This is a genomic window from Alteromonas sp. PRIM-21, assembly GCF_027563165.1.
GTDB classification, from domain to species: Bacteria; Pseudomonadota; Gammaproteobacteria; order Enterobacterales; family Alteromonadaceae; genus Alteromonas; species Alteromonas macleodii_A.
On record NZ_JADOEK010000013.1, the window covers coordinates 57,672 to 115,342 of the forward strand.

The 57,671-nt window shown below is 45.0% G+C and carries 35 protein-coding genes (2 of these 35 cut by a window edge); 16 read left to right on the forward strand and 19 right to left on the reverse strand.

Translation table 11 applies throughout. The features are described 5' to 3' along the window. A protein-coding gene (hslU, locus tag IW644_RS16730) for an HslU--HslV peptidase ATPase subunit (protein WP_118491788.1) crosses the window boundary here: on the forward strand, positions 1–257 show its 3' portion. The gene continues 1,072 nt to the left of window position 1, outside the view; only the last 257 of its 1,329 coding nucleotides appear in the window; its start codon lies beyond the left edge, outside the window; the stop codon is at positions 255–257. A gap of 121 nt (positions 258–378) precedes the next feature. Here the strand turns inward: hslU and IW644_RS16735 are convergent, their stop codons facing one another. The 6 genes from IW644_RS16735 to IW644_RS16760 all read right to left on the reverse strand — a co-directional run bounded on the left by IW644_RS16735 (position 379) and on the right by IW644_RS16760 (position 6,537). Next, positions 379–822 (reverse strand): helix-turn-helix domain-containing protein, encoded by a 444-nt coding sequence (locus tag IW644_RS16735; protein WP_269918548.1) that lies wholly within the window; start codon positions 820–822, stop codon positions 379–381. A 494-nt stretch (positions 823–1,316) separates the two neighbouring features. Continuing rightward, entirely contained in the window at positions 1,317–2,315 is a 999-nt protein-coding gene (locus IW644_RS16740; RefSeq protein ID WP_269918549.1) for an ATP-grasp domain-containing protein, read from the reverse strand. Between the two features lie 112 nt (positions 2,316–2,427). Continuing rightward, positions 2,428–2,649 (reverse strand): hypothetical protein, encoded by a 222-nt coding sequence (locus tag IW644_RS16745; protein ID WP_269918550.1) that lies wholly within the window; start codon positions 2,647–2,649, stop codon positions 2,428–2,430. Between the two features lie 47 nt (positions 2,650–2,696). Further along, a complete protein-coding gene (locus IW644_RS16750; RefSeq protein WP_179984757.1) occupies positions 2,697–3,008 on the reverse strand; it encodes a helix-turn-helix domain-containing protein in 312 nt (103 codons plus the stop codon). Further along, entirely contained in the window at positions 3,005–5,281 is a 2,277-nt protein-coding gene (locus IW644_RS16755) for a peptidase domain-containing ABC transporter (protein WP_269918551.1), read from the reverse strand. The genes IW644_RS16750 and IW644_RS16755 overlap by 4 nt, the downstream gene beginning before the upstream one ends. 2 nt (positions 5,282–5,283) lie before the next feature. Further along, the gene (locus tag IW644_RS16760; protein WP_269918552.1) at positions 5,284–6,537 is read right to left on the reverse strand and encodes an HlyD family secretion protein; all 1,254 of its coding nucleotides are present in this window, start codon (positions 6,535–6,537) and stop codon (positions 5,284–5,286) included. A 431-nt stretch (positions 6,538–6,968) separates the two neighbouring features. Between IW644_RS16760 and IW644_RS16765 the strand changes: the two genes are divergently transcribed. Next, positions 6,969–8,513, forward strand: a complete 1,545-nt coding sequence (locus tag IW644_RS16765) for a hydroxymethylglutaryl-CoA reductase (protein WP_269918553.1) — start codon at positions 6,969–6,971, stop codon at positions 8,511–8,513. 77 nt (positions 8,514–8,590) lie between these two features. Here the strand turns inward: IW644_RS16765 and IW644_RS16770 are convergent, their stop codons facing one another. Next, the gene (locus IW644_RS16770) at positions 8,591–11,926 is read right to left on the reverse strand and encodes an amidohydrolase family protein (protein WP_269918554.1); all 3,336 of its coding nucleotides are present in this window, start codon (positions 11,924–11,926) and stop codon (positions 8,591–8,593) included. Positions 11,927–12,185: 259 nt separating this feature from the next. Here IW644_RS16770 and IW644_RS16775 point away from each other — a divergent pair, with 259 nt between their 5' ends. After that, entirely contained in the window at positions 12,186–14,402 is a 2,217-nt protein-coding gene (locus tag IW644_RS16775) for a molybdopterin oxidoreductase family protein (protein WP_269918555.1), read from the forward strand. Between the two features lie 172 nt (positions 14,403–14,574). Here the strand turns inward: IW644_RS16775 and gorA are convergent, their stop codons facing one another. The 5 genes from gorA to IW644_RS16800 form a co-directional block, all read right to left on the reverse strand. Next, entirely contained in the window at positions 14,575–15,924 is a 1,350-nt protein-coding gene (gene gorA, locus IW644_RS16780; protein WP_269918556.1) for a glutathione-disulfide reductase, read from the reverse strand. 242 nt (positions 15,925–16,166) lie between these two features. Then, complete coding sequence (locus IW644_RS16785) at positions 16,167–17,471, reverse strand: response regulator (protein WP_179984748.1); 1,305 nt, start codon at positions 17,469–17,471, stop codon at positions 16,167–16,169. Positions 17,472–17,537: 66 nt separating this feature from the next. Then, positions 17,538–19,217, reverse strand: coding sequence for a sensor histidine kinase (locus IW644_RS16790; protein ID WP_269918580.1), 1,680 nt, complete (start codon positions 19,215–19,217; stop codon positions 17,538–17,540). 11 nt (positions 19,218–19,228) lie between these two features. Beyond that, positions 19,229–20,053, reverse strand: coding sequence for a phosphate/phosphite/phosphonate ABC transporter substrate-binding protein (locus tag IW644_RS16795; protein ID WP_269918557.1), 825 nt, complete (start codon positions 20,051–20,053; stop codon positions 19,229–19,231). Positions 20,054–20,075: 22 nt separating this feature from the next. Further along, the gene (locus tag IW644_RS16800; protein ID WP_179984746.1) at positions 20,076–20,636 is read right to left on the reverse strand and encodes a response regulator; all 561 of its coding nucleotides are present in this window, start codon (positions 20,634–20,636) and stop codon (positions 20,076–20,078) included. A gap of 304 nt (positions 20,637–20,940) precedes the next feature. Here IW644_RS16800 and prlC point away from each other — a divergent pair, with 304 nt between their 5' ends. From prlC to IW644_RS16840, 8 genes are all read left to right on the forward strand, one after another. Next, positions 20,941–22,977: an oligopeptidase A gene (gene prlC, locus IW644_RS16805; protein ID WP_269918558.1), complete on the forward strand. Its 2,037-nt coding sequence runs from the start codon at positions 20,941–20,943 to the stop codon at positions 22,975–22,977. Between the two features lie 6 nt (positions 22,978–22,983). Next, positions 22,984–23,673 carry a DNA-3-methyladenine glycosylase I gene (locus IW644_RS16810; RefSeq protein ID WP_269918559.1) on the forward strand — a complete coding sequence of 230 codons (690 nt, stop codon included), beginning with the start codon at positions 22,984–22,986 and terminating at the stop codon, positions 23,671–23,673. A 187-nt stretch (positions 23,674–23,860) separates the two neighbouring features. Further along, entirely contained in the window at positions 23,861–24,658 is a 798-nt protein-coding gene (gene ubiE, locus IW644_RS16815; RefSeq protein WP_269918560.1) for a bifunctional demethylmenaquinone methyltransferase/2-methoxy-6-polyprenyl-1,4-benzoquinol methylase UbiE, read from the forward strand. After that, complete coding sequence (locus tag IW644_RS16820; RefSeq protein ID WP_269918561.1) at positions 24,658–25,293, forward strand: ubiquinone biosynthesis accessory factor UbiJ; 636 nt, start codon at positions 24,658–24,660, stop codon at positions 25,291–25,293. The genes ubiE and IW644_RS16820 overlap by 1 nt, the downstream gene beginning before the upstream one ends. Before the next feature lie 23 nt (positions 25,294–25,316). Next, positions 25,317–26,945 carry a ubiquinone biosynthesis regulatory protein kinase UbiB gene (ubiB, locus tag IW644_RS16825; protein ID WP_269918562.1) on the forward strand — a complete coding sequence of 543 codons (1,629 nt, stop codon included), beginning with the start codon at positions 25,317–25,319 and terminating at the stop codon, positions 26,943–26,945. Positions 26,946–27,238: 293 nt separating this feature from the next. After that, the gene (gene cspE / locus IW644_RS16830) at positions 27,239–27,448 is read left to right on the forward strand and encodes a transcription antiterminator/RNA stability regulator CspE (protein WP_012519905.1); all 210 of its coding nucleotides are present in this window, start codon (positions 27,239–27,241) and stop codon (positions 27,446–27,448) included. Between the two features lie 215 nt (positions 27,449–27,663). Then, complete coding sequence (locus IW644_RS16835; RefSeq protein WP_269918563.1) at positions 27,664–28,305, forward strand: hypothetical protein; 642 nt, start codon at positions 27,664–27,666, stop codon at positions 28,303–28,305. Between the two features lie 65 nt (positions 28,306–28,370). Further along, on the forward strand, positions 28,371–28,853 hold the full coding sequence (locus IW644_RS16840; RefSeq protein ID WP_179984739.1) for an Lrp/AsnC family transcriptional regulator: 483 nt from the start codon (positions 28,371–28,373) through the stop codon (positions 28,851–28,853). A gap of 42 nt (positions 28,854–28,895) precedes the next feature. On the opposite strand, the gene IW644_RS16845 is transcribed toward IW644_RS16840, so the two are convergent. The 4 genes from IW644_RS16845 to IW644_RS16860 form a co-directional block, all read right to left on the reverse strand. Next, a complete protein-coding gene (locus IW644_RS16845) occupies positions 28,896–29,060 on the reverse strand; it encodes a hypothetical protein (RefSeq protein ID WP_014950935.1) in 165 nt (54 codons plus the stop codon). Positions 29,061–29,450: 390 nt separating this feature from the next. After that, a complete protein-coding gene (locus IW644_RS16850) occupies positions 29,451–30,458 on the reverse strand; it encodes a cytochrome d ubiquinol oxidase subunit II (RefSeq protein WP_269918564.1) in 1,008 nt (335 codons plus the stop codon). Positions 30,459–30,469: 11 nt separating this feature from the next. Continuing rightward, complete coding sequence (locus tag IW644_RS16855) at positions 30,470–31,843, reverse strand: cytochrome ubiquinol oxidase subunit I (protein WP_269918565.1); 1,374 nt, start codon at positions 31,841–31,843, stop codon at positions 30,470–30,472. A gap of 11 nt (positions 31,844–31,854) precedes the next feature. Continuing rightward, complete coding sequence (locus IW644_RS16860) at positions 31,855–32,412, reverse strand: GbsR/MarR family transcriptional regulator (RefSeq protein ID WP_179984736.1); 558 nt, start codon at positions 32,410–32,412, stop codon at positions 31,855–31,857. 461 nt (positions 32,413–32,873) lie between these two features. Between IW644_RS16860 and IW644_RS16865 the strand changes: the two genes are divergently transcribed. The 3 genes from IW644_RS16865 (at position 32,874) to IW644_RS16875 (ending at position 53,814) form a co-directional block, all read left to right on the forward strand. Then, positions 32,874–50,138: a tandem-95 repeat protein gene (locus tag IW644_RS16865; protein WP_269918566.1), complete on the forward strand. Its 17,265-nt coding sequence runs from the start codon at positions 32,874–32,876 to the stop codon at positions 50,136–50,138. Continuing rightward, entirely contained in the window at positions 50,135–50,905 is a 771-nt protein-coding gene (locus tag IW644_RS16870) for an outer membrane beta-barrel protein (RefSeq protein WP_269918567.1), read from the forward strand. The genes IW644_RS16865 and IW644_RS16870 overlap by 4 nt, the downstream gene beginning before the upstream one ends. A gap of 185 nt (positions 50,906–51,090) precedes the next feature. Further along, complete coding sequence (locus IW644_RS16875) at positions 51,091–53,814, forward strand: ATP-binding protein (protein WP_269918568.1); 2,724 nt, start codon at positions 51,091–51,093, stop codon at positions 53,812–53,814. Positions 53,815–53,973: 159 nt separating this feature from the next. Here IW644_RS16875 and IW644_RS16880 read toward each other — a convergent pair whose 3' ends face one another. Then, on the reverse strand, positions 53,974–54,999 hold the full coding sequence (locus IW644_RS16880) for a substrate-binding periplasmic protein (protein WP_269918569.1): 1,026 nt from the start codon (positions 54,997–54,999) through the stop codon (positions 53,974–53,976). Between the two features lie 254 nt (positions 55,000–55,253). Beyond that, on the reverse strand, positions 55,254–56,666 hold the full coding sequence (locus IW644_RS16885; RefSeq protein ID WP_269918570.1) for a M28 family metallopeptidase: 1,413 nt from the start codon (positions 56,664–56,666) through the stop codon (positions 55,254–55,256). A 181-nt stretch (positions 56,667–56,847) separates the two neighbouring features. Here IW644_RS16885 and IW644_RS16890 point away from each other — a divergent pair, with 181 nt between their 5' ends. Further along, positions 56,848–57,069, forward strand: a complete 222-nt coding sequence (locus IW644_RS16890) for an AbrB/MazE/SpoVT family DNA-binding domain-containing protein (protein ID WP_118491847.1) — start codon at positions 56,848–56,850, stop codon at positions 57,067–57,069. Next, positions 57,066–57,509, forward strand: coding sequence for a PIN domain-containing protein (locus IW644_RS16895; RefSeq protein ID WP_269918571.1), 444 nt, complete (start codon positions 57,066–57,068; stop codon positions 57,507–57,509). The genes IW644_RS16890 and IW644_RS16895 overlap by 4 nt, the downstream gene beginning before the upstream one ends. A gap of 59 nt (positions 57,510–57,568) precedes the next feature. Here the strand turns inward: IW644_RS16895 and fre are convergent, their stop codons facing one another. Then, positions 57,569–57,671, reverse strand: the end of a protein-coding gene (gene fre, locus IW644_RS16900) for an NAD(P)H-flavin reductase (RefSeq protein WP_118491849.1). Its footprint extends 593 nt past the window's final position; only the last 103 of its 696 coding nucleotides appear in the window; its start codon lies off the right edge, out of view; it ends in the stop codon at positions 57,569–57,571.

Sequence of the window (57,671 nt, forward strand, 5' to 3'; positions counted from 1 at the left end):
TGAAAACGGAAGGGGTTGATATCAGCTTCGATGATTCGGGCATTCAGCGTATTGCAGAAGCAGCATGGCAGGTGAATGAGCGCACCGAAAACATTGGCGCACGTCGCTTGCACACGGTGCTTGAACGCTTAATGGAAGATATTTCATTTGATGCTTCTGAAAAAAGCGGTGAGAGCTTCGTGATTGATGCAGATTACGTTAACAGCCACCTAGAAACCTTGGTGGACAACGAAGACCTATCGCGTTTCATCCTTTAATTAATTGCTAAGTAGAGGCCTCTTCCTGTAGTTGGGTTGTGAGTATTTACTTCTACACAAACAGTTAGTAAAAAGCCGACTCTATGAATGACGTCGGCTTTTTTGTTGGAAAAAGTAAGGGTTAGTCTGCCACTTTTTTCCAGTGATCTTCAATTTCTTCAAGACGAATTATACTTGCAGCTTCTTCAGCCTGAGTATCGGCAAGTAGATCAAGAAAGTAACTAACAGGATTATTCTTTTCTTGGCTTTCCATGTACAGCGCCCTTAAAGCAGCATCTGTTGTCCTTGGAATTTTCGTTTGCCCCTTCTCGTAACGTGCAATGGTCTGTTCATCGACACCAAAACGAGTCGCGAGTATTTTCTGAGAAATATTTAATTCAATACGTAAGAATTTAAACTCATCATGGGCAAGAGGTTTGTTGGTGTTTACAATCGCTTGCGCTATCGCGCTATTTAGGCCGTTTATGTCGTCAATACTTGTGTATTCTTCCCCATCGACAATCTCAACAGTAACACCATTTTTCAGAAACACATTTGACAACCCACTTTCAGTGTAATGGTACATATAAACCTCTCAAACTATCCAAACAGTAACAAGAACTGAAGTTGGACTATCATGATGATTCCTTAGCGCTATGGTTAGTTCAATGACCTTTCCCGCTGCTAAACCTTTCAGATTAAATTTCCAGTCTCCGGTTATATCAAGATATGGCCCTTCCCTAAACACTGAATATTTACTCCTAAGTAAAGTCATCAGCTGACCTGTGGTTACCCCTCGCTCATTCATACGCTGCTTTACATGCTTACTCCACCGAATTCTATGAGTATGGTTTTCTGCAAGATCGCTCATTATCTTCCTTGCAGTTTTCTCTGTAAGGGGGAATTCCTTAACGCCTTTGGGGGGACTTTCGGGCCATAATTATTCTTCCATTACCTATCATGTTGATAGGTTGGGGGTGTATTGTCAATAAGCATTTTTAACAGTTATGTAAATAACAGCTGAGAGAACTTACGAAAGTACTTAGAAGCAAATAGGTTTTATTCAAATGTTTATAAAAACTAAATCTTCATAAGCAGTGCCACCATTTTGTCTGTTATATCCAGACCAGTATCGTTCTCTACTTTTAGGAAATAAGGGCTGGGGTTTGCCTCTAGAAAAAAGTACTTTCCCTTCGCACTTCTACGCCAGTCAATTGCGCACCAATGCATGCCTAACGCTTGGCAAATTTTAATAGCCATACGCTGCACCTCGTTTGGGATAATAGTCACAGACACACTGGCATTGTCGTCGTTTCTATAATCTAGTTCGCTTGAGTCGATTTGGACGCTTAGCACATCATTGCCAAGCACATAGCTACGTACATTTTCGCCCGCAATGTATTTTTGAAAGGTCACAGGGCGCTCATTTAAAAGTGTATTTAGGAGCGGGCGCATATTAGGTTGTTTATTTACAAATTGTACCGTGCGACCCCCGCGCACCGGCTTATAAACAACATCACGCATATTGTTGCAAAACTGAGAGGCGACTTCGGGGGCATTGCCAACAAAGGTGTAGGGTATATGTGCACCTAACTTGCCAGCAACGCGCGATTGATAAGGCTTACATTGGTGGCTTCTCACGGCATCGATAGAATTGACCCATTTGATGTCGCTATAGCTAAACCAACAAAGTAAAGTGCTTGCCCGTTCTTGCTCGGTCCAAGTAGCATCAGCTAGCAGTTTAGATGGATTATCGTTAGGCTTTTCGGTCTTCATTTTGTTATTCAAAGCGTGATCGGGACGACTCTTCGCATCTGATGCTGTCAACGAAGTTCCCGGCAAATATTCATGCCAATAGGCTGCTTTGGTGTTTGAAAAAGTCACTCTGGGTTGGTCACATAGTGTCGGTGAATTAAAATGGACCAATCCGTCATCAAAATCAGGGTCATAGCTAATACTCCAGGCGGAACCGAATTGTTGCGTATTAGCGATATAAAAAGGGGTCGCTGTTTGACTAAGCGCCTTCGCTACGTGTTGAATTTGTGGGTCTTGCTCACTTCCTAAAAGTGCAACGTGCATTCGCGCTCCTTGCTAATGGGTTATCGATTAAGAACATTTGTTTGTTAAAAGCGCAACATATGGACAGATTGTAAACACTGGCTATCCATATGCTGACGCTAAGGGGTTAGAGCTATGACAAAATATCTGGTAGTTTGCCGCCGCCTTCACCAATAGCCATGGTTATATAAACCGGCTCTTTGGGGGCAGGGCCAACTACCGGTACGGTATCGCTTAAACGAACGCGTAGACCGCCGGATACTTCAAACAGCTGAGCTTCCGCTAAAGCAACGGGCTTGGTGCTTGCTGGTTGGTTTAGATTTGGGTGGTTGTTATTTGGTTGATGGTGTTTCATAAAGTACGCTCCTTGTAGTGGCGTGTTGAGTTAAAAAGTGGGTGCGCTTAAAGCGAAACCACTTCTCGGTAAAGGGTTCTAAAGCAGCAGGCGATAAGTGCTGAACGGCTACTGATATTGAGTTTTTTATAAATGTTGGCACAGTGAAACTTAACGGTTCGCTCGCTAATAAATAGCTCCGAGGCGATCACTTTGTTAGAGCGGCCTTCCATTATTTTGTGTACTACCTGTAGCTCACGTTTCGACAAACAGTCCATGGGAATAACGGTGTCACGAGCGGTAATACCACTTGCATCTATTTGCATGCGCTCAGCAGCCGTCATTAATACTGCGGGTTCTCTTACTTCATGGTTTTTCATAGGGTTTCTCCGTGTTTACCAGATGTTGCGCTTCCTGTTACTTCAGAGGGAGAGCATGGTTGTAATGTGCCTTGTTCTAGGCGATAAACTTTGTCTGCCATGGCAATAGATTGGGGGCGGTGAGCCACAATAATTCGAGTCATATTCAAGGATTTGAGGTGGTGATTTATCTGCGCCTCATTGGCCATATCTAAATGGCTACTTGCTTCGTCTAAGAACAAAATGTCGGGCTCTTGATATAGCGCTCTCGCTAAAAGCAAGCGCTGCTTTTGCCCACCGCTTAAGCTGCTACCCATATCGCCTACCAGCGAGTGATATTGCATAGGCATGTGCATAATGTCGTGATGGATACAGGCAAGTTGTGCTACATAAACCATTTTCTTGAGGTTGGGGACTTCTTCAAAACAACAGATATTTTGGCCTATAGTGCCACTTAAGCAGGCGTCCTCTTGAAGCACAGAAGCGATGACAGGGTTTACAGTACTAGGGTGTTCTATGCTACCTTGCGAGGCTGGATAAAGGCCCATTAAACACTTTAGCAGCGTGCTTTTACCACAGCCGCTGCCACCTATAATGGCTACGATTTCTCCGGTTTTTACTGAAAGTGTCAGGTTTTTAAATACCCACTCGCTATTTTCCCCATAGCGGTAGCTAAGTGACTTCACCCTAAGTGCGGTAGCACCTGTCATAGCGCTACCGTCGAATGTGCTACTTTCCGGCAAGTCAGCATTGGGCTGGTGGAATAGGGGAGAGTTAAGTGAATCTGAGGTAGAAGCCGGGCGGTTACGCGTATGTGTACTCTGTACGCCGAGCGAACGCTCAGTGTTATATAGCGGCTGAACTTTAGTTTTTTGCTCTACTGGTGTAAGTAAAATATCGCTTAAGCGGTTGAAATGAACGCCTAGCATATTAAGCTCAATAAGCTTGTTAACTATACCGTCGATAGCACCTACAAACCTTGTCTTATATGCCATAAAAGCCAGTAACATGCCTATTGAAAGGGAACCCTGCATGACAAGGTTCGCGCCAATATAAACAACGACCAAGTTTTCAACACCAAATAGCAATTGGTTTGCCAGTGCGCTACCTATATTAAATTTCCCTAAGGTGATGTCTTTATTAAGCGTTGCAACTAGCTTGTTCTGCCAAATGCCGTGACGCTGTATTTCTTGTCCATACACGCGAATAGGTAAAATTGCCCGTACACTTTCCATAAAGTGGCTTTGTTCAGATGCTGCCAAGGCAATGCGCTCTGTGGTATGCCTTTTTATAAATGGCAGGAGTCCCAAACGAATGGCCAGATAGATAAGCATGATTACCACGACAACCAAAGTGAGCTTGAATGAATATAAACTCATCACCGCCAAGGTGACGATTGCCATTATTCCATCTAGCATGGCGGTAACGACCCCTGTTGTTAAAAACTCTCGAATGCTAGCCAAGGAACCAAAGCGCGATACCACATCACCAATATGGCGTTTATCAAAATAGTCTAAGGGAAGAGCTAAAAGGTGTTTAAATACAGAGGCAGACATCTGTAGCTGTAGGCGGGATGAAACGGACAAGATAACGAACTTTCTTATACCGCTTGTAAAGGTTTCTATAACCAGTAATAAGGTAAAGCCAATAGCGAGAGCTTTTAGCAAAGCATCGTTGTTGTAAATTAATACATCGTCTACCACTGTTTGCATGTAGTAGGGTGCAGCAAGGGCAAAAATCTGCAGCACTATCGATAAGGCGAAAAGGGTTAGTAGGTTACGTTTAAAGCCAATGGCGCGGGAGAAAAACTGAGTAAGCCCAAGTTGGGGCGCAGATTTTTTTGGGCTAAATGTATCACTTGGTGAGACCTCAAGCGCGATCCCCGTGACGTATTTTGAGGCTTCTGCAAAATTGAGCTTTCTTTTTCCTAGCGCGGGATCATTAACGAAAATATGCTTCCCTCTTACTTTTGTCAAAACAACAAAGTGATTCATATCCCAGTGCAAAATAGCTGGACAAGATAGCTGCGCAAGATGCTCCATTTCTATCTTTACGGCTCGGGTTTGAAAGCCTAAATCACTGGCAATTCGCATTACGTCTTTTAAAGTTGTACCTCGCAATGACACGGATATGCTTTGACGCAAAGTATTAAGATCTCGCTTATCAGAGTAGTACTGTGCAATCATTGCCATACAAGCAAGTCCGCACTCAGCCGCTTCGCTTTGCAAAATAACCGGTACCCTGCTTGTTGTATGAAATAGTTGTACCGAAAGAGGGTGTGTTGAACTCGTCATGATTACAGCTTCCCTTTAATGCTATAAAGCGGTTCCATTAACCATTCCATAAGCGTGCGTTGACTTAATTGAACATCTGCCGAAAATGTCATGCCTGCTTTCAATGAAATACTGCTGCCGTAAGCCAATACTTCGTTTGTATCTAAGGTGGCAGTAACCAAGTAGGCTGGCTCGCTAATTGAAATAGGTGCATCGGCAAGTTCTCCCGGTAAGACAAGCGACGAAGAAATATTGACTATCTCGCCAAACTGCACACCAAACTTTTGATAAGGGAAAGCGTCATATCGTATATGTAGGGCTTGTCCTTCTCGCAGAAATCCCGCTGAGCGCACGGGGACCGCAATTCGCGCTTGAATGTCAGCATTTTGAGGGATCAGTGTGAGTAGAGGACGAGAGCTATCTACTGTATAACCGGTCCTAACATGTAGGCCTGAAATTACGCCGCTGCGGGGCGCATAAATTATCTCTTCAGCATTACTTTTGTGACTTACAATTTGCTGGGTGAGATCGCTATATGTGTTCTCTATATTTGCCAACTCGTTGGCTTGTTGCTCAGGCAAGGTAGCCAGTTCATGACTTATTGCTGCTATGTTGGCCTGCTCGTTATTCCAATCCTTTTTCGCTAAAGCAAGTTTCTGCTCTGCATTTAAGCGATTAAGCGAATAGGTTTCAAAGTCGGCACGGCTAATATGTCCCTGCTCAAGTAAGGTTTGTGATTTTGCCCATTGTTTAGATGCCAAAAGCCACTGTGATCGGGTTAAAGCAATAATGTCTTTCAACGTTGCTAAAGTATGTTTAGCCTGGGAAAGCTGCTCTTCCAAACGCTGTTGCTGTGCTAGGTGCAAAGTGCGCAGGCGCTTAATACTTTGATGAGTTCGGTTTTGTTTCGACTCTAGTTCGGCAAGTAACTGTGTACTGACTCTATGGCCTAACGCATCCTTGCTGCTGTAACTAATTTTTATTAGCGGTGCGCCTTTTTCAACTAATTGACCTTCACTGGCTATAACGTCGAGCACTTTTCCTCGCCTTGCGTCTGAATAAAGCTTGAAAACACCATGGCTTGGTTCTAACCATCCAGTTACCGAAGCTTTTCGTGCATAACTTTCCATGTTTAGGTAAACAGCAACTGCCACAATCCACACGACAAGTAGCCCAGCTATCGCTGAATAGGCAGGTTTAGGCGTCATTAAAAATCTGCCCTCTACTGCGTTTGATTGCTCATCAATAGCTTCTTTTCTAAACAACCCTGTTCTCATCTTCATCCCTATATAATCCGCTACTTGCGCTTAGGTCCTGTTGAAGCAACCCCTTTGCTAGGTGCTAGTTTGCACATAAAGAGTATCTGGCTGCCGCTTCCATATCGGCGATTAATCCTTGGCATCGCGATCCATGACGCCTCCGTTTTGTTACTACCAGATACCTTGTGGTCAACGTTACTGCGGTGACGGTATTTACTTTAGGTGGAGTGAGAAGCGAATGAAGAGTGCTTAAGGTCTACTTTTCGGTAACAAGCACCCTCGTTGGGCTTGGCGCATTTTTGAAAGCGCTTGGCCTAAATTTGAAAGTTGATATTGAGCAAGAAAAAGGCGAAGAAATATAAAGAAGTCATAGAAGTGTATAAAGAATGTGCTATAAAAAACAAAGAAATATGAAAACAACACGGTAAGAATACGTAGAAGGACGCCACATGTTTGTACCCAGCATACTTTTAAAGCAACTTTACACGCGTGCAAGCCTCACTAAGACAAATAAAGGCTTATCTTTTTCTCTTAAAAACAGGTTAAAAGACGCGACAATCAAGGAAGTAAAGTGGATTTCTCTTGATGGAGAAAAAATTCCTGAAGACAAAATTTCACTGCAGCTTACGCCTGATTCCTGTATTTCCGTGGATGCATTAAACAACTCGGACGGCGAGCCGTTTGGCTTACGTCAAACCATTACCGTGCATTTAGACATTGATGAGGCCCCATGCCCTGAAAAGCGCAAATTGGGTATTTGCTTTTCTGCATCACCCTTTGGAAAGCTTAAATTCGAAGTAGAAGATAATATTACGGCACCCGGTCAACGCAGTGCTTTTATCCCCCGTGACGACATGGACGACTATGGCGAAAGCATTATAAAAACACGCCAAGAATATTTTGAAAGCGCTACGGGCAAGAAAATTGACCACGTAGGTAAGTACTCAATTGACCCGCAAGCGCTTAAAGGTAACATCGAGCATTTTATTGGCGTGGCGCAGGTTCCTATTGGTATTGCTGGGCCGTTGACTATAAAAGGCGAACACGCTCAAGGTGATTTTGTCGTGCCACTTGCAACTACTGAAGGCACCTTGGTGGCGTCTTACAACCGAGGTATGAAGTTACTTAACATGAGTGGTGGCGTGACGGCTACGGTAGTTGATGATGCCATGCAACGAGCCCCAGTTTTTATCTTTGAAAATGCCCGTGGCGCACGGGACTTTGTAAAGTGGATAAAAACAAACTTTGAAAAAATTAAAGAAGAAGCTGAAGTGACCTCAAGCGTGGCTAAGCTAACCTATATAGACCACTTTCTATCGAATAAATTTGCGTTTTTGCGGTTTAACTTTAAAACCGGCGATGCTGCTGGACAAAACATGGTTGGGCGCGCAACTTTTGCAGCTTGCGGGTGGATACTCGACCATTACGAGGGGATAGAGAACTTTTACCTTGAATCTAATTTTGCTACCGACAAAAAAGCCTCTCAAATAAACATTATGCGCACACGAGGCAAACGGGTTACGGCAGAAGCCACTATTAAACGAGAGCATTTATTGGAGGTAATGCGTGTTGACCCTAAACAAATCGATTATCACGGCCGTGTGGCCGGAGTAGGGTCTTTCTTATCTGGTGTGAATAACACCGGCCTTCATTCGCCAAACGGTATTACCGCAATGTTTATAGCAACAGGGCAAGACGTAGCCAACGTATCTGAATCGTCAGCGGCCATGATGTATTCCGAATTAACAGACGATGGTGACTTATATGTGTCTATCACTATTCCATCACTTATCGTCGCTACTTATGGCGGCGGTACCGGTATTGGTACACAGCGAGAGTGCTTAGAATTGCTCGACTGCTATGGGCGAGATCGGGTGTATAAATTTGCAGAAATAGTGGCGTCTGTGGTGTTGGCCGGTGAGATATCGCTAGCCTCTGCCATTAGTTCGTCAGACTGGGTGTCGTCACACGAACAGTATGGGCGTAATCGATAGCAAGCAAGTTTAACTGACGGAAAGTAAAAAGGGGCTTCACAAAATGTGATGCCCCTTTTTGTTTAGCGGTTCATTTATTAATGTTCCCAATGATAATGGTGCGCTTTCGCTTCCACTTCATCTGCCGTCTGTTGCGGCATAAAGGTGGCATTGTCTTTTTCAAAGAAGAACGGTTTGCGTTTTTCTTTGCTGCCTACTTCGTTCATGGTGGCCGACTCGTATACGCGTCCATTTAGTACAGTGTATTCTACGAATTCACTCTTTCTAATGTCGCTAAGTACATCGCCATCAATCACAACTAGGTCAGCTAGTTTACCTTTTTCGATACTACCAAGATCTTTGCCCATACCTAGATGTTTCGCGCCATCAATAGTACCGCCGCGTAGTGCTTCCCATGGCGTGAAGCCGCCTTGCTCCATAATCCACAGCTCCCAGTGCGCAGCTAAGCCTTCACGCTGTCCGTGAGCGCCAATATGTACACTGACCCCATTATCTCGAAGCTCTTTGGCGTAGCTGGCTACGTTTTGGTGGTTGTATTGATTTTCTGGTGCAGTTGGCCTGCGAATAGCGCGTCTATCTAGAATTGTTGATGGGGTATAGCGAAGAAGGCGCGGGTTCTTCCACACTTCTGTTTTATCGTACCAGTACTCTTCACCCATCATGCCGCCGTACGACACAACAAAGGTCGGCGTATAGCCAAACTCTGTGGCCTTCCATAGCTGTGTGACGTCGCTGTAGCCTTTTTCCACAGGAATACTGTGCTCAAGACCGGTGTGACCGTCTACCAGCATAGTCAGATTCTGCTGAAGCTTACCGCCCCCTTCAGGCACTACCATCATCTCTTGATTTTTTGCCGCCCACAACACTTGCTGACGCTGATCACGACGGGGCTGGTTGTAGCTTTTCACTGAAATAGCACCGGCTTCTTTCAAGCGTTCTACGTGGAAATAGGCATCTTCATAATTATTGATAATCGCTTTGTAACCTAGTCCTTCTGCACCGTATAAAATGGTGCCTGTGGAATAGATACGCGGCGCAACAATATCGCCTTTACGCTGTAATTCTGCGGCAGCGAAAATTTCTGTCGTGTCGTTTGATGGGTCGTGAATAGTAGTTACACCGAACGACACATTCGAGTACTGACTCCAGTTTTGCTGAGGGATAATCTCATTGCGGCCCTGCGAGCCGTGAGCGTGCGCATCAACAAGCCCTGGGATAATGGTTTTACCCGTTGTGTCTATTTTCATTGCATCATCAGGAATGGTCACATCACCACGTTTACCCACTGCTTCAATGCGGTTGTCTTTAATCAGCACAACGCCATCTTCAATCACCTCTTGGGTGTTGTCTGCATCGCGCATGGTTACCACTTTACCGCCAACCAAAGCTTTGTAACCAGATGGCTTGTCAGCCTTGGTGGTGAACGACAAGTCCATACCTTCAGCTACTGGTTCAGGCAAGGTTTCCGCTGCGCCATCCACAAAGGCAAAGGCTTCATCAAGTGAACGGCTAAATAGCGTAGGGCCGTTAAACCAGCTAAGGGTTTTATTGTCAGGCGACCACGTTAAGTATTCACCTGCACGGCTTGAGAGTTGCGTTACCGGCAGTGAGGTCATGTTCGGGCCAATGGTAATGCGCTTGCCATTTTCGACAAACGGCGCCACGTACGTTTTGAACTGGTAAACAAACGCAACCCATTTCTTATCGTGTGAAAGTTTGTACTCACTTACTTTATCTGCACCGTAAAGGTGAGTTCGCTTGTCGTTACCCTCAAGGTTAACGCTTGAAAGCTGGGTTTCGTAGTAAGCTTCGCCGCCCGCTGATTCGGTGAAATACACTCGGTCGTCGTTACCCGCGAAATGCGCGTTGTAGCCGCCATCAGAGACTTTTTCTACGGTGTCTTCTTCAAGATCTGCTACGTAAATTCCTGGCTCAACCGAGTATTTGGGGTCTAATAAGTAGCCGCCCGTAAACTTGCGGAAGACGACTTTCTCGCCATCGGCAGAGAACGACGGCTCAATGTAGTGACCTGGCTGCTGGGTAATGACTTTTCCTTTACCCCCTCGGGCAGAAACTACGCGAACGGTGCCTAAGTCTTGGTCATTCCAAGTGGTATAAACAATTGATTTACCGTCGTTAGAAAAGCGCGGATAGTACTCATCATGGTCGTTTTGTTTTGTTAGGCGCTTAATTTTGCCCGACTTTATGTCGCGCACGTATAGCTTACCCAGTGCTTGAAAGAGAACTGTTTTGCCGTTCGGCGACATTTGCGACCAGCGGATCATGCGAACGTCGAATTCATCAGGTGCAACGTCTACATCAAAGCGTAATGCATCGGCAAATTTCACCGTGCCTTCAACGGTCACGTCCATGGTGCTGGTGGTTTTATCTTTCACGTCGATGGTGTGAAATTTACCGCCTGTCCAATATACGATTTCGCTGCTGTCTGGCATCCAGTCGAAGTAGGCAAAGTAACCTTCCGAACCAAAGCCTTCCTGCATATCTCGCTCTAGTTCCAACGTCAGCGGTGTTTCTACACCTGTCTTGGTGTCTTTAATGAAAAGCGCGGTTCTATCTTTAACCCTGCGTACAAAAGCGATGTATTTACCATCAGGTGAAGGCGTAGGAACCACAGCGCCGCCCGTGCCGCTAATATAGCGGCTTTCTTCGCCAGTTTCGCGGTCGTAGCGAGTGATAGCAAAAATGCCTTCTAACGGGTCGCGGTTATATTCAAAGCGGGCGCCCGGCACTGTATTTTCAGTAAAGTAAATATACTTACCGTCATGGGAAAACACAGGGTCGGCAATGTTTTGTTGGTCGCGCTTTCCGCTGTTACGGGCTTTAATTTGCAGGCCGTCACCACCTGATTTGTGGTACATCCAAATCTCGCCTGCCGGAATACTACGGCTAGACATGATGCCTTTGGTTACCACTAGGTATTCGCCGTCTGGGCTCCATTTAGGAGAGTGAATAAGATTACTTTTCTCTTTCGTAATTTGCCGAAGGTTATTGCCGTCAATGTCCATAACCCACACGTTGCTTAAGCCGTCTTTATCCGAGATAAACGCAACCTGTTTTCCATCGGGAGAAATAGCAGGGTGAATATTCCAAGCAAAATCTTGCGTAAGCGGCGTTGCATCGCCACCACTCATGCTCACTTTGTACAAGTCGCCCAGCATGTCAAAAACCATAAACTCGCCGTTTGGAGCAACGTCTAAGCTCGACCAGGTGGTTTCGTTTGTTTTAATGGTGACTTCGTTTAGTGCATAAGGTGGGTTACTGACTTCCCACTTTTCAAGTTCGTTTTCTGTTTTTTCTTCACTGTCGTTCTGGGCGAATGTAGTAGGTATTACACCTAAGCCTAAAGCGCTTACTAGCGTGATGGCCAGTAAACGTTTCTTTGTCGTTATCATAATTATGTTTCCAAGTACTTGTTATTTATTTTCTGTCTACATCAGAGTACATGATTAAACGTGAAACACCGTACTCTTGGGTTGTAAAACTAACGTTAATATTACTGCAAAATAATCGAATTTCATTTAGCTAATGCGATCATAGGAACAAATTTAACGTTCAACGATTGCATCATCACTTTCAGTGATGCTTGTCTATTACAGCAATAATCGCTAATTTCATAACAAATCATTAACAATGAATTGTGTAGGAATTACCGTGAGCAACGCTGAACAACAATTGCATTACTCTACTTGTACATTATGTGAAGCAATGTGTGGTATTGAAGTAGCGACGAAAGGCCGTCAAATACTGTCAATAAAAGGGGATAAAGATAACCCCTTTAGCCAAGGTCATGTTTGCCCGAAAGCCAGTGCGCTAAAAGATTTGTACGACGACCCTGATCGCTTGAAGCGCCCAGTTAAAAGAGTAAAAAACGACGGAGAAGGCAGCACCTGGGAAGAGATAGGGTGGGATGAAGCCTTTGACTTGGTTGCAAACAAATTGCACCACATCCAGCAGACTCACGGTAACAATGCGGTAGGCGTGTATTTAGGTAATCCCAATGCGCACAATATGGGGTCTATATTGTTCGGGCCTTATTTCTATCGAGCCCTTAAGTCTTATAACCGTTATTCCGCCACATCTGTTGACCAGTTGCCACATCACATTGTTAGTAGACGGCTGTTTGGTCATATCTCTCAAATACCCATTCCTGACATCGATCACACGCAGCACTTTATGATTATTGGCGGGAACCCGCTGGCATCCAACGGCAGCATTATGACAGTGCCAAACGTTAAAAAGCGTTTGAAGGGTATTCAAAAACGCGGTGGGAAGGTCGTTGTTATCGACCCTAAACGCAGCGAAACCGCAGATATCAGCTGCGAACATCACTTTATTCGCCCTGGCAGTGATGCGCTATTGCTACTGGCTATGCTGCATGTATTGTTTGAAAAGCAATTGTACAAAGTGGATGAAATTTTACCTTATGCAGAAGATATAAAAGAGGTCGAAAAATACGTTCGCGATTACTCGCCACAAAAAGTCAGCGAGCTTACCGGTATATCGGCGTCACAAATAACTCAGCTTGTTCTGGATTTCTGCAATGCCGAGTCTGCAGTTTGTTATGGAAGGATGGGGGCTAGCGTACAAACGTTTGGCACGCTCACTCAGTATCTTATTATGCTGTTTAACATGCTTACCGGAAACTTAGATAAGCGAGGTGGCATGATGTTTACCCAGCCGGCCGCTGACGTACTGCCAGTTTCAGGTAGGGGTAGTATGGGCGGGTTTAGTTCTCGCGTACGAGGGCTTCCGGCGTTTGCTGGTGAGTACCCGGTAGCGTGTTTAGCCGAGGAAATCTTAACCCCCGGAGACGGGCAAATTAAAGCCATGGTAATTGGTGCTGGCAATCCCGTGGTTACTACGCCCAATGCAGAGCAGCTCGATAAGGCGTTTTCACAACTCGACTTCATGGTTGCCGTAGACTTTTATGTTACCGAAACTTCCCGCCATGCTGATGTAATTCTTCCTCCAGTAACCGCGCTAGAACGCGACCACTACGACGTTGTTTTTCACAACTTCGCTGTGCGAAATTTCGCTAAGTACTCTGAAGCGGTGGTGGACATTGACGAAGATCAGCTTACCGATTGGCAAATTTATTTATCTTTGGCAGAAAGGCTCGATGCGCTAAACGGGAAAAGCACGGCTCACTATGTTGCGCTTTGGGACAAGCAACCTAAAGGTGTGGTTGATGATTTGTTGCAAGCAGGTCTTTATGGTCGAGCAGCAAGCAAAAGTGATGGTGCTGCTGCAAATTTAAGTGAAAGTTCAACTGCTGTTCCGAAAGGCGGGCTGTCGATTGAAATACTTAAAGAACAGCCACACGGAATAGATTTAGGGCCGCTACAACCGTCTTTGCCTCATGCCCTGTTCCACGAAGATAAGAAAATCCACTTAGACTTTGATTACTTCATGGCTGATTTGGGCAGGGTAAACACGCATTTCTTTGGACAAACGAACTATGTTTCAGCGCAAAATCAGCCCCTCGTTTTAATAGGGCGCAGACATATTAAAACCAATAATTCTTGGTTGCACAACAGCCCCCGTATGGTGAAAGGCAACAACCGCTGTACGCTACAGATTCATCCTGATGATGGGGCAAAATACGGCATTGCAGATGGCGATGAGGTATGCGTGAAATCGCGAGTGGGCCAACTAACTATAGAGGCTGAAATCACAGATGCAATTATGCCTGGCGTAGTGTCTATCCCGCATGGATGGGGGCACAATAAAAAAGGTATTAAACTGTCTGTGGCAAGTCAGCACCCAGGGGTTAACACCAACGTACTTACTGACGACATGCAGGTTGACGAACTGTCTGGTAATGCAGTGTTAAATGGTGTGCCCGTTGAGCTAGAAAAAGTAAGTTAAGCATATAAAAAACGGCATCTACCTAAAAGTAAATGCCGTTTTTCAGTGGTATGTTCAACAAATAGGCCTTCTACTCATTGTACATTCATCTGTGAACTTCTATGTAGCTACCTTTCAAAAATAACGCTAAGAAAGCTTATCTACACTAAGTCAAACAGTGAAGAGCATACACTTAGGTCATAGTAACAAACTCTTCCGCGCTGGTAGGGTGAATGGCTACACACGCATCAAAGTCAGCTTTGGTCGCGCCCATTTTTATGGCAACAGCGAAACCCTGCAGAATTTCATCCATACCGTGACCAATACCGTGTAGACCTACTACTTTTTCGTCTTTACCTGCACACACTAGCTTCATCTTGGTCATTTGACGATGGCGAGTTACCGCGGTGTACATAGACGCAAAGCTAGAGGTGTACACTTTAATATTGTCTTCGCCGTATTCTTCAATAGCTTCTGGTTCAGTTAGACCGATTGTACCAATAGGTGGGTGGCTAAAGACTACGGTTGGAATCATTGAATAATCCATGTGAGCGTCTTTTTGGCCGTTGAATAAGCGTTCGCTTAGCAAGCGGCCCGCTTTTACTGCTACTGGAGTAAGTTCAGCCTCGCCGGTAATATCACCTACCGCGTACACATTTTTGGCTGTAGTGTTTTGGTACTTATCTACTTTAACTGTACCGTCATCACTCAACTCAACATCGGTATTTTCGATATCAATTTTGTCGGTTGAAGGCTTACGGCCAATTGCCCAAATTAAGCAGTCAGCTTTTAGCACTTCACCATTGGTTAAATGTACTGATAGTTCGCCATCGTCAGCCTTTTCTACTTTCTCTACGCTGGCATGGTCATGCAGTTTGCAGCCTTCAGCGTGGATCATATCCACCAAGGTCTCATGAATGATGGGATCAAAATTTCTAAGCGGAGCGTGTTTGCGAACCACTAGGTGCGATTCTGTGCCAAGGGCATGAAGTACACCCGCTAACTCAACGCCAATGTATCCAGCACCAACCACAACAGCGCGCTTAGGTTGCTCTTTTAATGCAAAGAAACCATCAGAATCAATGCCGTACTCGGCGCCTTCGATATCCGGAATTACTGGATGACCGCCAACGGCAATCGTAATATGGTCAGCCGTATACTTTTCGCCGTTTACTTCTACTGTGTTGTTATCAATAAACTTTGCGAAACCGCGAATAAGTGTTACATCGTTTGCAGTAAGTACGCGGTCGTAAGAGGCATGAATACGCTCAATATAGGCTTGGCGGCTGGCAATAAGGCTGTCCCAACTAAAGTGGTTTACTGACAAATCGAATCCATACTCTGGGGCGTAGCGATGTATGGCCTCAGCCACCTGAGCGCCGTACCACATGGCTTTTTTCGGCACGCATCCAACGTTTACACAGGTACCGCCAACGTCTTTTGCTTCAATAATAGCGGCTTTCTTTCCGTGCTTTGCCGCACGGTTCGCAGATGCAATACCGCCACTGCCACCACCAATACAAATATAATCAAAATGTGTCATTCAAAAAGCCTTCTTTATTGGGTTTACGATCGTGCACACAAGCATAAATGCTTAAACACGTTCGCACAGCAAATCATTTTTAAACGGTTCTGTTTGTAAGATTAATCAAAAGACCGAGGTTTGCTCAATAGTGTTTCAATTAGTTAGTCAATGGGGACAATGCAGTCTAAATAAAAGGGCGTGGCGCAACCGGCCATAATTTATGCTGCGCCAGCCCCATTTAAGCTCAATGCCTTCAGAACTTACTCACTTATAGTAGCAGAAAGCTCTTCTGGTTCTATTTGAATGCTAAACGCTTTTCCACGCTCTTCTTCAAATTGCACGAGTTTTTGAATGGTAGCGTCACTAAATACGTGACCTTCAGGAAGGATTAGAATATGGCTATCGTTATATAAATTTTGAGCAAGCACCATGCCCGCTTTAAGCTGTGAGGCCTTCAATGATGTAGAAAGTAGCTTAGATGTAGTCACATCTTCTGCTTCTAGCAAGAGGTCTAAAAATTCACCGTCGTAGCGCGTGTTTCTGTGCTTTTTCATTTCAAGTTTGGCATCGCGAGGGCTCATTTCAACACCACTCATTCTGCCTGTAACTAAGCGCCAGTAGTCTCGGGCTATTGCTAAAATACGCGCGCCTGCGGGAATTTCTTTCGCCACCTTATTGTACAAACCAGAGCCATTGTAGTGCTCGAATTGAAACTCGATGATATCTGAAACTTGATGAAGCTCATGTGCCGGGGCAAGTATCAATGCAGCCTGCTTGGTCTGCGATAAGTAATTTTGCTGCTGTTGGTATTTAAGCTTTGAAAATGGCGCGTTAAAGTCTTCGGTTTCAAGACCTAATAGCCCAAGCTCACATATAAGACCTGCGTAGCGAACTTGTTTGATTTCGTCTTTCTCTAAACGTGCAATGCGTGCAAGCTTAGAAGACAACTCACTTACCTCTATGGCAAATTTCCCGTTAATATTCGGGTTAATGCTAATCACGTTGAACAGCACCTGCTCCATGGCAATATTGTGCTTTTCAATTTTGTTCAGCGCAGCTTTAATTTGGCGAGTACGCTTTTGAACCACTTGCTCTAGCGATGCATTTACATCTCTAAGCTTTCTATTCTGAAGGCGTGTAAGTTTTTGAAGACGCGTATTTTCAGCTTTTAATTTAACTCGCTCTAACCCTTCCTCAACCACTGCTATTAGCTCTTGGTTGTCCCATGGCTTTTGAAGGTAGCGATGAATCTTACCCTGGTTAACGGCTTTGATCGTGGATTCGATATCAGCATAGCCGGTAAGTACTACTCTAAATGTGTCGGGATAATTAATAGCCACCTGTTCAAGAAGCTCCGCGCCAGACATTTGTGGCATCTTCATATCTGAAATTACCACGTGTACTTCGTTGTTACTCATCAACTCGAGTGCCTTGGCTCCGCTATCTGCAAGCAGCAGCGTTATATCCATGGTGAAGAGCGCACGTTTAATTGCACGAAGAATATTAGGCTCGTCGTCCACAAACAGCACGGTATAGGTTGTAGCTTGTTCAGTAGGCTCTGTCATAAAAAATTATCCTTATACGCGACGTAACAACTATCACACGCAATGGCATGTTTTGACATTATTACTTTATGCATTATCAGCGTCACCGTTTCTTTGTGAGTCTTTGGATACGGGCTTAATAGGAAGAGCCAGAGTAAAGGTACTGCCGTCTCCTTCCGTGCTGGTGGCAGATAATGACCCACCGTGTTCTTGCGCGATACCAAATGAAATTGAAAGACCTAACCCAGTCCCTTGCCCTTCTGGCTTAGTCGTGAAGAAAGGGTTAAATAGTTTATCAAGGTGACTAGGCGGAATTCCGCAGCCTGAATCCTCTACCCGCAATTCTACAAACTCGCCAACAGTGCAAGTTGTGATAATAATTTTTCCGTTTTGGCTAGTTGCCTCTACAGCTTGTCCGGCGTTAATGAGCAAGTTGGTAATAACTTGAGAAATTTTACCAACGTTCATGTCTACATCCGGAACCCTTCCTAAATGGGTTTCTACCGTACAGATATATTTCAGTTGATTGTTAACCATAGCCAAGGTGGTGCGCACACAATCATTAATATTGTGTTTTTGCATTTGGTCGCTATCAACCCGTGAAAACAACTTTAGGCCTTTAACTATTTCTGCCACGCGCAGCAAGCCTTCGCGAGAGTCGCTCAGTAAATCTGAAATGTCTTCGTTTATAAAGGCCATATCTTGTTTATCTAGCAATTTCTCTAGTTCAATCAGTGATGCTGCCCGTTTGTTTTCATCTTTCTCGTCTATAACAACTTGAATTTGAGAGAAGATCATTTGATAAGTAGCAACGTATTCACTAAGTGTTGAAATATTACTGCTTACAAAACCGACGGGATTATTAATTTCGTGGGCAACGCCAGCGGCAAGCTGGCCTACTGATGCCATCTTTTCTGCCTGAAGAAGTTGAACTTGGGCTTCTTTTAAGTCTTTGTTTGTTTCTTCTAGTTGGTAATTTCTTTGATTGAGTAGAGACGTTCTGTCTTGCACTTTTTCTTCAAGAAGCGTGTTTAATTCTTTAAGCTCATCCTGCGCACGCTGACGTTGTTCGTGTTCTTCTTTTAACCGCTCTACAAGTTGATTAAAAGCTTCAGCGAGCTCGCTTAACTCATCTTTGCCTCTAACTGGAACAAACACTTCTCTGTAATTATTGTACTTAACTGCCTCGCCAAGGTGTTTAGCACCCTGCAAAAGCTGCTGAAGCTGAGACATTAAAAACGAACCAAGTAAATATGAACACAAGCCAACTAGAACGAACTCCATCAAAGCGAGCGTGAGGGTCCAGTTTCTTACTCTTGAGACCGATTCAGTTACAGAAGCGATGTTTAATCCAATTTCTACATAGCCGTAAACAGTGTCGTTGACCATAATTGGGGCGCGGGTATCGTATACCCCATCGTTAGCTGCCGATACCGACAAGTCTGCTTCAAAAGGGCGGCTAAGCGCGACCTCGCTGCCTTTCTCTACAAACACATTGCCAAGTTTATCTTTTACCTTCACGTAGGAAATATTCGGGTTAGTGAGAATTTCAGATACATCTGCGTCGAGTGAAGCTAAATCGTAGCTTAAAAATGCATTTTTTGTTGTAGAAACGAAAAGCGCAACAGTGGTATCAGCAGACTTTTTAATGTTGCTATCAACAAGATCATTTAATAATTGGAACACGGTTACAATTAGCACCAGCAGCAAGAGCGCTGCGATGCTAGCAATGCCAGTTATTGTTTTAAATCGTAACGACAGCTTCATCTGCTCGTTTCTCATAGATGTGGTCTAGAAAGCGATGCAATACCCAGCTCTCTAACGTCATTCCAATCACTGTCGTTAGATTCAACAAATTCACTCAACCCAATTTTGCGAAGAATTGATGACTTACTACTGTCATTAGATAATGCAATCAATGCATTAAGAATAGCTTGTCTATCTGCTGACGCCATTTTGGGGTGGGTAGCTATAGCGTGTGGCGTGTAACCTTTGCTTTCCCAAAGCACTCGTAAATCACTTTTCACTGCCTCAGGTGAAATATTTAGCGTTCGAAGAATGCCACCACCTGCTTTAAAGAAATCGCGCTGAACCGACAAGTACACTGAATCGTGCGAATTTACATAACGGGGAATGAATGCAATATTGTTGTTTCGCAGGTGGGCGCTGGTAATAATAGTGGCCGCAAATGCCGCGGGCGCTGGGAATGCTATTTCGGCACCATTTAGATCTTCAATTGATTGAATAGTACTGTCCTGATGAACCACTATTAATCCGCGAATTTTCTTGTCACGTTGTCTCGCGAGAGAACGATAGCCTGCAGATTCGTTAAAAACTACAAAGTGATAGGGGTTCATGTAGGCAATGTCGTAAAGCCCAGCAGTCAAGTTTGCTTCGAAAGTGGGTATATCTTTAGCTGTCTTAAACTCGATGGCAAGCCCAGTATAATTACTCACATAATCAATAAGCGGCTGCCACCGTTCAGCCAAAGTTTTGGCTGACTGCTGTGGAACGACGGCGAAAGTTAGCGTTTTTGCGTTAGATGAGAGCGTAACAGTAGTAAGACATAGAGCTGTTAAAATGAACATTGCTAACCGCGACATAGTGCACCCTCCCTCATCAAAATTACATCGACATGAATTGTTCTAAAACATTCGTTAAATCATGGTTTGAGAAAGGCTTTTGAAGCGTGGCATCAGCGCCGATTTCTAGCGCACGTTCAAGACTGATATCGTCTAGGGCAGAGATAACAATAATTTTTAAATCTTTGTGTTTGTTTTGCTCTCGAGTAAATTCAATAACACTGTAGCCATCCATGCCCGGCATACTCAGGTCGAGGGTCATCACTTTAGGTTCATACTGACTTAACATGATCCCGGCTTGGAACCCGCCAGTCGCAATGTATGAATCGAACCCTGCACGTCTAGCCACACGCTGTATTGATTTCGCTACCGGCATCTCGTCATCAACAATTAGAACAGATGGCGAAGCAATGCCTTTGAGTGCGTCAGGAATAGGCATATCATGGCGTTCAAGGAACTCGATAAAGTCCTCAACTAGAATACGGTTGTTACCACGCCCTGGAAGCTTAAAGCCTTTAAGCTTCCCGCTTTCAATCCATCGAATTACAGTACGAAGGTTCACATCGCAATACGACGCTATTTCGCCAGAGGTTAAGGTTTTCATATCTAAGCCTTGTAGATTTATTAACCAGAATTATAGCTGTTGTACTACATGGAGACAAAGTAGACAAAAGGATGAAATGTGACATTTGTGACAGGGTGTTTGCGAGGCGAAAAGTTACTAACTTCTGTACTTCTATTCACCAAGTGTACGTTTTAAGCACACTAACCTCATCAAATCTTCGTGATCCTTACTTTCAAACTAGAAGTAACTTCAAGATAGGTCAACTGCGGCTTAAACAATAGCTTGCTTTTAGTCAACGAAACCCCATCATTATTCTATCAACGTGTTAAGAGTGAAAAAGATTATGACAACCCCTGCAATCGAGATGGTAGACGGCCTACCAATTTTTTCTGCTATTGAGCCTGCCTCTATTAAGCCAGCTATCGAAAAAGCCATTGAAGCTTGTAAAAGTGAAATAGAGGAAGTGGTAGCGTCGAATGATTACTCTTACAAGAATTTAGTATTACGCCTTGAAGAGGTAGACGACCGCTTAAGCAAAATGTTCTCACCTGTGTCTCATATGAACAGCGTAGTAAGCAGCGATGAATTGCGAGAGGCGCATGATGCGTGTTTGCCGCTTTTATCTGAATATGGTACTTGGGTAGGTCAGCACGAAGGCCTTTATAATGCTTATGCTTCACTAAAAGCGTCTGACGAGTTTGGAACCTTAAGCGAAGAGCAACAGAAAGTCATTGAGAACGCGGTACGCGACTTTACGCTTTCAGGTGTTGCCTTACCTGCACAACAAAAGAAACGTTTTGCAGAAATTCAGGCAAAGCTTAGTGAATTATCGTCGACGTTTTCAAACAATGTGATGGACGCCACCATGGGCTGGACCAAACACATTACTGATGAATCTGAGCTTGCAGGTATGCCAGAGTCAGCTTTAGAAGCGGCAGCGCAAGCTGCGCACCAAAAAGACTTGCAGGGATGGTTATTTACTTTAGATATTCCGTCTTATTTGCCTGTAATGCTTTACGCCGATAATCGTGAGCTTCGCGAAGAAATGTATCGTGCTTATTCAACCAAAGCGTCTGATCAAGGACCAAATGCAGGTAAGTGGGATAACACCGACATTATTAAAGAGACCTTAACGCTGCGCACAGAGCTCGCTGAATTGTTAGGGTTTGCTAGCTATGCAGAGCGTTCACTGGCTACCAAGATGGCAGACTCTACCGATCAGGTAATAGGTTTCTTACGCGACTTGGCGGCTAAGTCTAAACCTCAGGCGGAAAAAGAGCTTGAAGAAGTAAGAACGTACGCAAAGGACAAACATGGTGTTACTGAGCTAGCAGCATGGGATTTACCGTATTACAGCGAAAAGTTGAAGCAAGAAAAATACACCATTTCTGATGAAATGCTGCGCCCTTATTTCCCTGAAGACAAAGTGCTATCAGGTCTTTTTGAAGTAGTGCATCGCTTATATGGTTTGAAAATTATTGAGCAACCTGGCATCGATACCTGGCATAAAGATGTGCGTTATTTCACTATAACCGACGATGCCGACGCATTGCGTGGTAGCTTTTACCTAGATTTGTACGCACGTGCTAAAAAACGTGGCGGGGCATGGATGGATGAATGCCGAGTACGCCGAGAAATGATAGACGGTGAGTTACAGCTACCAGTGGCGTACCTGACCTGTAACTTCAATGCCCCTGTCGGTGATAAGCCTGCGCTGTTTACGCACGATGAAGTAGTCACCCTTTTCCATGAGTTTGGTCATGGGATCCATCACATGCTCACAAAAATGAGCGTGGCTGGCGTATCTGGCATTAACGGTGTGCCATGGGATGCTGTTGAACTACCAAGTCAGTTCTTAGAGAACTGGTGTTGGGAAGAAGACGCCCTAAACTTTATCTCTGGTCATTATGAGACTGGAGAGCCGCTTCCAGCTGATTTGCTCGACCGCATGCTTGCTGCTCGTGATTATCAGTCTGCTATGCAGATGGTTCGTCAACTTGAATTTAGTCTATTTGATTTCTTACTGCACAGTGAAAAGGGTAGTGAAGTGGACGTGCAGGGCACACTGGACAAAGTGCGCGAAGAAGTTGCCGTAGTTATTCCGCCATCGTTCAATCGCTTCCAAAATGGTTTCGGACACATTTTTGCAGGCGGATATGCAGCGGGCTATTACAGCTATAAGTGGGCTGAGGTTCTTTCTGCCGATGCCTACAGTAAGTTTGAAGAAGATGGCATCTTCAACCGCGACACAGGCAAAGCCTTTTTAGAAAACATTCTAGAAATGGGTGGCAGTAAGCCTCCTATGGATTTGTTTGTTGCCTTTAGAGGACGCGAGCCGAAAGTAGATGCTTTACTTCGACACAGCGGCATCAAAGGCTAAGCGGCTATGCCTGAGTCTTATCAAACTATCTACCGCCGAGCGTGTGAACGCAAAGGCGGTGAAAGGGTGCTTGAGGCTATGCTTCACGCACCGCTTTCTAAAGCACAAATTGAAACCATTAGTGATGATCGTTTTTTAGCGGCCATGACTAAGCAAGTTTTTAAATCTGGCTTTGTATGGCGAGTCATCGAGCAAAAATGGCCAGATTTTGAAACCGTATTTTTTGGTTTCAACGTGGATAAAGTGTTGCTGATGCCAGATGAGATGCTAGAACAAAAAGCGTCGGATAAGCGCATTGTTCGCAACTATAAAAAAGTGATGACTGTGCGAGACAACGCCATGATGATTAAAGACGTGGCTATGGAGCACGGCAGCTTTGGCAAGTTTGTCGCCAGCTTCGATAAAGACAATATCACCGAACTATGGGCGTTTTTGAAAAAACGCGGCGCGCGATTAGGTGGCAATACAGGCCCCTACATGCTTCGAGCATTGGGTATTGATACTTTTTTGTTTTCTCGTGACGTTGAAGATTACTTGCGAAAAAACGAAGTTATTGATGGCGGGTTAACATCGAAAAAGTCGCTGTCTGCAGCAAATGCAGCGTTTGCCCAATGGCATAAAGAAAGTGGCCGTTCGCTGCAAGAAATCAGCGCGATCGTTGCCTTCAGTTGGGGCACGAATAATCTTATTGCTTAATACAGGTTAGCGTTAAATAGGGCCCCCTAATGTATTTAGTAAACAGGCATGTGCCTCGCAGGTTCACGCAAAGAGCAAGCCAACGGCTAGCTTTCCAATCTAAGGCAGTCGGGCATAAAGCTTTTGCTTCAGCACACAATCCTATACACTTCGGCATTAATAAAAATATTCAAATTACAGGACTGTCATGAGCGACAATCAAACTCCTGCTACGCAAGCAGACTCTGCAATCGACAATGCTAGCGAGCATACGACACACTTCGGTTTTAAGCAGGTAGATAAAGGGCAAAAAGCCTCTTTGGTTGCTAATGTTTTTGATTCCGTTGCTGCGAAGTACGACGTAATGAACGACTTTATGTCAATGGGAGTACATCGTTTATGGAAGCGATTTACCATTGATTGCAGCGGTGTGCGCGCCGGTAATAAAGTACTGGATATTGCGGGTGGTACTGGCGATTTAACCGCTAAGTTTTCTCGTTTGGTTGGCCCTACAGGCCGCGTAACCTTAGCTGATATTAACCTGTCTATGCTTAAGGTAGGGCGTGATAAATTGCGTGACCGCGGTTTGGTTAGCAATATTGATTATGTGCAAGCCGACGCAGAAGCACTGCCGTTTCCTGACAACCATTTTGATGTTGTGACTATGGCATTTGGTCTTAGAAACGTGACGGAAAAGCAAAACGCGCTAAATTCTATTTTCCGCGTGTTAAAACCCGGTGGTCGCTTACTGGTTTTGGAATTTTCTAAGCCAACATCAGAGCAGCTAAGCAAACTTTACGATATGTATTCTTTTCATATTTTGCCCAAAATGGGGCAGCTTGTAGCAAATGATGCAGAAAGCTACCAGTACTTGGCAGAAAGCATTCGTATGCACCCAGATCAAGAAACCCTGAAGGGTATGTTTGAACAGGCTGGCTTTGAACAATGTGATTACCAGAACCTTACCGGCGGTATTGTGGCTCTGCATAGAGGCTACAAGTTTTAATGCCTACTACAGCGCTTGTTACCGCTACGGTTGAATCGGCTCTAAACAAACTGCTGTCTTTAGATGAAGACAGCGAAAAAAGGTTAAAAGCCCTTAACGGCGCCAGACTAACCGCGTTTGTTTCGCCGCTGCCTTACGGTATCACCTTGTCTTTTTCTGACCGTGTCGACGTACTCAGCGAGCAAGGCTCGTTTGAAGATGCCGTTGCATCGCTAGGAGCAAAAGACTGCTGTATTAAAACGTCGCTACAGACTTTGCCTGAGTTAAAAGAAACTAGCCAGCTGACCCGCCTTATTCAACAAAAAGCACTCTTTTTAGAAGGGGAGCTGAACGTTGCCCAGCAAGTCAGCGCTTTGTTTCAGCAGCTCGACATCGACGTTGAAGAGTTGATTGCTCAAAAGACCAATGACGTTATCGCACACCAAACCGTGAAAACGGTAAAAACAGTGCATGAAAAATCGATGACGGCGCTAGCGTCTATGGCGAAAGTCTTCGGCAATGCCGTAGTAGAAGAAAAACAGCTAGCTGCACATAAGCTTGCGGTAATGCACTTTAGTGATGAAGTAAATGCGCTTCGCGACAGGGCAGAAAGTGCCGATGCGCGACTGCGCCGTTTAGAAGAAAAACTTAAGTAAGATTGAGAGAAACAGGCTCATAAATGCGTATTGTTAGGTTATACCGAATTAACAAGGTATTGTTGGAACACGGTTTAGATGAACTTATTCCAGCAAAGTGGTTACCCTGGTACGCGCGAATTATGCGCCATGCCATTTTTTGGGTGCGCAATAAGCATAAAGGGAAATCTCCTGGCGAGCGCATTACTCTTGCATTGCAAAACCTTGGGCCTGTTTTTATTAAATTCGGCCAGATGCTCTCTACCCGCCGAGACTTGCTTCCCCCTGCCATTGCTAACGAACTTGCCCGTTTACAAGACAAAGTGCCACCTTTCTCGTCAGACGCAGCACAAGATATTATCAAACAGGCACTAGGGCTGTCTGATCTGAACGAGTTGTTTAGCGAATTTGAAACCGCGCCGCTCGCGTCGGCTTCTATTGCGCAAGTTCACGCAGCAAAGTTAAAGCACAACAACGAAGACGTTGTAGTAAAGGTATTAAGGCCAGATATTCGCGATACCATAGTGGCGGATATGGAGCTTTTATTCAGCCTAGCGAACGTCCTACAGCGTTGGTTACCGGACGGCAAGCGCTTACGCCCTGTAGAAGTGGTAGTGGAATATCGCAAAACCATTGTCGATGAGCTTGACCTGCTCCGTGAGTCAGCTAACGGTATCCAGCTAGGACGTAATTTTGAGGGCTCAGATGCCTTATACGTACCTAAGATCTACAGCGATTACTGCCGCAGTAATGTATTGGTTATGGAGCGTATTTACGGCTTACCTATATCTAATATCGACGCTTTGTTGACCCAAAATACCAACATGAAAAAGTTAGCAGAACGCGGGGTTGAAGTGTTCTTTACTCAAGTATTCCGCGATAGTTTTTTCCATGCGGACATGCATCCAGGCAACATTTTTGTATCTACGGACCATCCTGAAAACCCAAAATATATCGCAATCGACTTTGGCATTGTTGGTACGCTTAATCGCGAAGATAAGCGCTATTTGGCCGAAAACTTTATCGCCTTTTTTAATCGCGACTATCGCAAAGTGGCGCAACTTCACGCCGACTCAGGTTGGGTGCCGCAAGATACCAACATTGATGAGTTCGAAATGGCCATTCGCACAGTATGCGAACCTATTTTTCAAAAGCCTTTGGCAGAAATATCCTTTGGTAATGTGCTGCTACAGTTATTCAACACGGCACGACGTTTCAATATGGTCGTACAGCCGCAGTTGGTGCTACTGCAAAAAACCTTGCTGTATATCGAAGGCTTAGGTCGTCAGCTGTATCCCCAACTCGACCTTTGGAAAACCGCCAAGCCATTTCTTGAAAACTGGATGAAGGAACAAATTGGTTTTACGGCTATGATGGGGAAAGTAAAAGACAACTTACCTTTCTGGTCTGAAAAACTCCCCGAAATGCCAGACCTGCTTTACGATAGCCTACAGCAAATGAAGCGTTTGCCACTGCAACAGCAAAGAGCACATTTGGCATTGATTCAAGAGCAAAAGAAAACAACTCAGACCACTCACTTGAGCCTAGTAGGTGCAACCTTTGTACTGATGTCAGCAATATTGCCAATTTATGACTTATCCTGGTATTTCCCTGCAAGTACAGGTGTAATTGGCGCAATTTGTTGGTATTTAGCGTGGCGAAAAGGGCTGTGATTTTTGTTACGCTGCGGTGAAATATTTATGAAATCCGTAGTTAATTAATTAATTTGTATAGTAATCGTCCCGAAGAGTGTTATAGTGGATACGGCTCTAAGCCAAAGTCTTTAGATAGACGCGATTTTGTATTATTTGCTATATGTAAAACCACTCGAGTTACCCGGTAATTTGTTGTAAGTTGTTTGTCCATTCGTAAGTAAGACCCAATACTCCGCCAATTTAAAGACTCTAAAGAACTTTGTTACACGCGCTTATGCGCAATTTAATACGATATTTGAGGTCTATACGACATGTCTAAAGTTACAGGCACAGTTAAGTGGTTCAACGCTGATAAAGGTTACGGTTTCCTAACTCAAGATAACGGCGGCAAGGACGTTTTCGTTCATTTCCGTGCGATCATCTCTGACGGTTACAAAACGCTTCCAGAAGGTCAGCGAGTAGAATTTGAAGTTGAAGAAGGTCAAAAAGGTCTTCAAGCTGCTAACGTGCAAGCTATCTAAGAATTCAAAAACGGCGGTCATTTGACCGCCGTTTTTCTTTCTATTGTCAGTATTTGCCACGCTCACGCTAAACGCGTGACGACGCTCAATCATTCGCCCCAATAAATTCGATGCTCGCAGCATAATCCTAATATCAGTGCTCTGCGGTGTTGCGTAGTCATGACGTTTAATGCTTTACTCGTTATTATGATGAATACGCCTTCAGGGAGTGCTTTATGCGCATCACATTAACTATTCGTTCCACACTGGCTGCTTTACTTCTTCTTTGTTCAAACTCTACTTACGCCGCCCAAGCAGATGGACTAGTCGTTGGCGAGAGTGTTTTGGCAACAGTGCTCAATACCGAAATTCGAGCAGTAGACGTAATGCCCAGTGAAGAAAAGCGTCAAAACATGAAGGAGCAGGCGAAAGATAACTACGCCGAAGTGCTCGAATATGTCACACGTGTAAACGCGTCTAACAAAATTTTCGAACTAGTGTTAGAGGACTACGCTAAGGAAAGAGGTATTACTCTTGACCAAACGCTAGTAAATAAGTTTATCGACAAGTTTAAGAGTCAGGTATCTAGCGAAACTTCATCTAAACCAATCGAAGAAATAGCGGTCAAGCAGGTAATGCAATTTCAAGCAGAAAAAGCCATGTTCGAAGAGTTTGGCGGTCGTGTTGTTTTTCGTCAGTCTAACCCGCAAATGCCTATTGATGGTTACAACAAATTGCTCTCTCGCTATCGTGATGTGGGTAAACTTAACATAGTGGATGAAGACCTACGCGAAGCATTTTGGGATTTATTCAAACCTCCCTATCAGTATGAAATTGCTACTGAAAACGTGGATTTTTCTAAGCCTTGGTGGCTTTAAATAAAGCATGAGCAACAAAACAAATGTACAACTGAAAGTGTTGGGGATGAAGGACCAGGTCCACTATGGCTAATGATAAAATGAGCGTTATAGACGCAATAGATAAAGCCATTTTGGCCATGCTTCAGAATAATGCTGACACGCCTGTTGCAGAAATCGCCGAGCAAGTCGGGCTAACGGTCACGCCTTGCTGGCGACGCATTCAAAAGCTAGAAGATAAGGGCATAATTTCTAGGCGTGTGGCGCTGTTGCAAGCAAAGCAGCTAGGCCTTGCAATGACGGTTTTCGTTCAGGTGAAAGCAGGAAGGCACGATGGAAAATGGCTAGCAAGTTTCGCCAAGCACGCTGCGTCATTTGATGAAGTTGTTGAATGTTATCGTATGTCTGGAGAGTACGATTATCTGCTAAAAGTCCTCGTCACCGATATGGATTGCTTCGACCACTTTTATAAGCGACTAGTTAACGGTATAGAGTTTTCAGACGTTACCTCTAGCTTTGCCATGGAACAGATTAAGTACACAACCTCAGTCCCTTTAAACCACATCTAATACGCAAAAAAAATGGGGCCGGTTTGACGGGCCCCATATAAATTAATGATTTTGGTCTTCAACGTGCTGGTCGGCAAATATCTTGGATTTCTTTTTAATTTTACATCCTAAGATACGCTGCGCATTTTTACGGCCGATGTAATGAGCGACTGTATAGGGGTGCGCGCGTTTGAAGAACCGTGAGAACGAATGGAATACATTTTCCATAGTATTGGCTCCTTCTAGTAAAAATTGCCCCAAATAAAATATAGTAATATTACAGTTTGATGTCAACAAAATAATTGTCATTAAACAATTTAGATATCTCGTTCACATAATAAGGATAGACTAAGTACAACTGAGCATCCTCTATTCATTGGTATACATTGTTCAAGGGAATGGATCATATTTTGATCGCAGGTTTTTAAATCGAGTTTCCGCGAAGGCTTTAGTGGTTGCCGAAAACGCCACAGTTCAGGAAATAGTTGGAAACAGAAAAAACTCACAACGTATAAGCGCCAAGTATAGCGCTGGATAGAAAGCGAACACCACTGACTTTCAATGATGTTCACTATTGTTTTGAGTAATTAGGATCTGCTGGGATCCCAATAATAAATACTAATAGTAAGAAAGCTTCTCTGATTTACCGGAGAAAATCTTATACACCATGGCCGTATAAGCCAGAATGATTGGCACAACAATAACTACACCGACTAGCAAGAAGCGCAGGGAGTTAGCATCACTGAGGGCATCCATCACCGTCATCTGCCCAGGTATAATAAACGGGTAGTAGCTAATGCCAAATGCGCTAAAGCAAAGTAAAAATACAAGCAAGGCTATAAAGAACGGAAGCCATTCACCTTTACCTTTAGCGTCAGGCAGCTTTTTAAGCAACACGCCACATAAGGCTAAAAGCGCAAAACATGCTACAGGTATAGCAAAAAGCACATAGCCCCAAGGTGCTGACAGCCATAAGTCTCGCACATCATCGTGTAAGGATAAGTTTGCGATACTTACTGCAGTAATTCCCACAGCCAATACAACCAAACCTCGGCGTGCCCAGTAATACGCTTTTGCTTGAAGCTCTCCTTCGCCTTTAAGTATTAACCAGCATGAGCCAATAAATGCATAGGCTGCAGTTACTCCAAATGCCGCAAGTAGAGCAAAGCCTTGAGCCCAAATATCAGTGCGAAGCCCCGTTACGTAAATGCCCAACATGTAACCTTGCGCAAGCGTAGTTAAAAGCGAACCGTATTTAAATACCAAATCCCATTTACGCTTTTTCACTTGCACAACTTTAGCGCGAAAATCGAACGCCACGCCGCGCAAAATAAGCCCTAACAACATGAAAGTTGCAGGTAAGTACAGAGTTTGCAGAAACTCGCTATGGGCTTCAGGAAAAGCGATAAGCAGTAAGCCTATGGCAAGCACAAGCCAAGTTTCATTGGCATCCCAGTAAGGCCCAATAGAGGCTATCATATCATCGCGGAAAGCCTCTGTTCTCGGCGGTATTAATACACCAACACCTAAATCATAGCCGTCTAAAATAGCGTACAGTAATACAGATAAACCAAGTAAGCCGACGTAGATGTTTCCAAGCATTTCTGCTGATATATTTTCAAACATGTTTGCTCTCCTTATACCGTGCTTGGGTCAGGTTCAGAGGGTTGCATCTTAGCCTTCGCTACTTCGCGCTCTTCCGTCGTTATTTCCTCGATCTCCACTGCTTTACGGCACATCAACATAAGCGTTCCCATGTATGCGATTAAAAGCACTGTGTAAATAACAAGGTAAAGCGTGAATGACAGCGCTATATTAGCAGGTGGTAGTTGAGTAACCGCATCAGCAGTTCTTAATACGCCACTTACTAAATAAGGCTGTCGACCTATTTCTGTAACGTACCAGCCAGCGAGCGTAGCTATCCAGCCGCTAAATGCCATGCCCGCAAACGTGCGTTTCAGCCACACAGGAAATTCTTTCTTGCGAATAAGGTAAAGACTACCCAGCCATGAAACAGCCAGCATTAGCATACCCATACCTACCATGACTCTGAAGCCGAAGAAAACAGGGGCTACAGGTGGGTGCTCTCCCTCAAACTCATTAAGCCCTTTTATCTCTCCTTTGAGTTCATGGGTAAGAATTAAACTTGCACCATAGGGAACGGGAATTTCAAAGTGGTTCTCTTTGCTTTCTTCATCTGGAATAGCAAAAAGCAATAAAGGTGCACCTTCAGTGGTTTCCCATAACCCTTCCATCGCCGCCACTTTTTGAGGTTGATGTTCAAGGGTATTTAAACCGTGCATGTCGCCCGCAAAAATTTGCAAAGGAATTAGCACGGCTGCCGTGTAGGTAGCTGTTTTAAGCGCTAGTTTGGGGGCAAGCTTATCGTCACCTTTTAACATGCGGTATGCTGAAAGTCCGGCAATAAGGAAACTAGCCGTTAACCCAGACGCCAACATCATATGAGCAAAGCGATAAGGGAAAGATGGGTTGAAAATGATTTCTTTCCAGTTTGTGGCATAAACCACACCATCGACTACTTCAAAACCTTGTGGCGTTTGCATCCAGCTATTAAGCGCTAGTATCCAAAATGCAGACGTTGTGGTGCCAATAGCGACAATAAGAGTAGATGCCGTGTGCAGCCAGTTAGGAACACGGCGTATACCAAATAGCATGATCCCCAAAAACGTGGCTTCTAAGAAAAATGCGGTAAGGACTTCATAGCCTAAAAGCGGGCCAGCTACGTTGCCAACTTTTTCCATAAACCCTGGCCAGTTGGTGCCAAACTGAAATGACATAGTAACGCCGCTTACTACACCTAATGCGAAGCTTAGAGCGAAAACACGTACCCAAAAGCGATACATGCGCATCCACACAGGGTGACCTGAAATGTTAGAGCGCAGCTTAAAATAAAATAGAAACCAGCCCATCGCCATGGTGATGGTTGGAAACAAAATATGGAAACTAATATTTAACGCAAATTGTAAACGAGACAGCAAGAATGCATCCACAGAGAGCCCCCTTAGTTAACGCTGTTTTTCCCCAGAAGTAGCTTGTCCTTAAGCTCAAGCATACGGCCCACGCCAGAACCTAACTTCATCAACGTGTTTAACTTTTCAGGCCCAAGATTCTGAAGCTCTTCAGACCATGCCGTAATTGATTCGAGTAAATCATGAATTTCGTTCAGTTTATGTTGAGCATTCGCCTCCTTTTCATTTGCAGGTGCATCGAGAAGTAAATCCCGAAGTAGGCTCATGGTTGGGTCTATTTCACGCTTTCGGCGCTCTTCAAATACTCTGTTCGCCAGTGTCCAGATATCACCCGCGGGAATAAAGAACTCTTTTCTCTCGCCAGGAACATGGTGTTGTTTAACAAGGCGCCATGACTGCAGCTCTTTTAAGCCCATGCTAGTGTTTCCTCTGGATATATTGAGCGCATCGGCAACTTCTTGTGCCGAAATGGGCTCTTCGTTTAGCACAATAAGTGCGAGTATTTGCCCAACTGTTCGATTGAAGCCCCAGCGACTTCCCATTTCGCCAAAGTGCATGACTGCAGATGTAATTAAAGGCGTCATTTTCATTCTTATTTTCCAGAAGTTTCAGAAATTACTGAAAGTTTATTGTCAAAGGTCAATAAATACAAGTGTTATTCATGTTATGAGCCGCATAAAACAAAAATTTAATGTTTGGACAAATGCTTAATTTAAACAAAATTATTATCAGAAAAGCTTTTCAAGGCGCTACCGGGCGGGCGATTGCAAATTTAAATAGGGAGTTACCCCTAGAGTCTTTCCTTATCCTTATGTCTAGTTTTCTTGCTAGATCTATCGTTGTATCGTCCGCGCTTCGTTACGCTAACTTATTAATAAACAACAAATATTAGCTATTATTTATTTAATTTTAATGTTTGATTTGTTGGCGAAATCGAAATCCTTGAACTAACGTTCAAAGTCTTGTCGAGAGCTTTTCAAAAAAGTTTTCTCAATTAAAGATTATGGAAGAGAGCTATCTCTCTAATAAATATACGCGCTAAAGGAAAGACATGATCCGCACATTGTCCAAAGCCATTATCGGTACTTCATTACTTCTAGGTGCATTACAAACTGCACAAGCAGCAACCCCTGTTATCACCAACACAGCGCCGCAAAGTGCGTTTATTGGAGAGTCATTCTGTTACGACATACCACTAACTAACTCAGGTACCACTGGCTATGGTCCTTATCTGCGTGTTATTCATGATGCCGACTTAACCTTCAATGGTGCGACATTTATAGGAAGCAACAGTGATACAATTAATGTAGGCACATTCGACCCCATTGCGAACAATAATGAACTTGAAGATCCTATCATCGCTCAAACCGTTAGCGGAACGCAGGGGTACAGCTTTTCAACGGTAGACATACCAGTGGGTTCGGTTGTATCCAACGGCCCTGATTTAACAACTAATGTGTGTTTCACTATCGACAGCAATGCAACGCCTGCGGAAGCGTTTGTTATTGAAGTTACACCCGTATATGAGTTTGGCGACACGGCAACAGGTGACAATGGCCCAATAGTAGGCACAACGCAAAGTGCGTCGGTAGAGGCGGCACTTTACCAAGTAACCACGCAAAGCTCGGCTGCGGAAAACGAGCTTGCTACGGGTCCAAGTTTTTCAGCAACCGTTACCCATACGGTTGATGTAGCAAACGGCCCTACCATAAACAACTTACAGTTTACGGATGTTTTAAACAGCGGCGTTCAATACAGTGCTCAAGCTACGATAACTGGTGGAACTGGGTGCTCTATAGATAGTGAACCCTCTACGACAAACCCGGGTGGCACTTTAGATGTTTCGTGTGCTTCTGCTACGGGAACAAGTAGCGAAAATGATGTGCGCGTTAGCTACCCTATGCATTTTATCGATGTATTAGATGCGCAGCAGTGTAGTACGTCAAGTATTGTTCACCCGTTAGATTTTAATGCCAGTTTTAACGGCAATGGGCTTACCCAGGTTTCTAGCAGTGATACGGTTTCGGCAAAGCATGTTGCAATTCAGCAACGCGTTAACGCCACCCAATCAAGCCCTGGCAACACGCTCACTGTCACTAACTCTATTCAAATTTCTGACTATATATCGGTAGATTCTTTAATACTTAACGATACCATCGCCGATGGCGTAGATTTTTCATCAGATATCACGGTTAGCTATGGCGGAAGTACGTTTAACATACCAAGGCCTGCTTCAAGTACTGATAGCAGTCAAAATGAGACAATCACCTACAACGTTACTAACGCAACAGGCACGCTTGCTGGTGGAAGCGTTTTAACGGTTTCTTACACTGTTGATATACAGCAAAATTACGTTGGTGGTTATACCGGGGTCAGTAGTAACGCACCTGTTGTTGCAAACGATTCGCTGTCATTTTCTCAAAGTGCGCAATATAACCTAGCAAGTGGTGCGTCAAGCTGCTTGGAAGGTTCTAGTGATTCAGTATCTATTGAAGGAATAACAACCACTAAATTCCTCGTAAATTCTGACAATAATACGACTACAGAAGTTCTTGAGTACGCACCGGGTGAAAGCGTGACTTATCGCCTGCACATGAATATTCCGTCGGGCGATACAAACGACATTGTTTTCAAAGACTTTTTGCCGCTTCCTGTGTTCCTAGTTTCCTCGTCAACGATTAGTACTAGTTCAGATTTTTCGAATAACGCTAATTTCGCTTATGGCCCTGAGAACACAATAACGTCGCTTACACCTAGCATAACGCTATCGACCACGGAAAACAGCGTAACCCTAGACTGGGGGGATATTTCAACCTCTACGCCTGAAGTGCTTGAAGTTGATTTTACCGTTGAGGTTACCGACGAGCCTTATGCCGACGGTCTAAGGTTAGCTAACTTATTCCAGGGAACATCAACCAATACACCAGACGCTGTTAGCGCCGATCTTAAATCTGCTGAGATAATAGTTCGTGCACCAGAATTGACGGTTTCACTTGCCACTTCTGCAGGTAATGTAGATGCTGGTGATACAGTTCAGTACACATTAACGATAACTAACGAAGGTGGTGCCACATCATTTGACACCACCGCCAGTGTTCCACTTGTTGCTGGCGTAGCTTCGCAAAGTCTTGTTTCTGCAACGCTTAATGGGAATAGCACAACGTTAGGTGGCGGCTCCTTATCTGCTGGCACCTACAGTGTAGAAAACCTCGCCGCAGGTGATGTTTATGTACTTACCTTCACACAAGATATTGCGCAAACCGCAGAGCCTAATGATGTCATCACGTCCGAAGCGACAATAAATTGGGCATCGGCTTCAGGTCAGACCGTAACCTTCGACCCACAAAACGATGACGCATCGGTTACCGTTTCTGATATTGCTATCGCGTCAACCATAGTAAGTCCTACAGGTAATGTTGTGGTAGGTGATACCGTACAGTATCGGGTAGACGTGACGTTGCCAGAGGGCACCACGAACGACTTAACGGTAGATATGACGCTTCCTGCTGGTTTTGAATACAGCAACACGTTAACGGTAAATTCAACAGGTTTTGACGGAACCGTAAGCGCCAGCCCCACTGTGACATCGTCGGGAACTGTCGAAAGCGGGCAAACTGTTAAAGCTTTGTTTAACGACAGTACAACCACTAATAATGATAACGATCCAAGCGATAATACATTCTCAATTACGCTTGAAGCCTTGGTGCAAGATGTCACACAAAATGCCGCTACAACGTCAACGCAAAGCAAGCAGTTACAGGTAAATGCGGGAACCAACAATACCACCAACAATGCGTCAGCTACGTCAACTAACCAGTTCGCTGAACATGTATTAAGCGCAACAACGAGCGTGACGCCAAGCTCCGGCGTAGAAGCAGGCGATACGGTAACTGTAACAATCAACGTTGAAAATACAGGTACAGCTACCGCTTATGATGTTGAAGTGGTCAGCAATGTTAATACTGATATTTTCACAAATGTAAACGCAGGAACAACTCCATCTAATTTTACGTATGCACTTCAAACTTCACCAGACAGAGTAACCTATTCAGGTTCGGAGCTTGCTGCGGGTGAAAGCGTGCAGTTTACTTATACTGCTGAATTAAAAGCAGGTGCACGGACCGGTTCCTCATTTGAGATATCCGCACAAGCTACTGGTGATAGCCAAACTGGCGACCAAACCGTTGAGCGTGATTCACAGTCAGAAAGTGCAGATACCACGGCCACAAAAGCAATCTTAGCTGACAATATTACGTTGATAGCTTCTTCAGAAGCCTTTACCAGTGACACCGGCACACGAGAAGCCGCTATCGGTGAGGTGTTAACCTATTCGTTCACTACGGTCGTGCCCGAAGGACAGACAAAAGAGACCACTAATCAGGACATTATTGAAGTTATTTTGCCTGCTGGAATGGCCTATCAAGCGGGAACCGCCTTAATTCGTGGAACATTTGATACGGGCTTTAGCACTTCAAACAACGTATCAATTACAGCGTCAGATACAACTATTACCCCGGTTATCAGCGGTCAGTCTGTTATCTTCGACTTGGGTGATATAACAAATAGTGACAACGATGGGGGTGATGAAAGTATCACCGTTACGCTTGATGTGCTTACCTTAAACACCAGTAACAATAACCGTACAAACAATAAAACGGTAACGGGTGAAGTAAACTATTTAAATGAAAGCAACGCTAATCAGAGCAACAATACGACGCAGAATATTCGTATTGCAGAACCTAATTTAACTGCTACAAAGGCAGCATCCCCATCGACCGTTGATGGTGGCAGCGAAGTTACATTTACCGTCACATTAACTAATACTGCAGGCTCTCGAGTTTCGCGTGCTTACGACTGGTACATCAACGATAACGTACCTGCACGATTTAATACGGTTAGTTTGGTGAGCGCAACACATTCAAGAGGGGCAGGCATTGATGTAGCAGCCTGTGCAAGCATCAGTGGCAACGAGCTAACGGTTGAGTCTGATAGCTGCGCAGTTAGCGACATTGATTACCTAGCAGCGGGTGAAAGCGTCACCGTTGTGTACACTGCTAACGTCAATTTTGATATCGCATTTGAAGAAACCGTCACCAATACCGTCGCAACCTCAGCAACGTCTTTGCCAGGTGCATCAGGTACTGGAAATGCTACGCCAGGCGTAGCCGGTTCAGATACCGGTGAGCGTACTGGTAGCGGTGCTAATAACGACTCAGGCCAAAACGTTAACGATATCGCTGATTCTGCTATGGCATCAGTTACCGCTAACGCGCCCACGCTTACCTTAACAACTACTGCAGCCGATGCTGCAATCGGAACTGTGGTTGAATTAACCGCAAGTTTCTCTATACCAACTGGTACAACAGACAACTTTGTTTATACGTTAGATCTTCCTTCAGGCTTAACGTATACCGGCGACGCCATTATCATAACAACGCCGGTGTCAGATTTCACCAGTACAAATACACCTAATACCACTCCTGGTGAAGGAACCGACCCAGTAGTATTAGATTTTGGAACTATTACCAACAGCGCTTCAACGTCTCAACAAGTTACCATTGCTGTGCCTGTTGAAGTTGCTAATATCTTAGGTAACCAAGCTGGAACAACGCTAACTAGTACCGGTTCACTTAGCTACCAAGACGTGAGCACGCCAGCACCTTCTGCGAATGTTGACGTGGATGTTATCGAACCCAATCTATCTATTACGCAAACCATCATTGCAGGTGCAACCGCAAGTGATAGTGGCGATACGGTAACGTACCGTACAGTGGTAACCAACACGGGGAATACAGCAACTGCGTATGCTGTGGCCTTTGAGGATGTAATGCCCGCTGAGTTATTGGGTGGGCCTGACGGAAGCGGCTCTGGTGTTACCTTCTTTGCGATAACGCTAACTAACCCGAGTGACGAGGCAGTACTAACTGGCACAAATACAGCACTGACCGTGAGTGATGTGAGTGAGACAACTACGACCAACACTGGCGATACGCTGTCGGTTGCAGCATTCGACCTACCAGCTCTTGCAAGCGTTACCGTCGAATACAGCGTCGTAATGGCCAACGAAGCAAGCGCCGGTGAAACGCTTACGAATGCAGTTGAAGCAACCTATAACAGTCAGTTGGACGGCAGTGGGCTTAACGGACGTAGTGGCGCAGATGGCACAGACGACGATGATGACACTGCGCTAAATAACTATCGTGAAACAGCTAGTAGTAATGTAACGGTAGATAACACACTGGCTATTCAATCTTCACTTAATGCTACACATAGCGATAACGATTTCGCAGTGGGTGAGTCGGTTTCTATTGATGCGCGTATCGATTTAGTGGAAGGCACAATTAGCGGTGTTTCTATTGTAAATACGCTGCCAGCGGACATTCGCTTTGACAACATTAGTATTAACAGCCCGGCGCAAATCAGCTATGACGGCGCGGCAACGGCTAGCGTTTCTGGCAACGATGTCACGGTTGACTTTGGAACTGTGAGTAATACCGCTGATGGCGATAGCACCAATGATTACATAACGGTTACCTTTACCGGTGTTGTAGAAAACGAAGTAGGCAACGTGCAAGGTACAACACTTACAAACAGCGTGAATGCATCAGGCGGCGGCGAAAGCGCAGGTCCATCTACTATCGAGATCGATATCGTTGAGCCAAATCTAGACTCAACAATGACGCTCGATAAAACCTCGGTATCATTGGAGGATACCTTCACCTTAACAATCGACCTAGGCCACACCTCTAGTTTTGCTGACGCGTTTGAAACTTCGTTTAACGTTTCGGTGCCTGAAGGTCTTACTTATGTAGCAAATAGCTTCATGGGGCAAGGTACGATCGATGATACGTCGCCTACGCTACTTGTTGTAGATATGGGCAGTATCACGCTGGTCGAAGGCAGCAAGCAAGTGACAATGCAGTTCACTGTAGATAGTGATGCTGACGTGGGTAATGCACTTTCAATTGGTTTGACTAATGGTGCATATAGCTCAATGAGCGGTGACACAGCTGACGAACGTGATTATAGCTTCGCTGATTCTATTAACGTGACAGGTGATATCGCGGCGTTTATTGGTGCGACACAGTCAGTTGTGCTATCTGATGATATCAATGGCAATGGATTTATTGATGCCGGTGATACGGTACTCGTTACCTCAACGCTTACCAATGAAAGCGATAGCGCCACTGCTACTGACGTTGTATTTACTCACGGGGTTCCTGCAAATACAAACTATGTAGCAGGGTCTGCGACAACGACGAAAGGCACCCTTGATGACAGTGCCGGCATTACGGTAAATGTTGGCGATATGGCATTTGGTGAATCTGAAACCATTACTTTCGAATTGCTTGTTGATGCCAATACGGCAAGCAATACGCTTATTTCAGTGCAGGGTAGCGTAGATTCATCCGACACAGTAGCAGAGCCAACTGACGCCGATGGTAATGATGTAAATGGCGACCAAGCAAACACTTTCAGAGTGGGCACACCAGCAAACACAGCAGATTTAGATATTACTCAGCTGGTACGTCTAACTACCGATGCTGATACCAATGATGTCATTAGCCCTAACGATACGCTAACTATTACGTACTTAATTGAAAATACAGGTAGTCAGGCGCTATCAAATATTGCTCTCAGTGACGCTATTCCCACAGGTCTTACTTACGTTGCTAATTCGGCGACGGTAAGCGGTGGGCATACGGTTAGTGTAATTGGTAGTTCATTGAGCGCAGACTTTATCACGCTAGCAGCTGGTGCCAGCGAAACGGTTTCTCTTGATGTTACCATCGACTCACCGCTGGTTGATTTTAACGGCAATACCGCAAACGAAAGCTTCTCGCTACAAGGTGAAGCAACCAGTGACGAAACTGATACTATTTATGCCGATAATAACCGTGCAGATAGCGATGGCTTCCAGCCGCTTACGTTTAGTGCATCGACGGGCGCGGGCACGCCAGAACTAGAGATTATTCAATACTATGAACTTGTTAACGATGTAGACGGTGATGGGGTTGTTGACCCAGGTGACAGCGTACGGGTTTACACTGTGGCAACCAATCAAGGTTCAGCGACTGCAGAAAATGTGTCGTTTACTCAGCCGGTTAATGCGGGCTTAAGCGTAGTAGCTAATACAGCTGTTGCCAGCCAAGGCGTTGTAGTAAGCGAAACGCCGTTTGACGTAAACGTGGGCGGAATTGCCCCAAGTGAAACGGTAACCGCTTCTGTGGTGCTAACGCTAGATGCAAATGCAGCTGACAACACTGTATTTTCAACGCAAGCGCTGTTTAGCGGTGACAACCTCGGTGCCAACCAGTTAAGTGACAACGACAGTAACGCTTCTGATGGCGAGAATGCTCTACTTATTCCGGTTACTTCACAAGCGCAAACCGTATCTGCGCCAACCTTTGCCCTTACCGATACCAGTGATGGTGGTACATCTGGTAACAATTTTGTGCAGGGCGAAACACTAACCCTTACACAAACCGTTACTGTACCTAAGGGGACAACAGACGATTTAAGCTTAAGCGTTACCTTACCTGCTAATGTTTCATTGCTCGCCGAGGCGGGGGAACTTGCTCGTATCTTTAATACTGGCCTTTCTTCAGGTGTCAATCCAGCAAGTATTAACAGTGCTGCTAGCGGCACAGCGGTTAACGTGAACGGCAATATTAGTGTGTCTAACAATACGCTAACGCTTGATTTAGGCAGTATTGTAAATAGCGATAATGATGGTGACACTGAAACCTATGTGTTTAGCGTTGAGCTAGACACCAGCGCCCTAGTGCCCAGTGCGGCTACCCAAGATTTAACTATTTCTTCTGCGCTTAGCTACGTTGATGGCGCAGCTCAGCCTCAGTCATTAAATGCTAACGACGTGACGGTAACCTTACTTAACCGTATACCATCAGCGAATGATGATAGTTTCACTGTAGATGAAGATACAACCAGCAATACGTTAGCGGTCCGTAGCAATGATAGCGACGCAGACAGCGGTCAAAGTATCATCATTACCTCTGTAGCTACGCCAAGTAATGGCGGTACGGTAACTACAGATGGCGCGAACTTGATTTATACGCCGGCAGCTGATTTCTTCGGCACCGAAACCGTGCAATACACCCTTACCGATAGCGCAGGCGGTAGCGACACCGCCACAGCAACATTTACGGTAAACAATGTTCAAGATGCGCCTGTAGCACAGGCCGACTCAGCCAATACCACTGAAGACACACAAGTGGTAGTAAATGTCTTGGCAAATGATTCCGATGTGGATGGCGATTCACTGTCTATCACAGCGGCTAATTCTAGCAACGGTGCGGTTTCGTTCGCGGGAAGCAATATCACCTTCACGCCTGCACAAGACTTTAACGGTCCAGCACTTGTGACCTATACGATTTCTGATGGAAATGGGAACAGTGATAGCGCGAATCTAACGGTAGACGTGCAAGCAGATAACGATGCACCGGTTGCCACAAACGACAGTGCGAATACTAACGAAGATAATGACGTAATTATTGATGTGTTAGCTAACGACAGTGACGTAGATGGCGATGCCCTAAGTGTTACTGCGGTGTCGGCAAGCGCTGGTGCGGCCTCCGTAAATTCAAATGGCGATGTTCTTTATACGCCGCCGGCCGATTTCAATGGCCCTGTTACACTTAATTACACGGTTTCTGATGGAAATGGCGGAACCGATTCAGCTTCTGTATCGGTAACGGTTAATGCGGTAAATGACGCGCCAATAGCTAACCCTGATTCAGGGACGGTGAACGAAGACAGCAGCGTAATTATTGATGTTTTGACTAACGATACTGACGTAGATGGCGATGCGTTGTCGATCACCAATGCAGCATCGCCAAATGGTTCAGTAACCTTTAACGGAAATAATATTACCTTTACACCTACGGCCGACTTTAATGGCGCAACAACCGTAACTTATACCATCAGTGATGGTGCAGGTGGTACGGCATCAGGTACGGTGACTATTAATGTTACTAACGTTAACGATGCACCAGTGGCAAGTGATGACACGGCCAGCACGAACGAAGACACGGCGGTAGTTATTAATGTATTGGCTAACGATACCGACATTGATAACGATGCATTAAGCGTTTCAAGTGTATCGGCGACCAATGGTACTGCGGTAGTTAATGGTGACGGCAATGTGGTGTTTACCCCAGCGGCAGATTACAACAGTAGTGCCACAGTAGCCTATACGGTAACAGACGGTAACGGCGGCAGTGACAATGCGTCGGTGTCTGTAGCTATTGCAGCGGTAAACGACAACCCAATCGCTAACCCAGATACCGCAAGTGTCAATGAAGACGAGTCGGTTAGCATCAATGTACTTGCTAACGATACCGATGTTGACGGCGACACCTTAAGTGTGGCGAGCGCCTCTGTGACAACCGGTAGTGTGCAGGTTGTAGGTAACCAGGTGAACTACACGCCAGACGCTGACTTCAACGGCAACGCTACAATTACTTACACCATCGAAGATGGTGCGGGCGGCAGCGCCAACTCAACGGTGGCAGTGACGGTTGTAAACGTTAACGATGCCCCTGTTGCGAATAATGACACGACTAGCGTTGATGAAGACAGTAGCGTTGTGGTTAACGTTATTGCTAACGATACTGATGTAGACAACGATACCCTTGAGTTAACTGCGGTTAATGCTAGTACTGGTACGGCAACCATTAATAGCGACGGTAATCTTTTGTATACGCCGGATGCCGACTACAACGGTGCTGCAACAGTGACGTATACCGTTACTGATGGAAACAGCGGCTCAGATTCAGCAACAGTGTCGATTACGGTAAACCCAGTAAATGACAATCCGGTAGCTATTGCAGATACGGCGAGTGTACAGGAAGACGAAACGGTAATTATTAATGCGCTTTCAAACGACAGTGATATTGACGGCGACACGTTGCAGCTGTCGGCTGCAAGCAGCAGTCAAGGCACTGCAACCATTACCGGCGATAACACGATTAGCTTTACGCCAAGTGCCGACTTCAACGGTACAGCCACGATAACTTACAGTGTATCTGATGGCGCTGGTGGTAGCGCCTCATCGACAGTCACAGTAACGGTGGCGCCTGTTAACGACGCACCAGTAGCCAATGATGACGCCGGAAGAGTTACCGAAGATTCAAGCACTACGCTTGCTGTATTAGACAATGATACAGATGTTGACAACGATGAATTAAGCGTGACATCTGCTAGCGCATCTGAAGGGACTATTACAGTTAATGCAAATAACAGTGTGACCTATACACCACCTGCTGATTTTGATGGGGCGGCAACCGCCACCTACACTATTTCAGACGGAAATGGCGGTACCGCCACTGCCAGCATTAGCTTTACGGTAGAAGGGGTGAACGATGCTCCTATCGCTTTGGACGACACCGCTGTTGTTGATGAGGACGCTTCAGTAACAGTAGCTGTTCTCGCCAATGACTCTGATATAGATGAAGATGTGCTTTCAGTCTCGGTGGCCTCGTCAGCGCAGGGTAGTGCAGTGATCACGGCAGATAGCCAGGTTACTTTCTCGCCAAATGCTGATTTTAATGGCGAAGCGACAGTGTCATATACGGTAAGCGATGGTAATGGTGCCACTGATACAGCAACGATCACTGTTACCGTTAACCCGGTTAATGATACACCGGTAACGGTGGATGATACGGCCACAGTCGAGGAAGATGGCTCTGTTATTGTCGACGTGCTCGCGAATGACTCTGACATTGACGAAGACGTACTGACTATTTCAGACGTAACCGTTGACGAAGGTTCAGTCGCTATTCAAGGTGGGCAAGTAAGCTACACACCAGATGAGAACTTCAATGGTACAGCAACCATTACCTACACGGTTTCTGATGGCAATGGAGCAACGGCAACAGGTACGCTTGTTGTAACGGTTACCGCTGTTAACGATGCACCTACACTTGCTGATTTCACTGCTGCAACGAACCAAAATGAAGCGTTAACTATCGATGTTATCGCCAATGTTGAAGATGTAGATACAGATGATACGCATACTATCGTAAGCGCAACATCTTCAGACGGCACGGTTGAAATTGTTGACGGCAAACTGGTTTATACGCCGTCTGAAGATTATTCCGGTGAAGTAACCATCGATGTTTGTATTCAAGATGCTGAGGGCGAAGAGGCTTGTGCCCGTATTACCGTTACAGTGGTGTATACAAACATTGGTCCAGTCGTTGAAGATCTCGAGTTCACCATTTACGAAGGGGATAGCCTTCCCATCACGCTAACGGGTACCGACGCAGACGAAGACGTTTTAACGTTTGAATTGGTAACGTTGCCAACAGGTGAAGTGTTAGGTTCTGCTCCTTCTTTGCTGTACGTTACTCCAGAAGATTACAACGGTACGGTACTGTTCAGCTATAAAGCGAACGACGGTCAAGAAGATTCGAACACTGCCAATATCACAGTGAATGTGGTGGCCGTGAACGATGCGCCTGTGGCGGTTGCGGATACGGCTTCTACATTAGACGACTCAGCTGTAGAAATTGACGTACTAAGCAACGACCTTGACGTTGAAGGCGATGCATTATCAATACTTGGCGCAACAGCGGATAGCGGCAGTGTCGAAGTTGAAAATGGGATACTTGTCTATACGCCTGCGCTTGGAACGCAAGGCGATGTTCAAATTACTTATACTATTACCGATGCAAGTGGCGCCACATCGCAAGCAAGTGTAATAGTTACTGTTAGTGCCTCTGAGCAAACTGCTCAAACCTTCCCAGTTGTCGAAGCACCAGCGGATATTGAACTTGATGCCACAGGATATCTAACAGAAATTGCACTTGGTAATGCAACAGCTGTAGATGCAGGTGGTAACCCAATACCAGTAACCTTATTGAACGGTCAAACCCGCTTTACGCCAGGGCTACATACCGTTTACTGGCAGGCAACTGACGATGAAGGCGATACGACAACGGTTAGTCAAAGTATCCGCGTAAACCCTCAAGTGTCTTTAAGCGATGACGGTGTTGTCACCGAAGGTGGCGCAGCAAGCTTTGATGTACTGCTAAGCGGTAATGCACCTAGTTACCCAGTAACAGTGAGCTACACGGTTTCAGGTACTGCAGATACTAGCGATCACGACCTTATCTCTGGCACTGTCACCATTGAAGGTGGCACACAGGCCACAGTTAAATTCAATATTATCCCTGACACGGTTATCGATGACGGCGAAACGGTAATCGTAACGCTAAATGAAAACGTAAATGTCGGAGAAAAAGCGTCGCAGACTACCACAATTGCAGAAACGCCTGTGGCCCCAGTTGTAGCGCTGTCAGCTGAGCAAGGTAATACGACAACGTTAACTGTGGGCCAAAATGATGGTTTAGTCGACGTACTAGCGGCTATCAGTCACACCAATCCAGCCGCTGATTTTATCTACGACTGGAGTAATTCATCATCAGAGCTTACTAATGTTTCAGGTGATGACGGCGTATTTACTTTCGACCCTGCTTCAGTAGCGCCAGGTGTTTATGCGGTTACGCTTCTTGTGGCAGACAGTGAAAACCCAGCGCTTGTAAGTTCACGCACAATTTATATTGAGGTGGTAGAAACGTTACCTGAGCTTACTGGTGCAGACACCGACAGTGACGGCCTGCCAGATAATATTGAAGGCATAGGTGATGCCGACTTAGACGGTGTGCCTAACTACTTAGATAGCATTGCGCTTTGTTCTTTAGCGCCAGAGATTGCAGGTGAAAGCGCGCAATATCTTGTTGAGTCAAACGCTGGTGCATGTATAAGCGCAGGTGAGTACACCCGTGGCACTTCAAATGCTGGCGTATTGCTACTTGCTGATGACGGCGTAGTAACAAGTCGCATTCCGACAGACACGGAAGCTAACAATGTCGGTGGGTTGTTTAACTTCGACGTCGTGAATAGTCAGTCTAATCAAGCACAATTCGATGTGATTATTCCGCAGCGTAACGCGGTGCCAGAGGACGCATTTATGCGCACTTGGACTGCTGAACTTGGTTGGTTTGATGTTGTTGCTGACGGTGACGCAGTGATTTACTCAGCACCAGGGGCGCCGGGTTTCTGTCCTACCGTTAATAGTAGCGAATGGCAAGAAGGTCTGGTTGCAGGTAGCTGGTGTGTGAAGCTGACGCTCACTGATGGCGGCAGTTACGATGCTGACGCTACAACCAATGGAGCGGTTAGCTTTGTTGGTGGAGTAGGCACATTTGTTAATGGCAATACACTTCCTGACGTTCAAGACGATCAGCTGGCTATTAAGCTTAACGAAGCGGTAGAGGTTGACGTACTGGCTAATGACACAGATGCAGATGGCGATGCACTTACACTTACCTCAGTATCGGCTGATTTTGGAACAGCGACTATTGTTGATGGATTAGTGTCATACACGCCACCTGAAGGTTTCGTAGGCACAGTGATGGTTACCTATACCGTGTCTGACGGTATGGGCGGCACGGTAACGGGTACCTTGGTGCTAACCGTTGCTGAGAACAATATTCCTGTTGCAAATGATGACAGCTTTACGTCTGAAGAAGACGAGTCGGTAACCTTGGATGTGCTGTCTAACGATACTGACGAAGATGGCGATACGTTAACCATTACCGAAGTAACAGCGTCCACAGGCATGGTGATATTGTTGCCAAGCGGTGAGTTAAGCTATCAAGCGCCTGCCAACTATAACGGGGTGGTCACTATTGAATACACCGTTTCAGATGGACATGGTGGCACTGATACAGCGCAGGTAACCCTAACTGTCACTGCAGTGAACGATGCTCCTGTTGCCGTTGATGACACAGCAAGTGTTACCGAAGATGGCAGTGTTACAGTAACCGTACTAACAAACGATAGCGACATCGACGGCGATGTACTAACGGTAACCATGGCAAGTACTGAGAACGGAAGTGTGGTGGTCAATAACGGCACTACCGTTACCTATACACCTGTTGCCAATGTAAATGGTGAGGCATCATTTACCTACACTATCAGCGATGGATTCGGTGGTACTGATACCGCGACGGTTACGGTAGTCATTGTTGCTATTAACGACGCGCCAGTAGCAAATAACGACCAAGCTAATGTAAGTGAAGACAGCAGTGTCATTATTAATGCACTTGCCAACGATGCTGACATTGACGGTGATACGCTAATCATCACAGATGCAACGGCTAACTCGGGCACGGTAACTATCGACAGTGATGGCAACATTCTCTACACACCGCTGCCTAACTTTGTTGGAACGGCGATCATTACCTACACCATTTCAGATGGTAATGGCGGTGAAGCGACTGCGCAGATTACGGTGTCGGTTGAAAATGTAAATGATGCACCGACCCTTGAAGGTGGTGAAGTATCTACTAATCAAGATACGCCGCTTAGTATCAACGTATTATCCAATGCAAACGATATCGACGGTGATACGCTCACTATTGCTAGTGCCGAAGCGACTAACGGCACTGTAGAAATCGTTAATGGCGTGGTGACATTTACGCCTGCAGATGGTTTCCACGGCACTGCCACTATTACGGTATGCGTTGCTGACCCATCGGGCGCGCAAGCGTGTGCGACCTACACGGTAACCGTTATCGATACTAACGATGCGCCAACGGTAATGGACTTAACGTTTACAATGGAAGAAGACGCAACACTGCCAATTCGACTACAGGGTAATGACGCAGATGGCGACGCGCTAACTTATCAGCTGGTAACATCACCAGAAGGAGAGCTTGTAGGTAGCTTACCTAGTGTATTGTACGCACCTGAAGCCGACTTCAGTGGCACAACAAGCTTTACGTATACCGCAAATGATGGAGAAGAAACCTCTAACGTGGGTACCGTAACCATCAACGTGACCCCCGTGAACGATGCGCCGGTTGCTCGTGATGATGCGATAACCTTGGGTAACTACAACCCAGCTACAATTGATGTACTGGCCAATGACTCTGACGCTGATGGCGATACATTACGCATCATCGGCGCCCGTGTTGAATTAGGCGAGGTTTCTTGGGCTGACGATTCACTTATCTATACGCCGCTTGAAGGTTTTGTCGGTGAAATAGTAATTGACTACACCATCACCGACCCTCAGAGCGAGGTTGCCCGAGCGTCAGTGATTGTAGATGTTATGCCTGATGATTTGGCCGACCGCCCAGTTATTGAAGTACCAGAAGACGTGTTTGTAGATGCTAATGCACTATTTACCAAAATCGACCTTGGCGTAGCGTCGGCTGTCGATAAATTTGGCAATCCGTTACCTGTGTCACTAGTTGATGGCCTTATCTTCTACGAGCCGGGTAACAATACGGCATACTGGCAGGCGACAGACGAAGACGGTTTAACCTCTGTTGCTAGTCAGGCGGTACGTGTAAGACCATTGGTTTCTGTTACTAAGGATCAGGTAGTGCTGGAAGGCCATGAAGTAGAATTTGGCATTCACTTAAACGGTACGTCACCCGTTTATCCGCTAGAAATTCCATACACAGTAAGCGGTACGGCAGATAGCAGCGACCATGACCTGGTTGACGGCGTTATTGTGATGGAGTCAGGTAGTGATATAACGGTGAACTTCAATGTGTTCCCAGATGCGGACATTGAAGGTGTAGAGACGATCACGATTGAGCTTTCTGATGTGCTTAACATAGGTAATAAGTACATTCACGAAGTTACTATTCGTGAAGATAACGTAAATCCTGATGTTGACCTGTTTACCGAGCAGGACGGCGAATCAAGAATTCTCGTTATCCCTACTGGTTCTGACGTGTTAGTCACCTCTACTGTTGACCATCCAGATCCAACCAATGAGTATGAATTTGTGTGGACATCACTGGATGCGGACATTGCAGATACCGATAGCGTTAATGACACCTTTACCTTTGATCCAAGTGGCTTGGACGTTGGTGTTTACCGAATTCGAGCTACGGTCACAGATGCAGATGATACGGCCTTTACAGACTCGGATACCTTATACATTCAGGTAGTTGATACGCTACCGACACCTGCTGAACTTGATAGTGATGGTGACGGCGTACCGGATGTTGTGGATGGCCTTGCTGATAGTGACAGAGACGGTATTTTGGATTACCTGGATCCAACGCCTGAGTGTAATGTGCTTCCACAAGAAGTGGCGTTTGTTGATGGTTACATGGTGGAAGGTGACCCAGGCGTATGCTTGCGCCTAGGTAACTTCTCTGTAAGTAGTGAACTCGGCGGCGCTAAAATCATTGACGGCGACATTGCCGGCGACGATGACATTGTCCCTGACCCAGAAGCGACAAACATCGGCGGCATTTTCGATTTCATTGCCTATGGTTTACCTGAGGCGGGTCAAACGCTAAATATTGTGATGCCACAGCTTAAGCCAATACCTGCAAATGCGGTGTACCGTAAGTTCACGCCTGAAAACGGTTGGGTAACCTTTACGGAAAACGCGAACAACCGTTTATGGTCTGTTGAAGGTGAGCCAGGCTATTGCCCACCTCCGGGCGGTGACTATTGGACAGAAGGCCTAACTGAAGGGCATTGGTGTGTGCAGTTAGAAATACTTGATGGCGGTGTAGATGATGATGACGGTTTAGTTAACGGAACGATTGTCGACCCAGGCGGTGTAGGTGTTCTATTTAATGGCAATAGCCAACCTGTGGCGACTGACGATGCAGTAACTATCATTGTTGATGAATCTGCAACTATTGAAGTCTTGAGTAACGATTCAGACCCAGATGGCGATGACTTGCGTATTACCTCTGCTACAACCACCTTCGGCACAGCTGTGATAGCGGGGGATACCATTGAATACACGCCTCCACTTGGCTTTATTGGCGAAGTGATTGTTAATTATGGTATTAGTGATGGAAACGGAGGTTCAGACCTGGGTGTAATTACGGTAACCATTATTGGTAATAATCCTCCACAGGCTGTAGACGATACTGTAACGATAGACGTTGACCAATCTGTAACCGTTAACGTGCTTGCCAACGACTTCGACGAAGATGGCGATAGTATTCGTGTTGTAAGTGCCCAGGCATCAATTGGTAGCGTATCTGTTAACCCTGACGATACATTAACCTTTACGCCGCCTGCTGCATTTACGGGCAATGCTGTAGTCACCTATATTATTGAAGATACACAGGGCGGAACGAGCGAGGGCAGGCTAACTGTTACAGTTCAACCCGTGACGGTTAGAATAGAAAACTCTGGCGGAGGCGGAGGTAGCATGAACGCTACGCTGTTGATGTTACTAGTATTTGTAATGACATTGCGCCGCGTGTTAGCGGCCCAAAGAAAGGGAGTAAAAGCGTGAGCGTAACTAAGATGAATAGAACTTTTAGGCATGGGTTTATTAGCGTTGTTGCGCTAGGAGCAATGTTTTCTCTTCCAGTCATGGCTCAGCAATCTAATAAGGAAAGAGATGCTTCCCCTTTTTTAGCGAGCAAAACTCAATGCTTATCTAAAGAGGATGCCTCAAAACTTTCTAAAGAATATGAAAAGTGCACGGCTAAACAGTTTTTCATAAGCGGAAGTTGGGGTAGCGCATCAGGAGATTTCAAGGAAAGCGATGTACAACAAGAAGCCGCAGAGCTAGGCTTTGATGTCTTTGACATAGATATTGATGACACCCGCAGTGCGTGGAAAGCGGTAGTAGGTACCAATATTACCGAAAACAGCTTTATTCAAGTCGGTTATACCGATTTAGGTGATGTATCGGCAGCATTTTCAACCACGACCAACGAGCCATCTCGCTTTTTCAGCGAGACATCGCGTATTCGCCCAACATCAGTAGATGGCTATACATTAAGTGTAGCCTATCAGTTTTTACGTCATGAGGACTGGTTTTTACATGCGCATGTGGGCTTATATTTTTGGCAAGGTAATTACGATTCGTTAGATGTGTTTGAGGATACAGCCCTACTTCAAGACGTTGATGATGAAGGTACAGATCTGTTCTATGGCATTGGAGGTAACTGGCGTATTCACGACGACTGGGTTGCATCGATTGAGTATGAACGTTACGACATAGATGATAATGCTACTGACCTCTTTTCTATTGGATTAAGTTACTTGTTTTAACGCTAACTCATATCAAGACGTAAAAAAGTAATTGATAGCGAATTAAGGAGGGGGGCGTTTAGCCCTCTTTTTTATGTAGTAGACTTTAGGATAATGCATGCTTTCTTCACAATAAGTTGTTATCGTGGCGAGAATTACTGTTCTAATCATGAAAGCTCGCTTTCCAAATTTCTCGGCGTGAAGTAATGCAACGATATCAATATTCACAGCCCTCACTTCAAAATTGTGAAGACGAGGCCATTCATTTAATCGAAAGCGTTCAGAGCTTTGGATATGTTATCGCGATAAATCCCGATACCAAAAAAATTCAAGTATTCAGTAAAAACATAAAAGAGCTATTTAAAGTAGATATAGTGGCGGGAGAAACACCTGTCACAGACCTAATTGATGTGCCTTCAGCAGACGCGCCTACATTCAAAACTATCCATAACGCAGTAAAAGGTGAAAGTGTTCGCCACGCATATCAGTGGAAGTTTGCAAAAAATGCACTTTGGCTAGACAACTGGGAAAAGGAAGGCAGCGGCGTTGCATTCGACTCTAACGGCTTGCTGGTAATAGAACTAGAACCCACACCACAGCTAAGCTATGAAGCAGCCCAGCAATGGGTACCAATGGATGTAGATATTCGCGCCTTGTTACCTAACGTAGATGATAAGGACTCGATTAATGATGTCGCAGATGCAATAGCGAAGGTGTTTAAAGATTATATCGACTTCGATTCAGTGATGGTCTATCAATTTGATGATAAATATTGCGGCGAGGTTATAGGTGAAGCCGCTGGTTCAGATTCGCGTTCATTTAAAGGGCTAAAATTTCCCGCATCGGATATTCCCAAACAAGCCCGAGAGCTCTACCTTAAGAACCGTGTCCGCTGTGTTTTTGATGTTGAAGAGCAACCTGTACCTCTACAGCCGTCTTTAACTGAAGCTGATCGCGCGCCAATAGATCTCTCAATGTCTATGGTACGTTCAGTTTCACCTATGCATATTAATTATATGAAAAACATGGGGGTTCGTTCGTCGTTTTCTGTATCCCTCGTATTTGAAGGGAAGCTGTGGGGGCTACTTGCTTGTCACAATAACGAGCCCAAATACATAGATCAGAAAAAGCGTTTAGTCTGCGAATCACTTGGGCATCTTTATGCTTGGCAAATGCATACCAAAGCGCTTCATACCAAGAAAGAGCAGTTCCAAGCACGCCAGCGTAAGTTGAACAATATTGTGCACCAGCTTACTTCCTACTCAAATCCACTTGAAGCTATCTCGCATAAAGAAGCCCCTTTGCTAGAGGTTGCTGATGCTTGTGGCATGGCGGTGATTACACCTACAGGTAATTACTTTGTTGGAAAAACCCCTTCAGAGAAAACCTTAACCCGACTGTTAGGTAAGTTTTCTATCAGCGATTCAGAACAGTCGATAGCCATCAATCGGTTAGCAGACGAGGTTTCTGAAAACTGTTCGCTAAACGGTATACGTGGTATGTACATTTCTTGTGTATCTGCCAAATTGGGTTACTTCACCGTATGGTTTCGCGAACAGCGTGACAAAACAATTCGCTGGGCAGGCCGAGACGCGGCTAAAAAAGATATTGGTAAGTCACTAACCCCCCGGAACTCTTTCGATTTGTACCTGCAAAGCGTGGCTGATGAATCGGTAGAATGGAGCGAAGATGATAAGCTAATTATTGAAGGCTTTGACCATTTGTTTATCCCTTATGCCCTCAGTCTTAAAGCCTCTTCAGACCAGCAAATCAGCAAGTTAGAAGAATTAGACAAGGCTAAAGATCAGTTTCTTGCCAGTATCTCCCATGAACTTCGTTCTCCGCTAAACTCTATCGTCGGGTGGACAGATTTAGCCCTTATGGATGTGGGGAATGTAGAGAGAATGAGGGATGCGTTGGGAGTAATCAAACGCGCAGCGTCTACGCAAGCGGCCTTAATAAACGACATCTTAGATTTATCTCGAATTATTTCGGGAACCATGAAGCTAAGTACCCATTCGTTAAATATTGCCTCGTCTATTTCCGAGGTAGCAAAATCATTTGAAGCAGGCTTTGCTAGTAAGAATATTCAACTTTCAATAAATTGCGAAGACGAACATACCCAGATATTAGGCGATAATTTACGCATAAAGCAGGTTATAAATAATTTATTAAGCAATGCTCTTAAATTTACGGCAAAAGGCGGTACTGTGCATGTACGTGGTAAAAGAGAGCATTCAAACTACCTATTTCGTGTGAAAGATAACGGGAAAGGTATGACACGCGAACAGCTAGCCCATGTGTTCGAGCGCTTTTACCAAGGCAAAGATTCCCACAATAAAATTGGTCTTGGGTTAGGCTTGTCTATTGTAAAAAGCTTGGTTGAAATGCACGGCGGTGAAATTTCCGCAGAAAGCGACGGGCCTAATACGGGTACTACGTTTTACGTTACTTTGCCTATCGCACCATTGAGTTTGCACGATGAAATTATCGAAACCAAAAACAGTGAAATCAGTGATTTAACCGAGTCTTTACGTTTAAGTGGTTTGCGGATATTGGTGGCGGAAGACGAGCGAGACGCCCGTGACTTTATAAAGCTGTTTCTAGAATCCAATGGTGCTCGCGTAAACGTAGTTAAGAATGGCTTATTGGCGTGGAAAGAGCTCAACGATATGCCTGAAGCCTTCGATCTGCTGCTCTCCGATATAGGCATGCCTGAATTAGACGGATTAGGGTTGGTAACGAAAATAAGAGCCAGCCAGAACCCAGAGATTGCTAACTTTAATGCGGTGGCCCTAACGGCTTATGCGTATACATCAGATAGAGTAAAAGCGCTTAAAGCGGGCTTCAATAACTACGTATCTAAGCCGGTTGATGGCGAAGAGCTGCTGACTATTTTAGAAATGTATTTACCAGAGACGTCACTCTAACGCTTTCTACTAGCACCTATAAGCCTTATTAGCGGTTAATATGCTGATAAGGCTGATAAGGCTAACGCTGTATCAGGTTATTACTCCACAAACTTTGAAGTCTACAATTGTGCTACCCAAAAGCGCAGTAATACCTGGGCTTCGATTTGAGTACTTAGCTTACCAGCGGCGAAGCAGCTGTTTATAGATAGTTTTATCTAAAAGTGACTGGCGGGCCGATAAGCTTTCTTTAGCTGAGAGCACTGAGCGTGCCTCTTCTAACGATGTATATTGCTCACCATCAATATAAAACATGCTGCTGTCAGAGGTAGGCTTACCATCAAGAGAGTAAGCCGTGCCTAGTAAGTCAGCGGTTGTAGTTATGCTACTGTGCCCAATAAAATCAGCTACGCCATCGCCATTTACATCTTTGCTTAGCCACGCTAAGGCGAGAGGCAGGTTGAACTCACCGCTATTCTGCAATGTCGATACGGCTTGGTTAAATTTCGCAATAATGCTTTTAGCGCTGGCAACATTTTTACTGATAGCTATTTGAAAACCCGTCTTGGCTAAAGGTTTTGCTGAAAAATGCAGGGTTTCTTCGTTATCGTTAGCCAGCAGTATGTTTAGCTCTCGCGTGAGAAGCTGGGTGGTAACTAAGTAGGGTGCTCTATCATCGGCAAGTTGGCGAAAGGCATCAAACGTAGTGGGGTTGCGCGACCATTTTATATCTTTAAGTAGTCTGAACGAGGGGGTGTTTGCAAAGCGGTTTTCAATCGCAACCCGGTTACCTTTTAAGTGCGGAAAAAGCTTTATGTCTTCTACGTTTGCCTTCTTACTTGCCGCATAAAGGTAAACAGGTAAGTAAATATCGGATAGAAAATAATTACTGCTGTCCTCGCCCAAATTTACGTAGGCAAACTCACCGTCTAGTTTCCCTGTTAGTACAGAACTACCTAAAAAAGCTTGTCGCATAACCTGAAGTTGAATATCCAGCCCTGCCTTTTCGAACACCTTTTCAAGCAAAGCATTAATTCGAGCAGGCTCACCATCATCACTAATATAAGTTTCAAATGTGGCGGCACCCAAAGTCGTCGTGGCAGCTTGTAAAGGAGAAATGTTAACTAAACAAAGGGCTAGGCTGATACCTAACAAGGAAAGGCGTCGAGTGAAAAAGGAGAGCGAAAACGCGCTGAATCTTACCAAAAGTGAACTCCGAACTGCCGTCATGCATTTACTACACTGTAATGTAGTTAGTCACTTAATTCCAATAAACCCGCACTGGTTTAAATTAACAAAATGTAAGCGGCATCAATAGATTGTGCGTAATGCTGACGTCTAGGCAGGCGTTTGTTGAGTAAAGTCATTCGTGACGATAAGCCAGTTTCATTACCAACTTAACGTCACAAACTTGTTTGGATACGTGATTGGGTGCGTATAGGTACGCTGAAAATAAACGCTTATTCTCCAAAGCTTCCCGCGGGACCTGGATAAACCACAACGCTTTCTACACCGTCTTTGTTCACGCTGGCAACGCCAAAAAAGTAGTTATCGATAACGACGTTCTCAAGCATGGCTTCGGTCACATTGCCCACATACTTACTATATTCCCACTGCGGCGCATCAGTATGCCGCCAGTATACTTTGTATCCTTTAAGCTGAGGGTTTTGTTTTGCATCCAGTGCATCCCACTTTAAAAAGGTTGAAGGCTGAACAGCACCTGCAATTTGTACGTTTGCAGGTGGGTTCGGCGCCCAAGCCATTGCTGCAAGAGAAACAGCGTTTAGGCCAGTAAGCTTAGCTGCGTAGTCAAAGTTAACGCCATCTAAGGTATCACCATAGGCAATCCCGTCTTCTACGCGAAGGTCTTGGTGCTGACGGGTGTAGTTTTCGTTAGTTTCCATAATACGTATACCCGGATAGCCTAAGTCGTTAAACGGGCGATGGTGACCACCACGGCCAAAGCGGTCTAGGCGATAAATCACCATAGTGTCTAAGTTCTCAATGTATTTATCGGCGATTTTATCGATATAGCGGGCAAGGTTTCGGCTTGGCGAGTCTACTTCACCGCCGGTGAAGCGGCGCATGCGAGCTTCCTTTTCCGTTTCGGTTACGCGAGTACCTTCGGCAAATAAGCGAGCGGTGGTGTTGTTGATTACACCATTTACCCCCTCAATGTTGCCTATCATGTCATTGTTTAAAACCGCTTTAATTCGCCAGCCGTCTTTTTTGGCTTGGTTCGCCATAATACGTCCGCCGAAAAGCCCTTGCTCTTCACCAGATAAAGCAGCATACACGATACTGCCGTTAAACTTGTACTTTGATAGTACTCGCGCTGCTTCAAGAGTACCCGCAACACCAGAGGCGTTGTCGTTGGCACCTGGTGAATCAGAAGTGAAATCCATAACATCAGACACTCGTGAATCAATGTCGCCGGACATGATCACATAGCGGTCTGGGTCGGTAGTGCCACGCTGAATCGCAATTACGCTAACCACTTCCACCGGGTCTGGAATACGTTTCTCACCACTAATCACTTCTGATTGGTAGTACACTTCCAAACAGCCACCGCACTCAGCTGAAATTTTATCAAATTCAGATTTAATCCAGCGACGCGCAGCGCCTATACCGCGGGTATCAGACTCGGTTTCAGAAAGGGTATGGCGAGTGCCAAAATTGACCAGCTTAGTAATGTCTTTTTCAATGTTTTCAGCAGAAACGCTCTTGGCGATATCATAAAGGGATTGCTGCTGCTCGCTTTGTGCGTATGCAGTGAAAGATGCAGTGCTACTTAATAATATGGCAAAGGCCAGCAGATTATTTTTTCTTATTTTGGCGCTTATGTTAGCGAGTGCGGATAGGTTTTTTATCATTGTTCTCTCCAGTGTTTATCTTTTCACCATAACCAATACGTGGCTTGGCTACAATTGGAGTAAACGATTTAAACTAGCCAACTGTCGCAAGCTTAAAACCATCTATTCTTTACTTTCTGATAAAAAGTAAAGATGGTAGTATGATAAATGAACAGTCGAGAGGTGTGGAGATTAAATAACAATGGCTAAAGTTAGTATGAAACGGCAGATAACGCTACCCGCAGAGTTGTGTAGCATTGCAAATATCCATGCGGGCGATGATGTTGAAAGCTTTGTTGATCGTCAAGGTGTTATCTCTATTGTGAAAAAACAAACTGGCGCGGCAAAAGGAATTTTGAAAAATATCACTGTTAATCACAGCTTCAGTGATGAGGCGTCGCTCCATAGCGCGTTAGAAAAATGATAGCAATAGATACGAATATCTTGCTCCGCTACCTACTTCAAGACGAGGAAATGCAAGCTAAGCAAGCAAACAAATTGATTTTGTCTTCTGAAACAGTATTGATTACAGATGTGGTATTAATTGAAACCATCTGGACGCTAAAAGGTAAGCGCTACAGCTTAAATAAAGAGAAAATTATTCAGGTTATTCATGCACTATTTGCCGAGCCAAATATTGTGTTTGAGGATAATCAAGCTGTGTGGGCCGCACTGAAAGATTTTACCAATGCTAAGCCTATAAAAGCAGGCGGAAAAACCAAGCAAGCAGATTTCCCAGATGCTCTCATTATTAATAAAGCCAAACGTCACGCGCAGCTATATAAGCTAAACCTTACAAACGTGTTTACCTTTGACAAGGCGGCTCAGGAGATTGACGGTATGACTGACCCTCAATATCCATAATAAAACGCCAACGACGATTCGATGGCGATAGGTTCTAACAAGCCCTTATGTAATTTGGCTTAAATAAACGCGAACGCGTCGCCAAACAAGTTCTCAACTTTTAAGCCGCGCTGAGTAAAATCGTCGCGCACGACTTTTGCCATTTCGAAGCGGCCGGCAACA

Coding starts and splice junctions, on each gene's coding strand:
- IW644_RS16785 (WP_179984748.1), bottom strand. CDS start 17,471: ATGACAGAGCCTACTGAACAAGCTACAACCTATACCGTGCTGTTTGTG.
- IW644_RS16865 (WP_269918566.1), top strand. CDS start 32,874: ATGATCCGCACATTGTCCAAAGCCATTATCGGTACTTCATTACTTCTA.
- ubiE (WP_269918560.1), top strand. CDS start 23,861: ATGAGCGACAATCAAACTCCTGCTACGCAAGCAGACTCTGCAATCGAC.
- IW644_RS16770 (WP_269918554.1), bottom strand. CDS start 11,926: ATGATAACGACAAAGAAACGTTTACTGGCCATCACGCTAGTAAGCGCT.
- prlC (WP_269918558.1), top strand. CDS start 20,941: ATGACAACCCCTGCAATCGAGATGGTAGACGGCCTACCAATTTTTTCT.
- IW644_RS16800 (WP_179984746.1), bottom strand. CDS start 20,636: ATGAAAACCTTAACCTCTGGCGAAATAGCGTCGTATTGCGATGTGAAC.
- IW644_RS16820 (WP_269918561.1), top strand. CDS start 24,658: ATGCCTACTACAGCGCTTGTTACCGCTACGGTTGAATCGGCTCTAAAC.
- IW644_RS16890 (WP_118491847.1), top strand. CDS start 56,848: ATGGCTAAAGTTAGTATGAAACGGCAGATAACGCTACCCGCAGAGTTG.
- IW644_RS16895 (WP_269918571.1), top strand. CDS start 57,066: ATGATAGCAATAGATACGAATATCTTGCTCCGCTACCTACTTCAAGAC.
- IW644_RS16860 (WP_179984736.1), bottom strand. CDS start 32,412: ATGAAAATGACGCCTTTAATTACATCTGCAGTCATGCACTTTGGCGAA.
- ubiB (WP_269918562.1), top strand. CDS start 25,317: ATGCGTATTGTTAGGTTATACCGAATTAACAAGGTATTGTTGGAACAC.
- IW644_RS16735 (WP_269918548.1), bottom strand. CDS start 822: ATGTACCATTACACTGAAAGTGGGTTGTCAAATGTGTTTCTGAAAAAT.
- IW644_RS16835 (WP_269918563.1), top strand. CDS start 27,664: ATGCGCATCACATTAACTATTCGTTCCACACTGGCTGCTTTACTTCTT.
- IW644_RS16760 (WP_269918552.1), bottom strand. CDS start 6,537: ATGAGAACAGGGTTGTTTAGAAAAGAAGCTATTGATGAGCAATCAAAC.
- IW644_RS16885 (WP_269918570.1), bottom strand. CDS start 56,666: ATGATAAAAAACCTATCCGCACTCGCTAACATAAGCGCCAAAATAAGA.
- gorA (WP_269918556.1), bottom strand. CDS start 15,924: ATGACACATTTTGATTATATTTGTATTGGTGGTGGCAGTGGCGGTATT.
- IW644_RS16740 (WP_269918549.1), bottom strand. CDS start 2,315: ATGCACGTTGCACTTTTAGGAAGTGAGCAAGACCCACAAATTCAACAC.
- IW644_RS16850 (WP_269918564.1), bottom strand. CDS start 30,458: ATGTTTGAAAATATATCAGCAGAAATGCTTGGAAACATCTACGTCGGC.
- IW644_RS16755 (WP_269918551.1), bottom strand. CDS start 5,281: ATGACGAGTTCAACACACCCTCTTTCGGTACAACTATTTCATACAACA.
- IW644_RS16745 (WP_269918550.1), bottom strand. CDS start 2,649: ATGAAACACCATCAACCAAATAACAACCACCCAAATCTAAACCAACCA.
- IW644_RS16845 (WP_014950935.1), bottom strand. CDS start 29,060: ATGGAAAATGTATTCCATTCGTTCTCACGGTTCTTCAAACGCGCGCAC.
- IW644_RS16840 (WP_179984739.1), top strand. CDS start 28,371: ATGGCTAATGATAAAATGAGCGTTATAGACGCAATAGATAAAGCCATT.
- IW644_RS16765 (WP_269918553.1), top strand. CDS start 6,969: ATGTTTGTACCCAGCATACTTTTAAAGCAACTTTACACGCGTGCAAGC.
- IW644_RS16750 (WP_179984757.1), bottom strand. CDS start 3,008: ATGAAAAACCATGAAGTAAGAGAACCCGCAGTATTAATGACGGCTGCT.
- cspE (WP_012519905.1), top strand. CDS start 27,239: ATGTCTAAAGTTACAGGCACAGTTAAGTGGTTCAACGCTGATAAAGGT.
- IW644_RS16875 (WP_269918568.1), top strand. CDS start 51,091: ATGCAACGATATCAATATTCACAGCCCTCACTTCAAAATTGTGAAGAC.
- IW644_RS16795 (WP_269918557.1), bottom strand. CDS start 20,053: ATGTCGCGGTTAGCAATGTTCATTTTAACAGCTCTATGTCTTACTACT.
- IW644_RS16790 (WP_269918580.1), bottom strand. CDS start 19,217: ATGAAGCTGTCGTTACGATTTAAAACAATAACTGGCATTGCTAGCATC.
- IW644_RS16810 (WP_269918559.1), top strand. CDS start 22,984: ATGCCTGAGTCTTATCAAACTATCTACCGCCGAGCGTGTGAACGCAAA.